A 56,736-nucleotide genomic window follows, 5' to 3' on the forward strand; every position below is an offset into this window, starting at 1 on the left:
ATCGACCACTCCTGGTTCAGCTGCGTCTTGGTCATGCCATGGGCGAAGGTTGGGCCGGAAACGATGCGCGCGGCCATGTCGAGCGCGTCGGCCTCGAGCGTTGCGGCATCGACCAGCCGATTGTAGAAGCCCCAGCGCTCGCCTTCCTCGGCGCTCATCGTGCGGCCGGTATAGAGCAGTTCGGCGGCGCGACCCTGGCCAATGATGCGCGGCAGGATCGCGCAGGCGCCCATGTCGCAGCCGGCAAGGCCGACGCGGCTGAACAGGAAAGCCGTTTTTGCCTGTGGCGTGGCGATGCGGATGTCGGAGGCCATGGCGATAATCGCGCCGGCGCCGACCGCCACGCCGTCGACCGCCGCAATAATCGGCTTGCCGCAATTCAGCATCGCCTTGACGAAATCGCCGGTCATGCGAGTGAAGGCGAGCAGCGCCTTCATGTCCAACTTGACCAGTGGGCCGATGATTTCGTGGACATCGCCGCCCGAGCAGAAATTGCCGCCATTGGGAAGGAACACCACCGCATCGACGTCGTCGGCGTAGACAAGGTCGCGAAAAGTGTCGCGCAATTCGGCATAGCTGTCGAAGGTCAGCGGGTTCTTTCGCTCCGGCCGGTCAAGCCGGATCTTTGCGATTTTGCCTTCGACCTGCCAGAGGAAATGCTTCGGCTTGCGGCCGGCTATCTTTGCCATTCCCGTCCCTCCCAATTGCTGCGGAAGGAGGTCAGCATGCCGGTCAGCCGGCGCGCCTCGTCCTCGCTCACATTGCCCAGCAATTCGCCGACCCATTTTTCATGCGCGGCGGCGATCACGCCGAAAGTCTTCGATCCCTCTTCCGTCAGCCGTACCATCGAGGTGCGGCGGTCGCCATTGCGTCGGGCTCGCATCACCAGCCCTTCCGAGACCAGCCGGTCGATGATGCCCGTGACATTGCCGTTGGACACTAGCAGGAAGCGCGACAGGTCGCTCATCAGCATGCCCTCGGGCGCCCTGTAGAGCGCGGCCATCACGTCGAAGCGTGGCAGCGTTGTGTTGAATTCTTGCCGCAAGCGTTCGCGCAGCTCGGCCTCGATGGTGCGCGAGGCGCGCAGCAAGCGTATCCACAGCCGCAGGCGGTCCTTGCCGGGTCCGGACGGGGCGGGCAGGGGACCGGCTACCATGTCTCACCTCCGGAGATCGAAATCGTTTGTCCGGTGATCGACCCGGCGGCGTCGCTACACAGATAGAGCACGGCGGCTGCAATTTCCTCTGGCTGGATGAAGCGGCCTTGCGGGTTGGTCTCGGCAAGGCTTGTCCGCGCCTGCTCGGCCGAGCGGCCGGTCGTTTCGACGATGCGCCGAACGGCGCCTTCCAGCATTTCGGTTTCGACGAAACCCGGGCACACCGCATTTACGGTCACGCCGGACTTCGCGGTCTCGACGGCGAGTGCCCGCATCAGACCGACGACGCCATGCTTGGCTGCGACATAAGCTGCAACATAGGGATAGCCTTTCAGTCCGGCGGTGGAAGCGATGAAGATGATACGGCCCGTCTTGCGCGCGGCCATGCCGGCCAGCGCCGGCTTCACCGTCAGGAACACACCGGTCAAGTTGACGTCGAGCGTGCGCTGCCAGTCTGCCAGCGAGGTCCGCTGCGCCGAGGCGCTGCCGGACATGCCGGCATTGGCAACGACGACGTCTAACGGTCCGCGTGCCGCTTCCGCGTCCTCGTAGAGCGACGCCATCGATGCCTCGTCGGTGACGTCGGCGGCAATGGCGAAGATGCGCTTGTTCTGAGCGGCGACCTCGGCAAGCGGCTCCACGCGCCGGCCACAGATGGTCACATCGATGCCTGCGCCGGCCAGCGCCAGCGCGATCGCCCGGCCGACGCCGGAGCCGCCGCCGGTGACCAGCGCATGTCGCCCTGAAATCGCTGCGGCGGAACTCATACTTTCAACCCCGCCGCCGCTTCGCGCTCGGCCAGCCGGTAGAGTTGGTCGCGGCCGGGCAGATAGGGATCCGGCCATTTGACGCCGCGATCGCCAAGCGTGACCGCCGCATGCAGCGTCCAATAGGGATCGGCAAGATGCGGCCTTGCCAGTGCGACGAGGTCGGCGCGGCCGGCCATCAGGATCGAGTTGACATGGTCCGGCTCGTAGATATTGCCGACCGCCATGGTCGCCATGCCGACTTCGTTGCGGATGCGGTCGGAAAATGGCGTCTGGAACATGCGGCCATAGACCGGTCTTGCCACGGCCGAAGTCTGGCCGGCCGACACGTCGCAGATGTCGACTCCGGCTTCATGCAGCTGCCGCGCGATCTCGACCGCATCGGCCGGCGTCACGCCCTCGATGCCGAGCCAGTCATTGGCGGAGATGCGCATCGAGATCGGCTTTTCAGCCGGCCATACGGCGCGCACCGCATGAAAGATTTCCAAGGGATAGCGCATGCGGTTTTCCAACGAGCCGCCATAGGAGTCGGTGCGCCGGTTGGTCAAGGGTGTGATGAAGGAGGACAGGAGATAACCGTGCGCGGCGTGGATTTCGAGCATGTCGAAGCCGCAGCGCGCCGCCATCTCGGCCGAAGCGACGAACTGCTCGCGCACCGTATCCATGTCGGCGCGGTTCATCGCCCTCGGCACCTGGTTCTGCGGCGACCACGGCACGGAAGATGCCGCCATGACGGGCCAATTGCCCGAGGTCAGCGGCACGTCGGTTCCCTGCCAGCCGAGCCGGGTCGATCCCTTGGCGCCGGAATGGCCGATCTGCGCACAGATTTTGGCTTCGGTTTCGGCATGAACGAACTCGACCAGCCGCTTCCAGGCGACCTCATGCTCGGGCGCATAGAAACCGGGGCAGCCTGGCGTGATGCGGCCTTCCGGGCTGACACAGGTCATCTCGATGTAGAGGAGAGCGGCGCCGCCCTTGGCCCGTTCGGCATAGTGGGCGAAATGCCAGTCGGTCGGACAGCCGTCGACCGCCTTGTACTGCGCCATCGGCGAGACGACGATACGGTTCTGCAGCGCCATGTCGCGCAGCCGGAACGGCGCAAACATCGGCGCGCGACGCAGACTGTTGCCGCCAGCACCGGCCTGACGTTGGAACCATTCCTCGGCGCCGGCCAGCCATTCGGCATCGCGCAGCCGCAAATTCTCGTGACTGATGCGCTGCGAACGCGTCAGCAGCGAATAATTGAACTGCACCGGATCGAGGCCGAGATAGCGCTCGACCTCCTCGAACCATTCGAGCGAATTGCGTGCCGCCGACTGCAGCTTCAGCACTTCGGTGCGGCGGGCGTCCTCATATTTGCTAAAGGCGGCCTCGAGGTCCGGCTCGGACTCGACATAGTCGGCCAGCGCCACCGCGCTTTCCAGCGCCAGCTTGGTGCCGGAACCGATCGAGAAATGCGCGCTCGCCGCCGCGTCGCCCATCAGCGCCAGGTTTTTGTAGGACCAGCGTTCGCACAAGACGCGCGGGAAATTGATCCAGGCCGAGCCGCGGATATGATTGGCGTTGGTCATCAGCGCGTGGCCGCCGAGATGGCGGGCAAAGATGCGCTCGCAGACGGCAATCGATTCCTGCTGAGACATCGCGCCGAAGCCGAAGCGTTGCCAGGTCTGCTCGCTGCATTCGACGATGAAGGTCGCGGTATCGCTGTCGAACTGGTAGCCATGCGCCCAGACCCAGCCATGTTCGGTTTTCTCGAAGATGAAGGTGAAGGCGTCGTCGAATTTCTGACGGGTGCCGAGCCAGACGAACTTGCATTTGCGGACATCGATATCAGGCTTGAACACGTCGACGAAGGCGCCCCGCGCTTTCGAGTTCAGCCCATCGGCGGCGACGACCAGATCGTGCGTCTCCATATATGGCTTGGGATCGGCGATGTCGGTCTCGAAGACCAGCTTGACGCCGAGTTCGCGCGCCCGCCGCTGCAGCAGCGTGAGCAGCCGCTTGCGGCCGATGCCGCAAAAGCCGTGACCGGTCGAGACCGTGCGCACGCCGTCATGGATAACGGCGATATCGTCCCAATAGGCAAAATGCTTGCGGATCCAGACGGCGCTGACCGGGTCGTTCCTGGTCAGGTTCTCCAGCGTTTCGGCCGACAGCACGACGCCCCAGCCGAACGTATCGTCGGCACGGTTGCGCTCGAACACCGTCACCTCATGCGCCGCATCCCGGAGCTTCATCGAGATGGCAAAGTAGAGGCCGGCTGGTCCGCCGCCGAGAACCGCAACTTTCATCGTGCGATCTCCTCTTCGCTTCTGTTTGTCGAGTTTACGCCTGAGGAAAATTAATTCAAGCTTGAAGTTTCAAGATTGAAACAATCCGCCCGGATAACTCGCCTTGCCGGCAGTCGGCTCCGCAGGCCAGGGACTCCCGGGCTATTTTTCCGGGTTCTTCGGACTCCACAGCACCGTTTCTGCATCCTTTTCATAGGCCATGCCATTGGGATAGCTGATCGCTTCCAACTGCAAGCCCCAAGGGGCCTGGAAGTAAAGGATGGCCTGGCCGGCGGCGGGGCCTTCGGTAACCGGCAGCGGTCCCATTCGCGTCTTGACGCCCTTGCCGTCAAGATAGGCTTTTGCGGCGGCGATGTCGTCGACATAGAAGGCGATATGGAAGCCGCCTATGTCGCTGTTGCGAGGCGTCAGGTCCTTCTGGTCCGGCGCGGTGTATTTGAACAGCTCGATGTTCGACCCGTGTCCGCAGCGGACCAGGGTGATCTCCTCGATCACCGCCTTGGGATCGACGCCCAGCAGATCCTGCATGAATGTGCCCTTGTCGTCGGCGAACGGGCCGAACGACATCGCCTTCTTGCAGCCAACCACTTCGGTGAAGAAATCGACCGCCTGCTGCATGTCGGGGACGGTGACGCCGGTGTGGTCGTGGCCACGCATGCCGGGTATGGAACTGGCGCAAGCGGTGCCGATGCTTCCCAGCACGGTGGCTGCAAGCGTCGCATATCGGATCGCATTCTTCATATCAGTCATCCTCCATAGCGGGACATTTTGCCGGGCGCACGCCCGAGGCCCGCTCTTCGGCGTGCGAATAGGATTGTGCTTCATGCCGGCGCCTTTGGGGCGGGAAGCAGCCAGGCGTCATCGATCTCGGGCAGCGGAATGGCGGCGAGGAGGTCGCGCGTGTAGGCCTGCCGCGGGTGCTCGAACAAAGTATCCGTCGCGCTGGCTTCGACGATCGCGCCTTCGCGCATGACGATCACTTGTCGGCAGAGCCTCCGGATCACCGACAGATCGTGGCTGATAAAGGCAACGGTCAGGCCCATTTCGGCGGCGAGTTTTTCCAGCAACGTCAGGATCTGCGCCTGGGTCGACACGTCGAGGCCGGAGACGATTTCGTCGGCCAGCACGAATTTCGGCGACAGCGCCAGTGCGCGGGCAATGCCGACGCGCTGGCGCTGGCCGCCCGACACTTCGTGGCGGTAGCGGCCGGCAAAGCTCTGCGGCAGGCCGACGCGCTGCAGCGCCTCCGCGACGCGTGCCTTGAGATTGTCGCCAAGCCCGTTCTGCTTGAGGGGTGCTGCAATGATGCTGAAGATGGTGCGGCGCGGGTTGAGCGACGACATCGGATCCTGGAAGATCATCTGCAGATTGCGGCGCAGCGGCCGGAGCTCGGCCTCAGGCAGATGTGTGATGTCGCGGCCGTCGAACATGACGTTGCCGGCACTGGGCTCCAGCAGGCGCACCAAGGCACGGCCGAGCGTCGATTTGCCGGAGCCGGATTCGCCGACGATGCCGGTCACCGATCCCCTTGGCAGGTCGAAATCCAGGCCTTTCAGGATCTCGGCCAGCGGCGCCCGGCCGATCAGCGGTTTGCGCGTCATGTCGGGCAACGCAACCTTCAACCCGCGCACGGAAAACAGCGGCTCAACCATGCGGTCGCCTCCATGCCTGGTCGGCGGCGGCGATCTCCGCGGCCAGCCCGGCCAGCACCTTGTCGTCGACCGGCTTCAGCGAGGCGAACGGATCGGTGTAGCGCGGCGTCGCCGCCATCAGCGCCAGCGTATAAGGGTGCTGGGGTGCGGCGAACAGCGCTGCGGTATCGGCCTCTTCCACCACCTTGCCAGCATAGAGCACCGAAACTTTCTGGCTGATCTTGGCAACCACACCGAGATCGTGAGTAACGAACAGGATCGCCGTGCCGTGCTCGCGCTGTAATTGCGCGATCAGCCGCAAGATCTGTTTCTGCACGGTCACGTCGAGCGCGGTCGTCGGCTCGTCGGCGACGATCAGCCTTGGTTCGGCTGCAAACGCCGCGGCGATTAGCACGCGCTGCCGCATGCCGCCGGACAGCTCGTGCGGATAGCATTTGAGCACGCGCTCGGGGTCGCGGATCTGCACCTCGTCCAGCAATTGGCGGATGCGTGCATCGGCCTTCTCACCGCTCCAGCCGAGGATGCGCACCAGCCGGTCGGTCATTTGCGGGCCGATGCGCCGTGACGGATTGAGCGCCGTCAGCGGGTCTTGCGGGATCAGCGCCGTGCGCGCGCCGATCAGGGTGCGCCTTGCCTTGGGTGCCAGCCGGCCCAGATCCTCGCCTTCGAGCAGCATATCGCCTTCGACGATGCGCACGCTCGGTGGCAGCACGCCGAGCACGGCCTTGCCGATCATTGTCTTGCCGGCGCCGCTCTCGCCGACCAGCGCGCGGACTTCTCCGGGCTCGACGGCGAGCGACACCGAGCGCAGCACGCGCAAGCCATTAGGCAGCACCGCGCTAAGGTTGCGTATGTCCAGGCAGGGTTTCGCAGGCGCGTTCATCGCAGCACCGGATCGAAACGCGCCCTGAGGCCCTCGCCGAACTGGCTGAACGACAGCACCGTCAGGATCAGCGTGACCAGCGGGAACACCAGCACCCACCAGGCCTGATGGATCGACAGGCGGCCCTCGGCGATGATGCCGCCCCAGGTCGGGTCGTCTGTCGAGATCGACAGATTGACGAAGGACAGGATCGCCTCGACGATGACGGCAATGCCCATCTCCAGCGACAGCAGCGCCACGATCGACGGCACCACATTGGGCAGCACCTCGCGCAGCATGATGCCGATGCGGCCATAGCCGGCGATGCGGGCGTTCTCGACATAGTCCATGCGCGACTGACCCATGGTCTCGGCGCGGATCACCCGGCAGAAGCGCGTCCAGTCGATGACGGCGATGGCGATGATGACCGAGCTCAAGCCGGTGCCGAGCACGGCGACCAAAAGGATGGCAAACAGCACCGGCGGAAACGCCATCCAGACATCGACGATACGCGAGATGATGCGGTCGGCCCAGCCGCCGAAATAGCCGGCGATCAGGCCGAGCGTCGAGCCGACCAGGCAGGCGGCAAAGGCCGCCGCGAAGGCGACGATGAAGGCGATGCGCGCACCGAAGATCAGCCGTGACAACAGATCGCGACCGAGGCTGTCGGTGCCGAGCCAGTAGCCGGGCTCGGCACCGCCCTGCCAGAACGGCGGCAGGCGCTCCAGCATCAAATCCTGCGCCAGTGGGTCCTGCGGTGCGACCAGCGGCGCAAAAATTGCGGCCAACAGCGCAATCAGCAGCCAGCCGCCGGCCAGCCACAGGCGGGCGCGCGAGCCATGTCTTGAAATGCGGGCCTCATCCATGGCGCAGCCTCGGATTGAGCAACGCGTACATCATGTCGACGGCAAGGTTGATCAGCACGAACAACAGCGCGAAGACCAGCACGATGCCCTGGATCAGCGGCAGGTCGCGATTGATGACGGCATCGATCGCCATATTGCCGAGACCTTCATAGGAAAACAGCCGTTCGACGATGACCGTGCCGCCGATCAGGAAGGTAAACTGCACGCCGACCAGAGTGAGCGTCGGCAGCGCCGCGTTCTTCAACGCCTCGCGCAGGATGACCTGCGTTTCCGAAAAGCCCTTTACCCGCGCCAGCACGACATAGTCGAGGTCGAGCACTTCCTTCAGCGACTGTTTCAGCAGCTGCGAGATGATCGCGGCCAGCGGCAGCGCCAGCGCGATCGCCGGCATCAGCATGTGTGCCAGCAGGTCCCTGGTCAGGTCGAAGCGCAGTCGCACGATGCTTTCGAACAGATAGAATTGCGTGGCGAAGGGCAGGTCGAGTTGCGGCGACACTCGGCCGGAAATGTCGAACACCGGCACCAGCACGCCGAACAACAAGATCAGCACCAGACCCCACAGGAAATCGGGAATCGAGAGCGCCGCACCACTGGCAATGTCGATGCCGGCCTCGACCGCGGTGCCGTGCTCGCGCGCGCCGAGGATCGCCGTCGTGCCGCCGATCGCCACCGCCATCACAAGCGCGACGATGGCGAGTTCCAGCGTCGCCGGGAGGCGATTGAAGACCAGCCCAAGCACGTCCTGCCGCAGTGAGATCGACGTGCCGAAATCGCCTCTGACCACGCCGGCCAGCCAGATGAAGAACTGCTGGACGATCGTCTTGTCCAGCCCGTACAGCGCGCGCAGCCGCGCGATGTCGGCATCGGTGGCGCCGGGCGGCAGCATCATCGCGATCGGGTCGCCGGGGGCGACACGGATGACGATAAAGACGACGACGGCCACACCGAACAGCGTGATCGCCATCGTCAGAAGACGGATCAGGAATCTTTGCAGCAGCATGGTCGCCTGTATGCTGGCGGAAAAGGCGCGCCGTCGTTGCAGACGGCGCGCGTTAGTCCCGGGCCGATCTCAGGCCGGGCTCATCAGCGCCGGCAACAGCGCGCCCGACACATGCTGCACGACATTGACGCCCTTGGCATGCACGATCGGCTGCGCATACTGGATCAGCGGCAGCACATAGGCCTGCTCGGCGATGTATTTGTCGACGGCCTTCCAGCCGGCGATGCGCTTGGCCTCGTCCTTCTCGCCCCATAGCGGGTTGATCATGTCGATCAAGTCCTGGCTGTCCCACACCGAATGCGGGCTCGGGCCATACATGGCAAAGCCGGTCGAAGTGGTGGGGTCGCCGATGGCGTTGCCCCAATTGTAGAAGGCTGCCGGCGCCAGCTTGTCGGCGGCGCGCAGCTCGTAGTGCTTGGCGATTTCGTAGACCTCGATCGTCGCCTCGATGCCGACCTTGCGCCACATGCCGACGATCGCCTGGATCATCTCGTAATCCTTGGGCTTGAAGCCCTTGGTCGTCTGGATCGTGAACTTGACCGGCTTTTCCGGCGAATAGCCGGATGCGGCCAGCAACTCCTTGGCCTTTTCCGGATTGTGCTCGACCTTGATCGACGGATCGTAGGCGGCGTATTCCGGGGTCTCCAGCGTATCGATGGGCTGTCCGTAGCCGCGCAGCAGCCGGTCGACCAGCAGCTTCTTGTCGACCGCCATCACCGCCGCCTGGCGGATATTCTTGTCCAGCATCACGTCGATGTCGTTGAAAAAGATCATGCCGATGTCGGAAACGTTCTTGCACGAGCCGGCAAGCCCGTCCTTGGCGATCAGGCGGTCATATTCCTCATAGGGGATTTCGAGCGTAACCTGCGAGGAACCGGACTCGATCTCGGCGACGCGGCTCGCCGCATCGGTGACGAACTTGATGGTCACGTTTTCGAAGGCCGGCTTGCCACCCCAATAGTTAGGGTTGGCCTTGAGCCGCAGGAAGGCGTTGCGCTCGAATTTGTCGACCATATAGGGCCCGGTGCCGATCGGAGCTTTCTCGAAGCCTTCGGCGCCGACCTTTTCGTAATAGGCCTTCGGCATGATGTAGCCGGTCAGGAACGACATCCATTTGAAATACACTGGGTCGAATTGCACGACATCGCCGGTGATCTTGTTGCCGTCGATCTTGAAATTGTTGACGTTCTTCCAGACGAACTGGATCGGGTTGCCGGTCTTCTCGTCGCCCGCCCGCTGCAGCGACCAGACCACGTCTTCGGCCGTAAATGGCGAGCCGTCATGCCAGGTGACGCCCTCGCGCACCGTCATCGTGATCTTGCTGCGATCTTCGTTCCAGCCCCATTCGGTGAGCAGGCCGGGCGCGAAGGAAAGGTCCGGCTTCTGCGGGATGAACTGGTCGAACACCGATTGGTAAAGGCCCTGGATGGTCGGGTTGACTGCCGAAGGCCCGGTGGTCGGGTCCCAGGACGGCAGGTTGACATTGTAGGCGATGGTCAGTTCGCCGGCAGCCTTGGCGATTTGCGGCAGGCCGAGCGCCGTAGCGCCAAGCGCGGCCGCGCCATATCCGAGCAATTCTCGTCTGTTGATTGTCATGGTCGTTCCCCTGTTGCTTTTATGCGCGGTGTCGTTGTCAATCGGTGGGTTCAGGCTCCTTGGGCAACCGCGCCTTGTCCTCCTTCACCCTAGTTGAAAATTACGGCTTTACCTCCCGCCAAGTTGTTGTGCGAGCATGAAGCCCGAGCCCGCACCAGTGCCGGCGCCCGGCCATGTTGCCGCCCCGGTCAGATGCAGATTGCCGACCGGCGTGTTCCAGCCGGCGTAGCCGCGCGCCGGCCGGAACAGGAAATTCTGCGCCAGATGATGGCTGCCGCAGATCTGGTCGCCGCCGACAAGGTTGGGGTTCTCGCGTTCGAGGTCGATGGGCGAGAACACGGCGCGGCCGAGGATCTTCCGGCGAAGGCCGGGCGCATAGCGCTCGATAATGTCGAGGACGCGCTCGGCGTAGTGCTCCCTAGCCTCGTCCCAGTGAGCCGCCGCGATCGTGCCCGCCGCATCGCTCACAATCTCGGCCGGCAGCATGCGCACCTGCACCCACAGCACATGCTTGCCGTCCGGCGCACGCGAGGGATCGACCGCGGTCGGCTGACCGACGACCAGCACCGGTTCATCCGGCAGCATGCCGGACATCGCCTGCTGATAGGTTCGCGACATGGCATCGAGCGACGGCGACAGATGCACATAGGCGAACTGCCGAAGCTCGGCGCCGGCGCGCCAGTCCGGCAGATCGTCGAGCGCCAGATGGATCATCATCGTCCCCGGCGCATGGCGAAAGTTTTTCATGGCCGTGTCGAAAACGGCGTCGCGCGAACCGTCAGGCAACAGCTTCCCAGTCAGCGCCTTGGGCGCGACACTGGCGATGACGGCCCTGGTGGCGGTGTGGATCTCGCCGGAAGCGAGCCGCACGCCGGTCGCCTTGCCGGCGGACACCGTGATTTCGGCGACGTCAGCCCCAGTGACGATCTTGCCGCCGGCCGCCGTGAGCATGCCCGACAAAGCGCGGATGATGGTGTCGGCGCCGCCCTTGCCGAGCACCATGCCGAAGCACTGGTTGGCCATGGATTCGAGGTAAGGAAACACCGCGCCGCCGGCGATGTCGGGGGCGAAGTCGAGATGCATGCCCCAGGTGGCGAGCGTCGCCCTGACATGCGGCGACTGGAAAGTCTCCTCGAGCCACGCGCGGGGTGAGGAAAGCAGCAGCCGCCCGGTATCGAGCGCGCCGGCAAAACCCTTCTTGCGCCACAGGTTCCAGGCAGTGCCGGCGAGCGCTCGAGCGCTCATCGGCGAGCCCAGCAGCCGGAACAGATGCTCGGCCTCGGCCGGGAATGCCGCAACCAAGCGGCGCCATGTGGCGACGTCGATTGCGGAGAAGGCGGCCATTCGTGCAGCGGTCGTTTCCAGATCGCTGCTGACACCGAACCAGCGGCCGTCGGGGAACGCACTGGCAAAACAGTCGGCCACCGGCACGAATTCCAACCCGTGGGTTTTCAATTCATTTGCATATTTCTTGTGAAAGGCCGAGCCGGCAAAAAGGCTCAGATTCATCGCGCCGAAATCGTGCCGGAAACCCGGCAGCGTGAATTCGCGCGTCTGGACGGCGCCGCCGATCGTTGCGTTGCGTTCGAAAACCGCTGTTTTCCAGCCTTTGAGCGCCAGATGCGCGGCGCATGCCAGACTGTTGTGGCCTGCCCCGACAAATATGGCGTCGAACTCGCTCACATCCCACCCAACCCATTTCCTTTATGCTTAAAGATAATTGCAGATGCATATGTTTTCGTCTAGTAGGATATTAAGGGCCGCAACGAGCCTTCAGAGCCATCCAAGAAGAGGGAACAGAGACCATGGACACGCAACAACTCCTCGGCGAAGTCGCCGGCCAGCTTCTTTCAGGCGCCATCCAGGTGGTCGACCTGACGGCGCCGCTCGGGCCGAACACGCCGCTGATCAAGCTGCCGCCGGAACTGGCGGTCGACACGCCGAAGATCGAGATCCATGCCATCTCCGCCTATGACAAGAACGGACCTTGGTGGGCGTGGAACTGGCTGAAGCTCGGCGAGCATTCGGGCACGCATTTCGACGCGCCCAATCACTGGATCACCGGCAAGGATTATCCGGACGGCGCCACCGACACCATTCCGGCGCAGAATTTTGTCGGACCCGTCAATGTCATCGACTGTTCGAAGCAAGCGGCCGCCGATCACGATTTCCTGCTCACCGTCGACCATATCAAGGCGTGGGAAGCCGAGCACGGGGCTATCAACCCCGGCGAATGGGTGGTGATGCGCACCGACTGGTACAAGCGCAACGGCTCGGAAGCCGAATTCCTCAACGCCAATGAGACCGGACCGCACACGCCAGGCCCGACCGCGGAAGCCATCCAGTATCTGATCGGCAAGGACATCAAGGGCTGGGGCAGCGAGACGATTGGCACCGATGCCGGCAAAGCAGGGGGAATGGAGCCGCCATTCCCGGCGCACAGCCTGATGCACAAGGCCAACCGCTACGGCCTCGCCAGCCTTTGCAACCTCGACCGGCTGCCGCCGAAGGGCGCGATCCTGATCGCGGCGCCGCTCAAGATCGAGCACGGTACCGGCAGCCCGATCCGCGCCCTGGCGCTGGTGCCGAGACAATAGGGCAACTGGCGGTCTTCGGGAGAAGATCATGTGCGCAGGCAATGCTGTGGTGACGGGTTGGGAGCGGCAGCGTTGCAAAGCTGCCGCTCTACGGCGCCCCCCTCTGTCCTGCCGGACATCTCCCCCTCTAAGGGGGAGATTGGCAGTTTCGGCGCCCCGTTCATTCCTGCGACGTTGGAGAGTGGCGAAGGCCGCGGTGACAGCCGATCTCCCCCCAAGTGGGGGAGATGTCCGGCAGGACAGAGGGGGGCGCGAAGGGAATTCCACCTTCCGCTCACCGGGAGCACGCATCGATGAGCGCTCCTGATCACATCATCGTCGGCAGCGGCATCAACGCGCTGGTCTGCGCCGCGATGCTTGGCGGCAAGGGGGCGAAGGTGCTGGTGCTCGAGCGCAACGACCGCATCGGCGGCTGCATGCGCACAGAAGAAATCACCGCGCCCGGCTTCATCCACGACGTGATGGCGACGACCTTCGTTCTGTTCATCACCTCGCCGGCCTATGCGGCGCTGGGCAAGGATCTGGCGCGGCACGGGCTGGAGTTCTGCAACACCTCCACGCCGACCGGCGTGCTGCGTCCGGATGGCAGCCATGCCATCCTGCGCACCGATCGCGCCGCCAATGTCGCGGCGGCCAATGCGCTTGCCGCGGGCGACGGCGACCGGCACGGCAGCGATGTCGGCGAGATCGAGCGCAATGCCGGCCTCCTGTTCGGGCTGCTCGGCGGCAGCCTGTGGTCTTACCCGACGGCAAAGCTGCTGGCGGGCGAGGCATGGCGGCGCGGCCCGCGTGGCCTTGCCGCCTTTGTCGGCGACGCGCTGGTGCCGGCGCGCGGCTGGCTGGAAAGCGCCTACCAGTCGGAAACCATGCGCGCGCTGTGGGCGCCCTGGGTGCTGCATGCCGGCCTCGGGCCCGAAGATGCGTTTTCGGGACAGATCGCCAAGGTCATCGCCTTCGCGCTTGAGGCGGCCGGCGCGCCGATCGTCAAGGGCGGTGCCAGGAACCTGCTGTCCGCCTTCGAAGCCCTGATCAGGGAACGTGGCGGCGAAATCCGCACCGGCGCCGACGTCGCGGCCATCGTCCAGAGCGGAGGCCGTGCAACCGGCGTGCGGCTGGCTTCCGGCGAGATCGTGACCGCCAAGAAGAGCGTGATCTGCTCGGTCACGCCGACCCAGCTTTACGACCGGCTGCTCGGCAGGGATGCTGCAAAGGACGACGCCGAAGCAGCGCAAAAATACCGCTACGGCAAGGGCAATTTCCAGATCCACTATGCCTTGGACAGACCGCCGGCATGGCGCGGCGAGGGCCTGGACAAGGTCGCGCTGCTGCATCTGACACCCGGGCTCGACGGCGTGTCGAAGGCCTGCAACGAGGCGGTGCGCGGCATGCTACCGGAGGTGCCGACCATCTGCGTCGGCCAGCCGCATGCGCTCGATCCTTCGCGCTGTCCGGATGGCAAGGCGATCCTGTGGTTGCAACTGCCCGAGGCGCCACGGCATATCAAGGGCGATGCCGCCGGCAAACTGCAGACACCTGCGGACGGCCGCTGGACCGAGGCGCTGCGCGAAACCTATGCCGACCGCGCCGAAGCCATCCTTGCCAGTCATATCGAAGGATTCAAGGAGAGCGTCATCGCACGCCGCGCCTATTCGCCCGCCGATCTGGAAGCGATGAACATCAACTTGGTCGGCGGCGATCCCTATGGCGGCTCCTCGGCTATCGACCAGTCGTTTCTGTGGCGGCCGTTCAAGACGAGCCGCAATCACGATACCGGCGTCAAGGGCCTCTATCATATCGGCGCCTCGACCCATCCGGGGGCTGGCTTGGGTGGCGGCTCCGGCTTCCTCCTGGCGGGGAGGCTGTGATGGAACAGAAGGTTGTGCGCCAGCGCATCTCGACACTGGGCCAAATCGGCCTGCAGCAATTCGCGCCCTATCTGATGAACCGCATCATGGGCCGCTACAATGCCACCTTGCGAGATAATTTCCGCAAGCAGGGCCTGACCATTCCGCAGGTGAGGACGCTGGCCGTGTTGTCGGTCACCGAGGGCGTCACCGTCAACGATCTGTCGGTCTATACTGTCATCGAGCAGTCGACCTTGAGCCGGACGCTCGACACGCTGGAGGGGCAAGGGTTTGTCCGGCGCGAGCAGGGGGTCACCGACAGCCGTATCCGCCACGTGTTCCTGACCGACGATGGCCGCGCCGAATTCGCGCGCGCCTGGCCGGCCATGCATGACGCGTTCGAGGTCATGTTCGACGACATCGACGATGCCGAATACGCGGCGCTGATCGCGACACTGCAGAAGATGCTGAAGAACATTCGCAAGCACGACATCTGATCTTACGCGCCGCCAGATTCCTGGCGGCAACGGAAGGAGCTCAAAATGGCCGAACGATCTTTTGCCAAGGAAGTCGAAAAGCTCAGGCTCGGTGCCGGCGAGGAGTTTTCCGGCGAGGGCATCCTCGCCATCACCAAGGCGCTGCTGCAATGCGGCGTCGGTTATGTCGGCGGCTATCAGGGCGCGCCGATCAGCCATTTGATGGACGTGCTGGCCGACGCGCAGGATATCCTGGGCGAGCTTGGCGTGCATTTCGAGGCAAGCGCCTCGGAAGCCACCGCCACCGCCATGCTGGCGGCATCGGTGCACTATCCGATCCGCGGCGCGGCGACCTTCAAGTCGACGGTCGGCACCAATGTCGCGTCTGACGCGCTGGCCAACCTGGCGTCCGGCGGCGTCACCGGCGGCGCACTGATCATCGTCGGCGAGGATTACGGCGAAGGCTCCTCGATCATGCAGGAACGCAGCCACGCCTTTGCCATGAAAAGCCAGGTCTGGTTGCTCGACCCGCGGCCGAACCTGCCGTCGATCGTCAAGGCGGTAGAGGACGGCTTCGAGCTGTCGGAAATATCCAACACGCCGGTCATGCTGCAGGTCCGTATCCGCTGCTGCCATGTGCACGGCCATTTCATCGCCAAGGACAACAAGCGCCCGGCGATGACGGTGGCCGATGCGCTCGACGCGCCGCGCCGCGACACCGGCCGCATCGTGCTACCGCCCGCGTCCTTCCTGCATGAGAAGGAGAAGGTGCAGAAGCGCTGGCCGGCAGCGGTGGATTTCATCCGCACCAACAAGATCAACGAGTTCTTCGGCCCGGAGCACGGCGCGGTCGGCATCGTCATGCAGGGCGGCATGTACAATTCCGTCATCCGGGCGCTGCAGCGGCTCGGCCTCGCCGACACCTATGGCGACACCGACGTGCCGCTCTATGTGCTGAACGCCGTCTACCCGCTGGTCGATGACGAGTTCCTGTCCTTCTGCGAAGGCAAGGACGCCGTCCTCGTCGTCGAGGAAGGCCAGCCCAATTACATCGAGCAAGCCTTTGCCGCGATGCTGCACAAGGCCGGGCGCGGCACCAAGCTCGTCGGCAAGGAACATCTGCCGATGGCCGGCGAATACACCGGCCAGGTGATGCTCGACGGCATCGGATCATTCCTGCGCGCCACCATCCCGCATCTGCTGCCAAGCGAGGTCCGCGCGCCGAACAAGATCGGCGACGGGCTCGATACGGCCGACCTGATCAATGTCGTCCCGGGCCGTCCGCCCGGCTTCTGCGTCGGCTGCCCGGAACGGCCGATCTTCGCCGCCACCAAGCTGGTCGAGCAGGAACTGGGCAAGCACCACATCGCCTCCGACATAGGCTGCCACCTGTTCTCGATCATGCCGCCTTTCGAGCTGGGCGCCACCACCATGGGCTACGGATTGGGGCCGGCTTCCGCCTCGGCGTTCAATGCGCCCGATGCCAGGCGCCGCTCGATCTCCTTCGTCGGCGATGGCGGCTTCTGGCACAACGGCCTGACCTCATCGATCGGCAATGCGGTGTTCAACAAGAATGACGGCGTCATCGTCATCGTCGACAATTTCTATTCGGCCGCGACCGGAGGGCAGGACATCCTGTCGTCCCGCGCCGGCAACAAGACGAAGTCGACCAAGCATCCGATTACCGAGGCGGTGAAGGGGATGGGCGTCAAATGGCTGCGCCACATCGACCGCACCTACGACGTAACCAAGATGCAAGACGCGCTGCGCGAAGCGCTGACGACGGACGAAAAGGGCCCAAAAGTCATCGTCGCCTCGTCCGAATGCATGCTCAACCGGCAGCGCCGCGAAAAGCCTCTGGTCGACAAGGCGATCAAGGGCGGTAAGCGGACGGTCAAGCCGAAATTCGGCGTCGACGAGGATATCTGCACTGGCGATCACGCCTGTATGCGGCTTTCCGGCTGCCCGTCGCTATCGGTGAAGTCGCTGGACGACCCGCTGCGCGACGATCCGGTGGCGCATATCGACGAGAGCTGCGTCGGCTGTGGCAATTGCGGCGAGGTTGCCGACGCGGCGGTGCTCTGCCCGTCCTTTTACCGCGCCGACGTGGTGCACAATCCGAGCCGCCGGGACCGTTTCCTGCAAGCGGCGCGCCGCGCCATGATCGGCCTCTTGCAGCGGCGCCGTGAAAGCCGGCGCCTGACATTCGCCGATGCTTGACGCTGTCCCATCAGCCCGTTCCAAGGCCGGCGCGCCGGACGACGAGCGCGTCATCAAGCTTGCCGTGCTGGCGGTCGGCGGCCAGGGCGGCGGCGTGCTGGCCGACTGGATCACCGACGTCGCCGAGCGCAACGGCTATGTCGCGCAGTCAACCTCGGTTGCCGGTGTCGCCCAGCGCACCGGCGCCACCATCTACTATGTCGAAATGTGCCGCGACACCGGCCGCCTGCCGGTCTTCGCGCTGTCGCCGTCGCAGGGCGACGTCGATATATTGATCGCCGCCGAACTGATGGAGGCCGGCCGCGCCATCATCCGCGGCTTCGTCACGCCGGAGCGCACAACGCTGATCGCCTCGTCGCACCGCATCGCCGCGGTCTCGGAGAAGATCGAGCCTGGCGACGGCCGCGCCTCGTCCTCCAAGGTGCATGCCACGGCGGAAGCCGCGGCCAAGCGCTTCATCGCCTTCGACATGGAGAAGATCGCCGCCGACAACGGCTCGATGATCTCGGCCAGCCTGCTCGGCGCGCTGGCCGGCTCCGATGCCTTGCCGTTCACACGCGAGAGCTATGAGCAGGCGGTCAGTGCCGGCGGCCGCGGTGTGAAGGCCAGCCTCGCCGCCTTCGGCGCCGCCTACGATCGGGCGCGCGGCATCGCGAGTGCGCCTTCGGGCGACAAGACTGAACAGCCGGCGGCCGCTGAAACCGGCTCGGGCGCGGCGACAGAAGTCAGCGGCCCGGAAAGGCTGTTGAAGGGCTGGCAACAATTGGCGGCGCGCGTCGCTGCGCTGCCTGTGCCACTGCACGACATGGCGCTTCGCGGTCTGAAAAAGGTTGTCGACTATCAGGACATCGCCTATGGCGGCGAGTATCTCGACCGGCTAGACCGGGCCGTCGTCCTGGACAATGCCGAACATGACTACGCGCTGTCGATCGCCGCGGCAAAGCATTTGGCCAATGCGATGTGCTACGACGACATGATCCGCGTCGCCGACCTGAAGACGCGCTCGAGCCGCGACCGACGCGTACGCCGCGAGGTCGGCGTCAAGGACGGCTCGGTCCTGCAGGTGACCGAATATTTCCATCCGCGCATTGAGGAATTCTGCGGCACGCTGCCGGCCGGGCTCGGCAGCTATATCGAAAGCCGGCCGAAGCTCGCCGCATTCCTCGACCGCCGCATCAACCGCGGCCGCCACATCCGCACCGACAGTTTTGCCGGCTTTGCCGCATTGTGGTTCATCGGCGGCCTGCGCCGCTGGCGCCGCCGCCTGCTGCGCCACAAGGTCGAGACCGCCCATCTCGAGCGCTGGTATGCGCTGGCGCTCGGCCAAGTCGGCCAGGACTACGCGCTTGGCACGGAGATCCTCAACTGCCGCCGGCTGATCAAAGGCTACAGCGATACCCATGCCCGCGCGCAGTCGAAGTTCGACCGCGTGCTGTCGGCGCTCGACGTGGTCAAGGGCCGCCCGGACGCCGCCGACTGGATCAGGCGCCTGCGCGAAGCCGCGCTGAAGGACGAGAAGGGCGACATGCTTGACGGCGCGCTGAAAACCGTGGCGTCGCTGGGTGACACCTCGCCGAGCTGAGGCGCTCGTTCAACCCCGGCTGCAACTCAGTCTGTTGCCCATGTCGCCTTCGACGCGGCAGTCTGCAGGGCAATTCTGAGGCCAATGATCTCGGCGATCGCAGCCTCCAGCACCAGGACGATCGTTTCCTTTGCCACATCATCGAAATTTTCGGCGACATAGCTCAGGTCGCTTAGGACATCGTCTTCCTCTTCCATGATTTTCATCCCCTGTTGAACGTCAGGCCGGAACGGCCGACGATGAGATAGGCTTTGGGCTGGATCGATGGAACGCGTTTCTTTCACGCTATCATCACGGACGTGAGGCTATCCAGCCCGCTTCGCTAGGTCTTGTCGCCGCCTTGGTTGTCTGCCTGTTTTGTAGTCTTCATGCCTATGGCAGCAGCAAACATATCGGCTCCGGGACAAAATAACGCCCGCTTCCCAGGGGTGATTTGCCAAATCGCCGCGGTCATGTGAGGTCATGTGAAATGAGCGTGTTGCACTCATTGCCTACTGTTGTACCTTCAATATTCTGGAGGCGCGGGTTTGATGCTGCTTGAGCGAGAGGACCCACTTGGAGCTTTGTTGGCCGCGGCCGAGAGAGCTGCTGCCGGACATGGTGGGACCGTGCTGGTGCATGGCGAGGCGGGCCTAGGCAAGACCTCTCTGCTGCGCGAATTCGCGGAAAACGCCGACCGGGACTGCCGGGTGCTGTGGGGCTGGTGCGAGGCGCTCTTCACGCCGCGTCCATTGGGCCCTCTCCAGGACATGGCGCACTTGCTCGACCCGCGCGTGGCAGCGCTGCTTGAGGAGACCGCAGCCCCGGAGCGGCTTTTCCCGGCATTGCTGAACGCGCTGCAGCGCGCCAAGGGCACGACCGTGCTCATCTTCGAGGACATGCATTGGGCGGATAATGCGACGCTCGACCTCGTAAGATATCTCGGTCGCCGCGTCTCCCTGCTCCGCACCATGCTGGTGCTCAGCATGCGCAGAGAGGACTTGAACGCCGATCACCCGCTGACCCACGTGCTCGGCGATCTTCCCGCCGCCTCCGTACGCCGCGTGACGCTTAAACCGCTGTCTCCCCAGGCGGTTACGATGCTGGCCGAACAGGCCGGCCGTTCCGCCGACGGGCTTTACCGCATTACTGAGGGCAATCCCTTCTTCGTTACCGAGCTCCTGTCCAGCAGCGAGACCGAATCGGCGCGCGTGCCCGATTCCATACGCGACGCGGTGTGGTCCCGCCTGTCGCGCCTGACGCCTGGAGAGCGCGACGTGCTGGAGGTCATGAGCATCATGCCGGGCAGCGTTGAGCCGTGGCTGATCCGGGCCCTTCTCGGGGACGAGACCGAAGCGCTCGTGGATCGATGCGTCGACCGTGGATTGCTGCGGCGGGACGATCAGGGCGCGCTGACATTTCGCCACGAGCTTGCCAGGGAAGCGACGCTCGACCGGCTCTCCCCCTCTCTGCAACGTTTGCTTCATTCCAAGGTCGAAGCGGCACTCTCTGAAGTTCCGGCGTCGCAGGCAAGCGCTCTGCTTTCGCGCCGCGTCCATCACGCCGGCGGCGCCGACAATGGCGAACGCGTGCTCGAACTCGCGCCACTTGCCGCCAGGCAGGCCGCCCGCCTGGGCGCGCACCGGGAGGCGGCCTCGCATCTGGCGACCGCACTCAGATATGTCGACCAAGCCCCGCCGGAACTGGCCGCGCAGTTGCACGAGGACTGGGCCTACGAGGCCGGCCTGGCGCTGCTTGTCTATGACGCCATCATCGAGGCCCGGCATCGCGCCATCGCCATCTGGCGGCAGCTGGACCGGGTCGACAAGATAGGGCTCAATTTGCGCTGGCTGTCGCGGCTGCACTGGCGGCGCGGCGAAGGTCCGCAGGCGGAAGAGTATGCGGACCAGGCCGTGCATGAAGTGGAAAGGCTGCCGCCGGGTCCCGAAGTGGCAATGGCCTACAGCACACGCTCGCAGCTCCACATGCTGCACTATCGTTTCGACGAGGCGATCGAATGGGGCGAGCGCGCGATCAGCCTGGCCGATCGGCTGGGTGAGGTCGAGACGCGCGTTCACGCCCTCAACAATGTCGGCACCGCGCTCATGTTCGCCGACCGTCCCGGCGGCCGTGAGCGGCTGGAGGAAAGCCTTGCCCTGGCGCTCGAGCACGGGCTCCACGACCATGCGGCGCGGGCCTATACGAACTTTGCGGAATGCGCGGTGGTGGCCAAGGACTTCGAGCTGGCGGAGCGGCTGCTGGCCGAAGGCATCGCATTCTGCACCAGGCACGACCTCGATTCGGCGGCGCAATACCTGCTCGGCCGGCAGGCGCAGCTTTGCATGGAACAGGGCCGGTTTCGCGAGGCCGCAACCATCGCTCAGGGCGTCATGAATGTGGAGCGCCTGCCGATGGTGATGCACTTGCCGGCGCTCACCGTGCTTGGCACGGTCCGCGTAAGGCTGGGCGAGACCGACGGCGTCGACCTTTTGCAGCGGGCCCTTGCGGAGGGGCAGACGACCGGCGAGCCGCAGCGTATCGTCCCGGTTCGCCTGGCGCTGACGGAGGCGGCCTGGCTTGCCGAGGATATCGGCGCCGGCCACGCGCAGCTTACCGAGCTGGCGGCCATGAACCTCGACAATTTCCGCCCCAGGGACCTTGGCGAATTGTCGGTCTGGTGGCGTCGATGCGGAATGCCCGGATCGCTGCCGGCGCTATCGGCGCCCATACCGTCGCCCTGGTCCGCCGAGCTTGTCGGCGACCCGCAGGCCGCCGCGGCGGAGTGGACGCGTTTCTCGCTGCCCTACGAGGCAGCACTTGCCCTCATGCAGGTTCGTGGGGCGGATGCCGGAACGGCGCTCGCTCGCGCCGTGGCGATGCTGGACGAGATCGACGCGCCCGCGGCCGCAGCGCTGGCGCGCAAGCTCGCGCAGCGTCAGGGCCTGTCAGGCCTGCTGCCGAAGGTGCAGCGCGGACCCTATGCGGCGGCCCGTCGCCATCCACTCGGCCTGACACAGCACGAGCAGAAGGTGCTCGCCCTGATCGCCCAGGGCATCAGCAACAAGGAAGTCGCGCGACATTTGTCGCGCTCGCCCCGCACGATCGAGCATCACGTCTCCTCGCTGCTCGGCAAGCTCAACGCCGCAAACCGCATGGAAATCCTCCTGCGGCTGCGCGGCGAGCCGTGGCTCCTGACCGGCACCCATCCGTTGGAACCGCACCAGACGGGACCATGATTCCAGCCGATTCTGTCGGGATGGAACAGGCTCTGGGTAGTTCCCGCCGCGAAATTTCCGCGAAAACTGGGAAATCGACCGCCTAAAAATGGGTGGCGGTACCGATTTGCATGCCCGCCGCTCCGCGTAGGCTTCTGCTCGCAGCGTGGATGGACCTCCCAACACCACGACGCCTTCACGATCCGGGGGCGAAGGCGGGCAACGGCGGCGGTGCGGGGAACCGCCGCCGGCGTCCGGCGGCTGGGGCGCGACGGGAATTCCTCGCCGCTCTGTGATCGACGCAACGAACGGGAGGCTGCAATGTCAAATTCGCTTCTGCCGTCGACGGCCATGCTGCAATTCCTGGCGGCATATACGGTGATCATGATCACACCAGGCCCGATCGGGCTCGCGACCGGCAGCCTTGCCTCCCTGCACGGCTTTGGCAGGACGATTCCGCTCGTGGCCGGGATCGGCGCCGGAACCGCCGTGCTGGCGGTCCTGGTGGCGTTTGGCGCCGTTCATCTTTCCGGGTCGCTGTCGGTGCCGGCGGTCAAGATCGCCGGTGCGGCGGTCCTTGGCTGGATGGCCCTGCGCATCGCCAGAACGGCGCCGCCGGCCGTCGGCGACGAGCCTCAGAGACGACAGGCCGGATTGTTTGCCGGCGGGTTTCTCATCAGCATTCTCTCGCCTGAAACCGCCACTTTCTTTGCCGTCGCCTTCATGGGGCTGATGCTGCCGATCCGGAATTCGAACGAGATGCTGATGGTCGCGGCCATCGTCGCCATCATCGACATTGGCTGGTACGGATTTCTGGCCGTCGCCCTTTCGCGTCCGGTCGTGCGCGCTGCCGCGATGCGGCATCATCGGGTCATCTGCCGGGCGGCGGGGGTCGTGCTGGCAATGCTCGCCCTCGTCTCGGCGGCGTCGGCCTTTCCACTCGGCTGAGCGCTGGTTGAAGGAGGCGCGCGGGTAAATCGTTTGGTGCCGCTTAGGTGACTCGAACACCTGACCCCATCATTACGAATGATGTGCTCTACCAACTGAGCTAAAGCGGCCCGGGAAGCCGAGCTTCCAGGATGGGCTGGGTGATAGACGCAACCAGCGTTTAATTCAAGATGGTAGCGTTGAATTCAAGATGGCAGCCGCGAATTCAAGGACGAGGCTTGGCAAATCGTATCGGTCCCGGGCCGGGCGCAAGGGCAGCAGCCGCGCCGATCCGCCATAGGCCGTGCGACGCCGTTTCGCACGGCCGCCCCGACCGCCACGTTGCCGCCGTGACCGGAAAAGCAGCGAAAAATGTTGATTCCTTTACCGAAAACCGCCGAAATGAGCTTTGCACCCCTCGGCAAGGCAGAATGCGGCCGCTCGCTTGTTGATTGATTGGTCGCCTGCGGCTAACGATCATGACAATGTGAGTGAAATTGCAGAGGGAATTTGCTTGGACGCGATCGAAAAAGCGATCCGCAATGCCTTCGAGAAAGGCAATGCCGACGACCGGGCGTTTCGCGAGCGGGTCTATCGATCGGCTTTCGCGGCACTCGACCGTGCCCTGCAGGCCAATCCAAACGTCACCGTGGAGGTCGCCATCAAGCGCCGCAAGGCGGTCCAGGCCAAGATCACCGAAATCGAATCGGAATTCCTGCCGGCGGTTCCCGACGTCGCCGCGCCGACCGACAGTTTGGAGACAGCACCGGCGGTGGAGCCTCCAGCTGAAACCGAAACCGAAGCCGAGCCCGTGCCGTCGCCCGATGTCGTCGTTGACGGTCCGGCGCAGCCGCCCGAATCCGATGCGCCTCGGTCGCGCGTCCTGCCGGTCGTCCCCGACATCATGCCCGATGCACCTGTTGCCGAAGTGCCGGTGATCGACATGGGGGCCTCGGCTCCGACCGAAGCCGACGTCGAAACCGACGATGCGGAAGTGACGCCCGACCGCGACGACCGGCGGGCGAGGCGGCGGCGCCTGCCTTTGACCGCGATCTTCCTCGGTGTGACGCTGCTCGCAGCCGCCGGCATCGGCCTTTATTTCGCCAACCAGACCGGCGTCTTCAAATCGGCAACCGAACTCGACACGGCGCCGCCGGAAGTGCCGCCAACGGTCGACGGCGACGATTTCACGCCGGATGACACCGCTTCGCCGCCAAAGCAGGGCGAGGAGGACCAGGCGCGCGACTGGATCAACGTGTTTTCGCCGGGCGACCCGACGCAGGTCAATGCGCCGTCGGACGCCAAGGCCGACGTTGTCCAGGACGAAAGCGGTTCCTTCCTGCGCATCCGCTCGGGCGCATCCGGCTCGGCCATCAGCTTCGACGTCGGGCAAGGCGTGCTGGAGAGGATCGCCGGCAAGCATGCCACATTCGACATCATCGCACGCTCCGAGGAGGGGCAGGAGACGCAGATTTCCGTCGACTGCAATTTCGGCGAACTCGGCGACTGTGGCCGCAAGCGCTATGCGGTCGGTCGCGAGCGCAATGAATATCTGTTCGACGTGCGCCTTCCCGACAAGCGTCCGGGCGCTGCCGGCACCATCGCCATCAATTCCGACTTCGACAAGCAGGGCAAGTCGGTCGACATCTACGAGATCCGCGTTTCAGTCCTTCCTTAAGTTAACTGTCGAGCAGCGCCTGCAGCGTCTCGATGCGGTCGGCTTCGGCCGCCGGCTTGTCCCAGCGCAATCGTGAAATGCGGGGGAAGCGCATGGCGACGCCCGATTTGTGCCGCGTCGAGCGGTTGAGCCCTTCGAATGCCACCTCCAGTACGAGGCCTTGTCTGCGGTCGGCACGCACTGAGCGCACCGGGCCAAAGCGCTCGATCGTGTTGTCGCGGACATATTTGTCGATCTGCCTCAGCTCTTCGTCGGTGAAGCCGAAATAGGCTTTTCCCACCGGCACCAGCTCTTCCGATCCTTCCGGCCCGGACCAGACGCCGAATGTATAATCGGAATAGAAGCTCGAGCGCTTGCCGTGGCCGCGCTGGGCATACATCAGTACGGCGTCGACCGTGTGCGGATCGCGCTTCCATTTGAACCAGGGGCCCTTCGGCCGCCCGGCCACATAAGGCGAATCCCAGCGCTTCAGCATGACGCCTTCGATGACCGGATGCAGCGGCTTGCGGCGCAATTCCTCCAGCGCCTGCCAGTTGGTGAATTCGACCAGCGGCGACAGATCGAAGCGGCTCGGATCGAGTGTCCTCACAAAGGCCTCGAGCCGGCCGCGCCGTTCGCGGAAGGGAAGTCCGCACACATCCTCGTCGCCGATCTGCAGCGCATCGTAGCAGCGCATGAAGGCCGGGTATTGCTGCTGGATCTTGGGTGACACGCTCTTGCGGTTCAGCCGCTGCTGCAGGTCCGAGAACGTGCCCGTCGCCTGCCTGGGGTCTCCGACCAAAAGCTCGCCGTCGAGGGCGCCGGAAAAATCCATCGCCTCAGCAAGATCGGGAAAGGCGCCGGAGACATCGTCACCGGTGCGCGAATAGAGCCGGCGAATGCCGCCTTCGCAAACCGCCTGGACGCGGATGCCGTCCCATTTCCATTCGGCCGCGTAGTCGGCCGGGTCGAGCTTTTCGAGGTCGCCGTCACCGACGGCATTCGACAGCATCACCGGCCTGAACAGCGCCAGCGCCGCCTTCCTGGGTTTTTCCGCTTTACCCTCCAGCCAGGCGAACAGCGCGATATAGGGCGGCGTCAGGCCGTGCCAGAGTTCCTCGATTTCGGCGATTTCGACCCTGCCGAAATCAGCGAGCGCCTGCTTGGCCAGCCGCGCCGAGACGCCGATGCGCAGGCCGCCGGTGACCAGCTTTATGATGGCAAAGCGCGCCGAAGTGCTGGCGCTGTCGAGCAGCCGGGCCAGCACCTGAGGCCCGTCCGAACGGCTCGCCGCCTGCAGCTTCGCCACCACTTCGGCCAGCGTCGGCTGGTGGTTCGCAATGTCGACCGGCGCTTGCGGCCAGACCAGCGACACGGTCTCGGCCAGGTCGCCGACATAGTCGTAGGAATAGCCGAACAGCACCGGATCCATGCGCTCGACGACCAGCGTGCGCAGCATCGCCGGCTTGACCGCGGCGATGGACAGATCGCCGGTGATGGCCGCCAGCGCCAGCCCGCGGTCAGGATCCTCGACGCTGCGGAAATAATCGGTCAAAAGCGTCAGCTTGCCGTTGCGCGACGGCGTCAGCACCAGCCGGTCGAGAAGCTCGGCGAAGCGGTTCATGGGAGGAGCGCCAAGGGGGGAAGCTTGCGATCCTTCGCGCCCCCCTCTGTCCTGCCGGACATCTCCCCCACGAGGGGGGAGATTGGATGTCGCCACTGGTTTCGCCAATCTCCAGCGTTGAGGGAACGAGCGCGGCGCCAAAGCTGCCGATCTCCCCCCTCGTGGGGGAGATGGCCGGCAGGCCAGAGGGGGGCGCGACAGAACGCCATACCGGCGATTTCCACCATCAATCGCCCTCGTCCTCATAGCCAACCAGATGCAGCGGCCTGGCGGCGATGCCTTCGAGTTCGCACCAGCGCACCAGCGCCTCCTCGCGGCCATGCGTCACCCAGATTTCCTCGGCGCCGGTCTCCTTGATCGTCGCTGTCAGCTCGTCCCAGTCGGAGTGATCGGAGATGATCAGCGGCAGCTCGACGCCGCCCTGTTTGGCGCGCTGGCGGATGCGCATCCAGCCTGAGGCGAAGCACGACATCGGATCGGGAAAACGCCGCGCCCAGCGATCGGCGAACGCGGATGGCGGGCCGACGACGATGGCGCCGGCAAAGTCGCTTTTCGCGCCGCTCTCGACGGTCGCCGGTTCCAGTGTGCCGAGATCGATGTCCTGGCTCTGGAAATACTCGCTGAGCTTGGCCAGCGCGCCATGGATGTAGATCGGCTTTTCGTAGCCGGCATCGCGCAGCAGGCGCATGACGCGCTGCGCCTTGCCAAGCGCATAGGCGCCGACCAGATGCGTGCGTTCGGGAAACTGCTCGGTCGATTTCAGCAACCGGGCGATCTCTTCGCTATCGGGCGGATGGCGGAACACCGGCAGGCCGAACGTCGCCTCGGTGATGAAGACGTCGCATTTGAGTGGCTCGAACGGCTCGCAGGTCGCGTCCTTCTGGCGCTTATAGTCGCCGGACGCGACGATGCATGTGCCCTGATGCGCGACCTTGATCTGCGCCGAGCCCAGCACATGGCCAGCCGGGTGAAAGCTGACGGTGACGCCGTCGAGCGTGATCGTCTCGCCGAGCACGGCGGCTTGCGTCGTTCCGGCAAAATCTTCGCCGTAGCGCAGCCCCATGATGTCGAGCGTCTGCTGCGTCGCCATCACCGAGCGGTGGCCGGGGCGGGCATGGTCGGAATGGCCATGTGTGATCAGCGCCCGGTTGACCGGCCGCACCGGGTCGATGAAGAAATCGCCGGGCGGGCAATACAGCCCTTCCGGCCGGGGATGAAGCAGGTCGCTGGCGCGCATGGCCCCAAGATAGGCGCTAATTCCGGCGCGGGAAGCCTGTTGTAAGTCACTGCTGACTCCAGCATAGAGCGCAGGCCGGCCGCAAAACACCGGCGGAACCTGATCGCCATGAAACCGCTCCAGACTTCGTCCGGCGATCCGACCGCCGACCGCCGCGCCGACTATGCCGAAATGCTCCATGCGTCCGGCGATCATGCGGCAGCGTCGGAATTGCTGCTCGGCGCGCTCGAACTGGCGCCGCAATGGCCGGCCGGCTGGTTCCGCCTCGGTGAGATGCAGGAGGCGGCGGGCGCGCCCGATCTCGCCGCGCAGGCCTGGACGACGGCACTGCGGCTGGACCCGGCGGACAGGCTCGGCGCGGTGCTCAAGCTGCAATTGATCGGCAAGGCAGCGGCCGCCCAGGCGCCGCCCAGCGCCTTTGTCGAGACGCTGTACGACCACTATGCCGGAAGCTTCGAGGGTGAGCTGGTCGACAGGCTAGGCTATCGTCTGCCCGAATGTCTCGACCGAGCCATCCGGGCAGCACGGCCGGGCCGGTTTTCGCTGGTGCTCGATCTCGGCTGCGGCACCGGCCTCATGGGCCAGAGACTGCGGCCGATCGCCGATCGGCTGGAGGGTTACGACATCTCGGCCGGCATGCTGAGGCAGGCGCGCGCCAAAGGCGTCTACGATCTGCTCGTCAAGACGGACCTGCAGGATTTTTGCTATTCAGGCCCGAAAGCCGATCTGGTGACGGCGGCAGATGTGTTCATCTATCTCGGCGCACTCGACAAGGTGGTGACCAAGATTGCCGGAATGCTTGCCGGCGGCGGTCTGTTTGCGTTCTCCGTCGAGACGCTCTCCGGCGGCGACCTATCTGGCAGCGGCGATTTCGCCTTGCAGCCGTCGCGCCGCTATGCGCATTCGCAAAGCTATGTAGAGCGGGTTCTGGACGCCAACGGCTTTTCGGTCCTGTCGCTGCAGGCAACGATTATCCGGCAGGATCGCCGCGAACCGGTCGAAGGGCTTGCCGTACTGGCAAGCTTGCTTTCCGGCAGCGTAAAATCTGGCTAAGACTCCTGCCGCTGCACAGGAGAGTGGCAGCTGCGAAAGACAAGGAGCACGTTCATGCGCTGGAACATGATGGTCTTGGCATCTTGCCTGGCGATGGCCGGCTGCGTCGGCAATTCGATGTCCGAACGGCAGGACGAAAACGTCCAGTCCTCGCTGCTATATGACAAGGTGCCTTGCGACCAATTGCTGGCGCAACGAAACGGCCTGGCGCAGCAATATCATTTGCCGGTGGACGCCAAGCCGTCCTTCTCCAACCCGGCGACGGGCTTCGGCCCGTTCACGCCGGACATGCGCTCAAAAGCCAAACGTGACGCCGACCAGGCAAGCGGCAAGATCGACGCCATGAACCGGTCGATCAGCCGCCGCGAATGCGGCAAGCCGGCCAGGCAGAACAAGCTCAGCCTGACCTGACCGGACCCTAATCCGCCACCTTCCATTGCTCGCGCGAGGCACTGGCGGGGTAGACGCCGAGAATGCGCATTTCGCGCGAGAAGAAGGCGAGCTCGTCGAGCGCCAGCTTCACCAGCGGGTCGTCGGGATGGCCCTCTATGTCGGCGTAGAACAGCGTCGCCGTAAACGCGCCGAGCTGGTAGCTTTCCAGCTTGGTCATGTTGATGCCGTTGGTGGCGAAGCCGCCCATCGCCTTGTAGAGCGCGGCAGGCACGTTGCGGACGCGGAAGATGAAGGTCGTCATCATCTTGGCGTCGGCCGAGGGGCGTTCGGCCCATTGCTTGTTCTTGGTCAGCACGACGAAACGGGTGACGTTGCTGTCGGTGTCCTCGACATTCTCCTCGATGATGTCGAGCCCGTAGAGCGTCGAGGCCAGCGCCGGCGCCAGCGCGGCCATGGTGCGGTCCTTCATCGCGGCGACCATCTTGGCGGCGCCCGCCGTGTCGCCGGCAACCGTCGCCTTCCAGCCGTTCTTGCGGATGTATTTGCGGCATTGGCCGAGCGCGTGGATGTGGCTGTGCACGGTCCGGATCTCGTCGCGCCTGACGCCGGGCAGCACCATCAGCTGGAAGTGGATCGGCAGGAAATATTCGCCGATGATGTGCAGCTTCGATTCCGGCAAGAGGTGATGGATGTCGGCGACGCGGCCGGCAATGGTGTTCTCGATCGGGATCATCGCCAGATCGGCCTTGCCGGTCTCGACGGCGTTGAAGGCGTCCTCAAAGGTCGGGCACGGCAACGGCTCCATCGACGGGAACATGTTGCGGCAGGCGGTGTCGGAATTGGCGCCCGGCTCGCCCTGGAAGGATATTTTGTTGGTCTTTTCAGGCATGCGCAGAGTCTCGGGAATTGGGGGAAGAATTTCTTAGTTGGAAAGGAGCGCCCTGGCGCGTTCGAGATCGTCCGGCGTATCGACGCCAAGCGGCACCGACTGCACGATCTCCGCATCAATGCGCATGCCGGCCTCGAGCGCCCGCAACTGCTCCAGCCGCTCGCGGCGCTCCAGCGGCGACGGCCTCAGCGCAACGAAGCGTTCGAGTGCGGCGCGGCGATAGGCATAGAGGCCGATATGATGGTAGAGCGGGCCTTCGCCCCAGGGGGCGGTGGCGCGGGTGAAATAGAGCGCCCTGAGCCGCGTCGCCGAGAGTGGCGAGCCGACCAGCTTGACGACGTTCGGATTGGTCTTTTCCTCGTCGCGGACGATCTCGACGCAGAGCGTGGCGATGTCGACCGCTGCGTTCTCGAAAGGCTTAAGCGCGGCGCCGATAACAAGGGGCTCGATGGTCGGCAGATCGCCCTGCACATTGACGATGGTCTCGACGCTGTTGCCAGGGTCGAGAATGGTCAGCGCTTCGAAGATGCGGTCGGAGCCGGTTTCGTGGTCCGCCCGCGTCATCACCGCCTCGAAATCATGCGCGCGCACCGCCTCCGCAACGCTTTGCGTATCGGTGGCGACGACGACCCGGCCGAGGCCGGCCTCGGCAGCACGGCGGGCGACGTGGACGATCATCGGAGTGCCGGCGATGTTGGCCAGCGGCTTGCCCGGCAGGCGGGTCGAGGCCATGCGGGCCGGGATCAGGATGAGGGTGGACATGAGGCGGGCAGGGGCTCGAAAAAGAGGAGGACAAAAGTGGCAAAAGGTCTCACTGGCAGCGCCCTTATAGGTGTTGCAACGCCGGAGCAAAAGACCTAGTTTCCGCGCGATTTGACCGCCTCGCAGGGTGGTTCACGATACCGACGGACGGAGTGGACGGATCGGTCCGCCGGAAAAGGGAGCCTGGGGCGTATGGATTCCAACGAAGTCAACAAGCTGCTCGCCGCTTTCCTCGGCACGGTGTTCATTGTCTTTTCCGTTGGCATCGTGTCCGACGCGCTGTTTGCCTCGCCGGCGCCGGAAAAGCCCGGCTTTGCCATCGAGGCGACCGAGCCTGCCGAAGGCGGCCCGGCCGCTCCCGCCGCGGAGGCCAAGCCGATCGCCGAGCTGCTGACCACCGCCAACGCCGAAGCGGGCGCCGCCGTCTTCAAGAAATGCCAGGCCTGTCATTCCGGCGAAAAGGGCGGCCCCAACAAGGTGGGCCCCGATCTGTGGGACATCATCGACCGTCCGGTCGCCGAGCATGAGGGCTTTGCCTATTCTGCCGGCATGAAGGAGTTCTCTAAGGGCGGCAGCGAGAAGTGGACCTACGACAACCTCAACCACTTCATCACCTCGCCGAAGAAGTTCGTGAAGGGCACGGCGATGGGTTTCGCCGGCCTGCCGAAGGATGAGGACCGCGCCAACGTCATCGCCTATCTGCGCACGCTGTCGGACAATCCGAAGCCGCTGCCGGCGCCCGGCGCCTCGGCCGAGAACGCGCCCGCCAAGCCGGCCGAAGGTGCAGCCCCTGCCAAGCCGGCAGAAGGCGCGGCGCCAGCCGCTCCGGCTGCACCCGCAAAATAACAAAACTGTAATGACATAATCCTTGAAAAAGCCGGGTTCAGCCCGGCTTTTTCGTTAGGAAAAATGCATATGCGACGACAAAGCCGCTCCGTTGCGGTTTTCAGCGCCGCCAAATGATCTAGATTGGGCCCAGACGCTATGGTGACGGCGCTATATCGCGAAGAGGAGAACGCATGACGGTTGGCCGAGCGCGGACGCTTCTGAAATTGGTGCTTATGCTGGCTGCTTTTGCCGGCGGCCTGCAGGCGGCCCTCGCGGACGAATGGCGCACGACCTCGTCGCTGATCGGCGAATCCAAATATGGCGACAACTTCCAGCACTACGATTACATCAATCCGGATGCACCCAAGGGCGGCACGCTGAATTCCGTGGTGCTTGGTACGTTCGACAGCTTCAATCCCTACATCGTGCAGGGGTCGCCGGCTGCCGGCTTCGCGCAGTTCGGCGGCGGCCTGCTCTACGACACGCTGATGGAGCAGGCGACCGACGAGGGCAGCACCAGCCATCCGCTGATCGCCGACGCCTACAAATATCCGGCCGACTATTCCTCAGCGACCTACCGGCTCGACCCGCGGGCGAAATGGCATGACGGCCAGCCGATCACCACCGACGACGTGATCTGGTCGTTCCAGGTGCTGAAGGCCAACAGCCCGCAATATAGCCGCTATTTCGAAAACGTCACCGACGCGGTCGCCATCTCCGACCGCGAGGTCGAGTTCCATTTCAACCAGAAGGGCAACCGCGAACTGCCCAAGATTCTCGGCGATCTCGTCGTATTGCCCAAGCACTGGTGGGAAGGTACCGACGCCAATGGCAAGAAGCGCGACGTCACCAAATCGACGTTGGAGCCGCCACTCGGCTCGGCCGCCTACAAGATCGCCAGCTTCAAGCCGGGCTCGGAAATCGTCTGGCAGCGCGTGCCCGACTACTGGGCGGCCAAGCTGCCGGTGAAGATCGGCCGCGAGAATTCCGACAGCCAGCGTTTCACCTATTTTCTCGACGACAATGCCGCCTGGCAGGCCTTCACCAAGGGCGGCTTGGACGACATCAAGCCGGAGAACAGTTCGAGGCGCTGGAACACGGCCTATAATTTCCCGGCAGTCCAGGCCGGCGACGTCATCAAGAAGGAATTCAAGACCGCGTCGCCCGAACCGATGCAGGCCTTCATGCTCAACACCAGGCGCCCGCTGTTCCAAGATCGCCTGGTGCGCGCCGCCTTGATGTACCCGTTCGACTTCGAGACGATGAACCGGACCCTGTTCTTCGGTTCCAATACCCGCACCAGCAGCTATTTCCAGGGCACGGAACTGGCGTCGAGCGGCCTGCCGCAAGGCAAGGAACTCGAAATCCTGGAGCAGTACCGTGACAAGCTGCCGCCCGAGGTCTTCACCCAGGAATTCAAGCTGCCGGTCTACGACAGCCCGCAGGCGGAGCGCAAATACCTGAAGACCGCGGTCGATCTGTTCGCCAAGGCAGGCTGGGTGATCAAGGGCGGCAAGATGGTCAACGCCAAGACCGGCGAACCGTTCAAATTCGAAATCCTCGGCTGGAACGACACCGACCAGGTCATCGCCAGCCCGTACATCGCCAATCTGCGCAAAATCGGCGTCGACGCGACGCTGCGCCTGATCGATCAGACCCAGTATATCAACCGCGTCACCCATTTCGACTTTGACGTGGTCACTTCGATACTCGGCCAGTCGGACTCTCCCGGTAATGAACAGCGCGATTTCTGGAGCTCCAAGGCCGCCGATTCGCCGGGATCGCGCAATTACGCCGGCATCAAGAATCCGGTCGTCGATGCGCTGGTCGACCGGATCATCTATGCCACCGACCGCGACGATCTCGTTGCCGCCACCCATGCGCTCGACCGGGTGCTGTTGTGGAACTTCTACGTCGTGCCGCAATATTACCGCGCCGTGGTCTGGCTCGCCTATTGGAACAAGTTCGGTATGCCGGAAAAGCAGCCCGCCTATAGCGGCGTCGACCAGAATTCCTGGTGGATCGATCCGGTCAAGGAAAAGGCGCTGGCGGCCAAATACAAGAGTGGCAATTGATGACGGTGCTGCCCCGTCGCGACTTCCTCGCCCTGGGCGGTGCCGCCGCGGCAGCTGCATGGCTGCCCGGCCGGGCTTTCGCCACGACCCCGACCGGCGTGAAACTGCACGGCCTGTCGGCCTTCGGCGATCTCAAATACGCGCCGGATTTCAAGCATTTCGACTATGTGAATGTCGACGCGCCCAAGGGCGGCACCTTTAATTTCGGCCCCTCGCAATGGGTGTTCAACCAGAATCCCTACACCTTCAACACGCTGAACAGCTTCGTGCCCAAGGGTGACGCCCCGCCGCGCATGGAAATGTGTTTCGATTCGCTCATGACCGGCGCACAGGACGAGCCGGATTCCATCTATGGACTGCTGGCTGAAAGCGTGACGATCTCGGCGGACCGCAACATGTTCGAGTTCGCCCTGCGCCCGCAGGCGCGCTGGCATGACGGCTCGCCGCTGACCGCAGAGGATGCCGCATATACGTTCACCCTTTTCAAGAATCAGGGCCATCCCGATCTCTCGCTGCCGCTCCGTGAGATGACCCAAGCCGTCGCCGCCGATACTGGAACGCTGAGATTGACCTTTTCGGGCAAGCAATCGGAACGTACCATCCTGGATGTCGCAACGTTCCCGATCCTCTCCAAGGCATATTTCGCGATCGCCCCGTTTGACAGCTCCCGCATGAAGGCGCCGCTCGGATCCGGCCCTTACAAGGTCGGGTTGGTGCGTCCGGGACAGACAATCGAGTTCGAGCGCGTCGTGGACTATTGGGGCCGCGGCCTGCCGGTCAATAAAGGACAGTTCCATTTCGACAAGCTGCGCATAGAGTTCTATGGCGACCGTCAGGCGGCTTTCGAGGCTTTCAAGAAGGGCGAAGTCCATTTCCGCGAAGAGGCAACGTCGCGCGTATGGGCTACCGGCTACGATTTTCCGGCGCTCACCGCAGGCAAGGTGGTTAAACGCGAGTTTCCTTCCGAAAAGCGCCCGTTAATGTACGCGACAGCCATGAACCAACGGCGCGAACGGTTTCGGGATATGCGCGTGCGCCGCGCAATTGCGTTGTGCTTCGATTTCGAATGGACCAACAAATCGCTGTTCTACGGCCTCTATGATCGTTCGCAATCCAATTTCGAACGATCGGAATTCAAAGCCACCGGCGTACCGTCTCCTGACGAACTGACGCTGCTGGAGCCGCTTCGCGACAAGCTTGCGCCTGAAGTCTTCGGCGAAGTCTATGCTCTGCCCCCATCCGACGGCAGCGGCCGTGACCGGAAATTGCTGCGCGCATCGCAAAAGCTGATGGCTGACGCGGGATGGAAACGGTCCGGTCAATTTTTCCAGAATGCCGCCGGCGAAACTTTCAGGTTAGAAATCCTTGCTGACGACGAAGGTTTGGTGCGCATCTATGGGCCGTGGGCGGAGAATTTGAAGGCCATCGGCTTCGACGCCTCAATCCGCCTGGTCGAGTCGGCACAGCACCAAGCCAGGCAGGCGAGCTTCGATTTCGACATGATAGCGATGGCGGTGCTGTTCTCGCCGACGCCAACACGGGAGGGAATGGACGGCATCTTCCATTCACGCTCGGCCAACCTGCAGGGATCGCGCAATCTGTCCGGCACGGCAGACCCGGCGATCGACATGCTTGTCGAGGCGATAGACCGCGTCAAAAACCGTCAGGAACTGACGACAGTGCTGCGTTCGCTGGATCGGGTCTTGCGCGCGCGCATGGACTGGATTCCTAGTTGGTATTCGGCGAATCACCGCGTGGCCTTCTGGGACATGTTCGGTTTCGACGAAACGAAACCCGACTACGGCTTCGCGATGGAAGCGCTGTGGTGGTTTGACAGGGACAAGGCGGCAAAGATTGGCAAAGGCTGAATTTCTTGCGGGCGTTGGCGCCGCCCCTCACCTGCCTGCCGGCATCCTCTCCCCGTATAGCGACGGGGAGAGGGGGGCTTTCATCGAGGATTTCGCCAACCACAAACATGGCAACAAAAGCGCCGAGACTACGGCCAGCCCCTTTCTCCCCGTCACTATACGGGGAGAAATGTCCGGCAGGACAATGAGAGGCGGCGCCGGCGTCGACAATTGGCCTGAAGCGATTGCCTCGGGGGCACCCCCAGCCACAGTGGTCCTCCCTAAGGAGGGTAAAAACTGATGGGCGCCTATATACTGCGCCGCATGCTGCTGATGATCCCGACCTTGTTCGGCATCATGGCGGTGTCCTTCGCCGTCATCCAGTTCGCGCCTGGCGGGCCGGTCGAGCAGGTCATTGCCAGGCTGACCAACCAGGGCGGCAGCGATCGCCTCGGTGGCGGCGGCGGTGATGCCGGCGGCGCCAATTTCGATGTGGCCGGCGACGTCGGCTCGAAATACCGCGGCGCGCAAGGGCTCGATCCGGAATTCATCAAGAAGCTGGAGAAGCAGTTCGGCTTCGACAAGCCGCCGCTCGAGCGCTTTGGCATGATGCTGTGGAACTATCTCCGCTTCGATTTCGGCGACAGCTACTTCCGCGACATTTCGGTGCTCGACTTGATCCTGGAAAAGATGCCGGTGTCGATCTCGATCGGGCTGTGGATCACGCTTTTGTCCTATCTGATTTCGATCCCGCTCGGCATCCGCAAGGCGGTCAAGGACGGCTCCACCTTCGACGTCTGGACCAGCGGCGTCGTCATCGTCGGTTACGCCATTCCAGGCTTCCTGTTCGGCATCTTGCTGATGGTGCTGTTTGCCGGCGGCTCGTTCTGGGACTGGTTTCCGCTGCGCGGCATCACCTCCGACAATTGGGACCAGCTGTCGTGGCCGGCGCGGATCGTCGACTATTTCTGGCATATGACCTTGCCGCTGACCGCGCTGGTATTGTCGGCCTTCGCCACGACGACGCTTTTGACCAAGAATTCCTTCCTCGAGGAAATCCGCAAGCAATATGTCGTCACCGCCCGCGCCAAGGGCCTGTCGGAGCGGCAGGTGCTCTACGGCCACGTCTTCCGCAACGCCATGCTGATCGTCATCGCCGGTTTTCCCGGCGCCTTCATCTCGGCCTTCTTCACCGGCTCGCTGCTGATCGAGAACATCTTTTCGCTCGACGGCCTCGGTCTGCTCGGCTTCAACTCGGTGGTGCAGCGCGATTATCCGGTGGTCTTCGCCAATCTCTACATCTTCTCGCTGCTTGGCCTGTTCGTCGGGCTGCTGTCCGATCTGATCTATACCTGGGTCGATCCGCGCATCGACTTCGAGCGGAGAGACGTCTGATGGCGCAGGCCACAGCCGAAACGGCGCCGCCTCGGATCGCGCGGCCCTTTCTGTCGCCGCTCAACCAGCGGCGCCTGCAGAACTTCAAGTCCAACCGGCGCGGCTACTGGTCGTTGTGGATATTCCTGTTCCTGTTCGTGCTGTCGCTGGTTTCCGAACTGATCGCCAACGACAGGCCAATCATCGCCTCCTACAAGGGCGAGATCCTGTTTCCGGTCCTGGTCGCCTATCCCGAGGAGAAATTCGGCGGCTTCTATGCGGTCACCGACTACCGCGACCCGGTCATCCAGGACGAGATCGACGCCAATGGCTGGATGATCTGGCCACCGGTGCGCTACTCCTACCAGACCGTCAACAATGCCATTCCCGAAGCAGCACCGACCAAGCCATCCTGGCTCTACGACAAGAAGACGCGCTGCAACCAGTATCCGAAAGGCGAAGCGGACCCCAACTGCAACGTCGGCAACTGGAACTGGCTGGGCACCGATGACCAGGCCCGCGACGTGCTGGCGCGCGTCATCTACGGATTCAGGGTCTCGGTGCTGTTTGGCCTGGTCCTGACTGCCGGCTCGGCGCTGATCGGCGTGGCGGCCGGCGCCTTGCAGGGCTATTTCGGCGGCTGGACCGACCTTCTGTTCCAGCGCTTCATCGAGATCTGGTCGGCCATCCCGGTGCTGTATCTGCTCTTGATCGTCGCCGCCATCCTGCCGCCCGGCTTCTTCATCCTGCTCGGATTGATGCTGCTGTTTTCCTGGGTGGCACTGGTCGGCGTAGTAAGGGCCGAGTTCCTGCGCGCCCGCAATTTCGAATATGTCAATGCGGCGCGCGCGCTCGGCGTGTCCAACATCACCATCATGTTCCGGCATCTGCTGCCCAACGCCATGGTGGCGACGCTGACCTTCCTGCCCTTCCTGCTCAGCGGCTCGATTTCGACGCTGACTTCGCTCGACTATCTCGGGTTCGGCCTGCCGCCCGGCTCCGCCTCGCTCGGCGAGTTGTTGAAGCAGGCACAGCGCAATCTCAACGCGCCATGGCTCGGCATTTCCGGCTTCGTCGTCATCTCGCTGATGCTGTCGCTGCTGGTCTTCGTTGGCGAGGCCACCCGCGACGCTTTCGATCCGCGCAAGACGTTCAGATGAGCGATACCCCACTGCTCTCGGTCCAGGATCTCAGCGTCGCCTTCACGCAAGGCGGCAACCAGTCGATCGCCGTCGACCATATTTCCTTCGACCTCGCCAAGGGCGAGACGGTGGCGCTGGTCGGCGAATCCGGCTCCGGCAAGTCGGTCACCGCGCTGTCGGTGCTGAAGCTGCTGCCCTATCCGACCGCCAGCCACCCCTCGGGAAAGATCCTGTTCCTCGGCGCCGACCTGCTGGCCACGGACGAGAGAGACTTGCGCCGCGTGCGCGGCAACAAGATCACCATGATCTTCCAGGAGCCGATGACCTCGCTCAACCCGCTGCACACGATCGAGCAGCAGATCGTCGAGGTGCTGAAATTGCACCAGGGCCTGGGCGATCGCACCGCCAAGGCGCGCACGCTGGAACTTCTGCATGAGGTCGGCATCCGCGAACCGGAGAAACGGCTCGACGCCTATCCGCACCAGCTTTCCGGCGGCCAGCGCCAGCGCGTCATGATCGCCATGGCGCTGGCCAACGAGCCTGAACTTTTGATCGCCGACGAGCCGACGACGGCGCTCGACGTCACCGTCCAGGCGCAGATCCTCGAACTGCTCGCCGGCCTGAAAAGCCGCAAGAACATGTCGATGCTGTTCATCACCCACGATCTCGGCATCGTCAGGAAGATCGCCGACCGGGTCTGCGTGATGACCAAAGGCAAGATCGTCGAGACCGGCCCGACCAAGGAGATATTCGCCAATCCGCAGCACGCCTACACCCGGCATCTGCTTGCCGCCGAGCCGAAGGGCAAGCCGCCGGCGGCCAACCAGGCCGCCAAGCCAGTGATGGTCGGCAACGACGTCAAGGTCTGGTTTCCGATCAAGAAGGGCTTCTTCCGGCGCACCGTCGACAATGTGAAGGCGGTCGACGGCATCGACGTCACCGTGCGGGCCGGCCAGACGCTTGGCGTCGTCGGCGAATCCGGCTCAGGCAAGACGACGCTCGGCCTGGCGCTGGCCAGGATGATCTCGTCGACCGGGAATATCCAGTTCAACGGACGCGGCATCGATCAGCTGTCCTTCAATGAAATGCGGCCGCTGCGGCGCGAGTTGCAGATCGTCTTCCAGGATCCGTTCGGCTCGCTCAGCCCGCGCATGTCGGTCGCCGAGATCATCGAGGAAGGGTTGAAGATCCACGAGCCGAAGCTGTCGCTGGATGAACGCGACGAGCGCGTCGTCGACGTGCTGCGGGAAGTCGGCCTCGATCCGGCGACGCGCAACCGCTATCCGCACGAATTCTCCGGCGGCCAGCGCCAGCGCGTCGCCATCGCGCGCGCCATGGTGCTCAACCCGCGCTTCGTCATGCTGGACGAGCCGACCTCGGCGCTCGACATGAGCGTGCAGGCGCAGGTCGTCGACCTCTTGCGCAGCCTGCAGGCCAAGCACGACCTCGCCTATCTCTTCATCAGCCACGATCTGAGGGTCATCCGCGCGCTCGCCAATGAAGTCATCGTCATGCGCAATGGCAGGATCGTCGAAGCCGGACCTTCCGAACAGATTTTTGGCAACCCGCGGACCGACTATACAAAGGCGTTGATCTCGGCCGCCTTCAAGATCGAAACGGCGCCGGTCGGCATCGTTAGCGAGTAGATTTTCGCCAGAGATCATGCACAAAATCAAAACGCTGCCGCGCCCTTGCACGTCGGGACGCGAACGCTGTTGGTAAAAAGGAAAAACAATCCGCAATGGAAAAAGGCCGCATCCTGCTTGCCCTCACCGGTATTCATCCGCTGCGCTGGCGCGAACTGCTGTCGGCGGAGCGCGAAGTGGTGCTCGAGCCGAATGGCGCCGCCGATCCGTCGATCACCTATGCGGTGGTGTGGAAACAGCGGCCGAACCTGTTGTCGTCGCTGCCCAATCTGCGCGCCATCTTCTCGATCGGCGCCGGCGTCGACCACATCTTCGCCGATCCCACCTTGCCCGACGTTCCGGTCGTCAAGGTGGTGGCCGACAACCTGACCCAGTACATGACCGAATACGTCGTCTGGCGGGTGCTCGACCACCATCGCCAGGGCATGCTCTACCGCGCCCAGCAGCAGAAGAAGATCTGGCACGAACCGCAGCAGCGGCCGGCCAGCGACATCTCGGTCGGCATTATGGGGCTCGGCACGCTCGGCCGCGCGGCGGCGTCGGTGCTGTTGTCGCTCGGCTTTCCGGTCAATGGCTGGTCGCGCAGCGATCGGCCGATGCAAGGTGTCTCGACTTATGCGGGCGAGGCCGGCCTGATCCCGTTCCTCAACGCTACCGACATCCTGGTGGTGCTTCTGCCGCTGACGCCGCAGACGCACGGCATCATCAACCACGGCGTGCTGAAGGAGCTGCGCAAGCGCAACGGCCTCGGCGGCTCGGTGCTGATCAATGCCGGGCGCGGCAGGCTGCAGAAGGACGCCGACATTCTGCGCGCACTGGACGACGGCACGCTGAAGGAAGCCAGCCTCGACGTGTTCGAGGTCGAGCCGCTGCCGAAGACCAGCCCACTATGGAACCATCCTAAAGTGTTCGTGACGCCGCATGCGGCGGCAACTTCCGATCCGGTCCACCTGGCGCCGATCATGCTGCGCCAGATGGACGCCTTCGAGCGCGGCGAAGCGCTGGAAAATGTGGTGGACCGCGACGCGGGGTATTGATTTTTTGGAGCGCCGCTTCCCCGTCTCAGCCCCAGCCGAGCGGCACGTAGTCGATCTCCATAAACGCCTCGACCTCGGGGATCCAGCGGTCGCGGACGAAGGCGACGTGGTCGGGATGATCGTTGTAGCCGGAGTAAGCCCGCTGATCGGCGAACTCCATCGAGAAGCCGAAGCGGTACTCGTTCTTGGGGCTGACCTGCCGCAACTGCTCGAAATGCGTGACGCCCTTTATCGCCGTGAGGATCCTCTTGGCATCGGCGAGGAACCTTTTTTCCTCAAGCGAGTGCGGCGGGTGTTTTAGCGTGAACACGACGGTGTGACGGATCATTTTTTGCTCCTGCGATGTCTTCGTGTCACGCGCTGTCGGCCCAGGCGCGGATCAGGTTATAGGCGATCGCCCCTTTCGGCGGCGTCACCAGGCCGCCCGGATGTTCCCTGGCCAGCATCGACAGCACCTCGTCGCGAAAGAACCAGCGGCAGTCTTCCAGCTCGTTGAGGTCGGGGTGGATGTCGTCGTTGAGCGGTTCGCCGAAGCAGCCGATCATCAGCGAATAGGGAAACGGCCAGGGCTGGCTGGCGTGGTAGACGACGCGGCCGAGCCGGATGCCGGCTTCCTCCAGCGTTTCGCGGCGCACCGCCGCCTCGATCGTCTCGCCCGGCTCGATGAAACCGGCGAGCGCCGAATACATGCCGGGCCCGAAATGCCGGCCGCGGCCGAGCAGGCATTTTTCGCGCGTCGCCGTCAGCATGATCGCCACCGGGTCGGTGCGCGGAAAGTGCTCCGTACCGCAGGCCGGGCAATGCCGCTTGTAGCCGCCGGCCCGCATCTCGGCTTCGGTGCCGCATTTGCTGCAGAAGCGATGGCTGGCATGCCAGGCGAGCAGCGCCGCCCCTTGCGCCAGCGCGCCGGCCGCCGCTTCGTCGATCAGCCCCTGCATATAGACCGAGCGATAGTCGATCGCCTTGATCGTCTCGGGAAGCTGCTCGGGCTCGACCGCGGCCGGCACCGCCAGCACCGGGCCACTTTCGGAAAAACCGAGCAGGACGCCGTTTTCGAGCGATGCCTCGAGCGGCCGGCTTTCGGCCACGCCGAACCAGGGATCGAATGCGTCTTGCGCAAGCTTCAGATAGAGCCGGCCGCCATGCATCAGCAAAAGCCGAGTCGTCGGATCGGCGAGCGCCTTTTCGACGGAATCGTCGGCGCGGTTTTCGGATTGCCGGTCGATGATGTTGCCGGCGAAGCCGACGAACTGGCTCGGCTCGCGCAAGGGCGCGTCAAACAGGCTAAAGCTCATGCGGACTCGGGAAGGTTCAAGATGGACACGGGAGAGGCTTATAGCGCTGCCTTGATCTTTTCCGCAAACTTGCGAATGTCGGAGCGCTGGTAGGGCTCGCGCAGGCCGTGCCCCCACACCGGGCCGGGCCAGCCGGGATCGCCTTCCGAGCGCGCGATAACATGCACGTGCAACTGCCGCACGATGTTGCCGAGCGCGCCGGTGTTGATCTTGGTGCAGCCGGTCACCCGCTTCAGCGCCAGCGCCACCATGTTGGTCTCGAAGGTCAGCATCGCCTGGTCGAGCGGCGTCATGTCGTGGATTTCCTCGATGCCCGGCCGCTGCGGCACCAGCAGCAGCCACGGCCAGCGGCGGTCGTTCATGACGCGCAATTCGCACAGGCCGAGCCACATCAGCTGTTCGCTGTCGGCTTCCAGCTGAGCGTCAAGCGTGAATCCTGCCTTGAGGCCCGGCAGCATCGGCGTTTCCCTCGCATTTTGACGTTTTTTGAACTTTATCGACGCTAGAGCGGCTACCGGGGGGCCGCAAGGGGCAGCAAGCAACATTGGCCGTCGTGGCGCTGATTGTGCGCGAAGAACCGAGGACCAGGGCATTGCATACGGTTGGCGCTGCCCCGCCGAGGTCGACAATTTTGACCGCAGCCACATTTTGTTCTTGCTTTGTGCCGGCAGCTATGCTACTAATGTCGCTATGGTGATTATTCGCACCAACGACCCGCCCGCCGAGGCGGGTTTTTGGTTTCAGCTTTCGCCGTCGCGCACGACTCCTATCATCCGCACTTGCATTTCATCGCCGGATTGCCGATATGGAGGCCGGGAGGTTGGTGGTGGACGGTCCACTCGCCAACCGGGTCAGGTCCGGAAGGAAGCAGCCCTAACGAGCCCGGAACGGGTCATTGTTCCAGCCTCCCGCCTCTTCGCCTTTTGCCCCGACATTGACGGCGCCAAGCCGTGCGGGCGAAACTATGCGCAGGAATCGGCCGCCTCCAGTGGCAGCCCTTGGAGCTTAACGGGCGAATGAGCGAAGCCGGAAACGACGCCGGGAAATCGGACAAGCCTGCCGCCTATCGCGTGCTGGCGCGCAAATACCGACCGTCGAATTTCTCCGAACTGATCGGCCAGGAGCCGATGGTCCGCACCTTGACCAATGCCTTTGCCACCGGCCGCATCGCCCAGGCCTGGATGCTGACCGGCGTGCGCGGCGTCGGCAAGACGACGACCGCGCGCATACTGGCGCGGGCCCTGAACTATAAAACATCGACCGTCGACCAGCCTTCAGTCGACCTTGCCGTGCTCGGCGAGCATTGCCAAGCGATCATGGAAGGCCGCCATGTCGACGTCATCGAGATGGACGCCGCCTCGCATACCGGCATCGACGACATCAGGGACATCATCGAACGCGTGCGCTACGCCCCGGTATCGGCGCGCTACAAGGTCTACATCATCGACGAAGTGCACATGCTTTCCAACCAGGCCTTCAACGGCCTGCTGAAGACGCTGGAAGAGCCGCCGCCGCACGTCAAGTTCATCTTCGCCACCACCGAAATCCGCAAGGTGCCGATCACCGTCCTGTCGCGCTGCCAGCGTTTCGACCTCAGGCGCATCGATGCGGCAATGATCAAGGCCGACCTTGCCAGGATAGCGGGTCTGGAGGGCATCGAAGTCGAAGACGATGCGCTGGCGATGATCGCGCGCGCGGCCGAAGGCTCGATGCGTGACGCGCAGTCCATCCTCGACCAGGCGATCGCCCATGGCGGCGGCGCGGTCAGCGCCGAAGCGGTCCGCGCCATGCTGGGCCTGGCCGACCGTGCCCGCATCGTCGACCTGTTCGAACATGTCATGAAAGGCGACGTCGCCGCCGCGCTTGCCGAATTCCGTGCCCAGTACGATACCGGCGCCGATCCTGCCGCGGTGCTGACCGACCTTGCCGAGTTCAACCATCTGGTCACCCGTCTGCGCTTCGTGCCGGCTGCTGTCGACGACGCCTCGCTGTCCGAGGACGAGCGCCGGCGCGGCGCCGATTTCGCCAGGACGCTGTCGGTCAAGGTGCTGTCGCGGACATGGCAGATGCTTTTGAAAGGCATTCCCGAGGTGCAGACTTCCAACCGTCCAGTCAGCGCCGCCGAGATGGTGCTGATCCGGTTGGCGCATGCCGCCGACCTGCCGACGCTGGATGAGGCGCTGAAATCGCTGGAGAACGGCGTCTCCCTGCCGGGTGCCGCGCCGCGCGCGAATGGCGCGCCGGCAAGCCCTGGCCCCACAAATCATGGGCCTGCAAGCGGTAGTGCCGGTGCCGTGGCGCAGGCGCGGATGCCGACGGCCAATGGCGGCGCGCAGTCGATGCGCCTGGTCGAGTCCGAGCCGGTGCCGACCAATTTCGTTGCTCCGCCGGAGCCGGTGGTCGAGGCGCCGCCGGTGCCGGTGAAGTCGCTGGCCGACATTGTCGCCCTTGCCGACGCCCAGCGCGACATGGCCTTCAAGGTGCTGGTCAAGCGTTGCGTGCGCCTGGTGCGCATCGAGCCCGGCCGTATCGACGTCAGCCTGACCGACGATGCGCCGAAGATGCTGCTCAACGATTTGACCGCCAAATTGCGCGCCTGGACCGGCCGCAACTGGCTGGTGTCGCTGTCGAAGGAGGAGGGCGGCCAGACCTTGGCCGAGATGGAATCGACAAAGCGCGCAAACGCCTTCCTCGATGCCAAGAGCGATCCGACGGTCGCCGCCATCCTGGCGCGCTTTCCCGGCGCCAAGATCATCGACGTGCGCATTCCCGACGCGCCGGAAGCCGATGCGGCCGAGGGCGAAGTGCCGGTCGAGCCGCCGGCAGACGACGACGAAACCTGAAACAACCGGCACCAACTGCAAAGGACCGTGCGATGAAAGATCTTCTCGGCCTGATGGGCAAGGCAAAGGAAATGCAGGCCAAGTTCCAGGCCATGCAGGATGAGATCGCCACGCTGGAAGCCACCGGACAGGCCGGCGGCGGCCTGATTAGCGTGACGCTGACCGGCAAATTCGAGATGAAGTCGCTGAAGATCGACCCGTCGCTGTTCAAGGAGGACGAGGTCGAGATTCTCGAGGATCTGCTTCTCGCTGCCCACAACGACGCCAGGACCAAGGTCGAGCAAACCATGCAGGAAAAGACCAAGGCGCTGACCGCGGGACTGCCGATCCCGCCGGGAATGAAACTGCCCTTCTAAGGCTAGTCAATCGGTATGCCGTTACAGTGGCCGAAGAGTGCAGCAGCCAGTGCTTGCTCTTCCGCCAGCTGTGTCTATTAGGCAACTCCCCACACTTAATAACGCTTTAGCCATCTTTTTGCCTGAAAGTGTCTCATTCTTGCCGCAACCAGGGGCGGGCTGGCAGCAGAATGAGGGGACGCCTGTTGATCTCTACCCGATGGAAGACGCCGTTGCGGCTCGGCGTCGTTATCTCGCCGCTGTTTTTGGCCGCTTGCAGTCAGACCGCCTCGCACGGCATGTCCAGCCTGACCGATGCCATTACGCCGGGTTTCCTGAGCTCGCGCTCCTACAATTCCACGCCGAAGGAAAAGGAGTGCCTGGAGCGGGCAATGTTCTTCGAGTCCAACCGGTCGAGCCGTGACGGCATGATTGCGGTCGGCACGGTGGTGATGAACCGGCTGCGGTCCGGCAAGCATGGCAACACCATCTGCCAGGTCGTTGGCGAGCGCGGCCAATTCGCGCCGGGCGTCATGACGCGGCCGATGAATTCGAAGGCGATGCCCGATGTCGAGGAAGCTGCCGCGGCCGTGCTCAAGGGCGAGCGCAAAGCCAAGCTGAAGAACACGATGTACTTCCACACCGCCGGCCTGCGCTTCCCCTACAAGAACATGCACTACACCATGGTCGCCGGCGGCAATGCCTTCTATGAAAAGCGCGGCCGCAACTGGCAGCCGCTGCCGGACGAACCGGTGGTCGCCGTGGCCCAGGCCAAGCCGCAAGCGCCTGCCGCTCAGGCCATACTTGTCGCCTCGGCCGAGCCGGCGCGCGACGCCAAGCCGACATTCGCCAAGGCGACCTATGTGACCGCCGCCGCATCGCAGCCGGCAAAGCAGACAAGGGTGACTGCCGGGATGGCGACCCCGGAGAGGGCGGCCCCAGAGAAGCCCACCCAGGAGAAGCCGGTGCTGGTGGCGCTGCAAGAACCAATGCAGGAGCCCGATGCGGCCCGTTTCGGTGGGACCGCGAGCGCACGGCCTGTCACCTCCTTCGAGGCAGCGCCGGCAGAGCCGACAATGTCGTTCGAGGCGACGCCCGAGAACACCGACGCCATCGGCGCGATGATCGCCGGCCAGACCCGGCCGCTGGAAGAAAACTGAGACGGTCAACGTCGGCGCCGCCGCTCATCTGGCTGCCGCCATCTTCTCCCCGTATAGTGACGGAAGAAGGACGCTGTGGCCAAGGATTTCGCCAATTTCCGGCGTCGCAAAAAAAGGGACCGAGGTTGCGGTCAGCCCTTTCTCCCCGCCGCTATACGGGGAGAAATGCCCGGCAGGGCAATGAGGGGCGGCGCAAACCTGGGCGATTGCCTCTCTGCCCGCTGGACAGCACGCGCCTCAGTGGTGTTCCAAAACCCGTTGAAAAATCCTGGAGCCTGATCCATTCCGATAGATCGGAATGGGGCTCTATCGTCTTGTTTGACCATGATCTTTTCCGAAAACCGGTTTCCACTTTTCGGGATCATGGTCTAAACCGGTGCGATGTCGAAGCGAATCGCCGGTCCCGAGATCGAACGCCTGATCCAGCTGCTGGCCAAGGTGCCGGGGCTCGGCCCGCGTTCGGCACGGCGCGCCGCGCTCCACCTCATCAAGAAGAAGGAGCAGCTGCTGGCGCCGCTCGCCGCCGCCATGGGCGAGGCGGTCGACAAGGTGCGCATCTGCTCGACCTGCGGCAATGTCGACACCTCCGATCCCTGCATGATCTGCACCGACCCGCGCCGCGACCCCACCACGCTCATCGTCGTCGAGGACGTGGCCGACCTTTGGGCGCTGGAGCGGGCGACCGCCATGAACGTGCGCTACCATGTGCTCGGCGGTACGCTGTCGCCGCTCGACGGCATTGGTCCTGATGAGCTCAACATCCGTTCGCTGGTCGATCGCGTCGCCGGCGGCGAAGTCAAGGAAGTGATCCTCGCCGTCAACGCCACGGTCGAGGGCCAAACCACCGCGCACTACCTCACCGACCAGCTTTCCGGCTTCGACATCAAGGTGACGCGGCTGGCGCATGGCGTTCCGGTCGGCGGCGAGCTCGATTATCTCGACGAAGGCACGCTGGCCGCCGCACTGCGCTCGCGGACGGCGTTTTGAGGCGAGTGGCGGGGAGAGTGCGGATGATGGCTGCTGCGCATTTTTTAAGGCGGGCACTCTGTCACACCCCCCTCTGTCCTGCCGGACATCTCCCCCGCAAGGGGGGAGATCGGCAGCGTCAATCTCGCCGCCAATCTTTCAACGTCGAAAATTGGCGGAAGCAGAGGCGACAGCCAATCTCCCCCCTTGCGGGGGAGATGTCCGGCAGGACAGAGGGGGGTGGGACGGATCGCTGCTTTCACAAAATAGCCGTCGCGTTTCTTCTCGCCGCACTTGCCGCCTTCCTCCTCGCCACCCCCGTCTCCGCGGCAAAAATCGACGATCAGTTCCGCGCCTGGCTTGGCAACGACCTCTGGCCCGAAGCCAAGGCCAAAGGCATCTCCAGGAAAACCTTCGATGCCGCCTTCGACGGCGTCAAGCCGAACCTCAAGCTGCCCGACCTGGTGCTGCCGGGCGAGAAGGCGACGACGCCGCGGAAGCAGCATCAGGCCGAGTTCGGTTCGCCGGGCGCCTATTTCGCCGAAAAGATAGTTCGCGCGGTCACCGCCGGCGGCCGCACCCGCGAGGCGGCCAACGCTAGGACCCTTGCCGCTATCGAGAAGCGCTATGGCGTGCCCGGCGAAGTGCTGCTGGCGATCTGGGGCCGCGAGAGCGGCTTCGGTGCGGCAAAGCTGCCCTACGACGCCTTCGAGGTGCTGGGCACCAAGGCGTTCATGTCGACGAAGAAAGAATTCTTCCGCACCGAGCTGCTGGCGGCGCTCGAGATCGTCGAGCGCGGGCTTGCCCCGGTCGGCGCGATAAAATCGTCCTGGGCCGGTGCGCTCGGTCAGCCGCAGTTCATGCCGACGTCGTTTCTGAAGCATGCCGTCGATTTCGATGGCGACGGCCGCACCGACATCTGGAATTCGAGGCCCGACATACTGGCGTCGATCGCCAATTATCTCGTGCATTATGGCTGGGTCAGGGGCCGCGGCTGGGGCTTCGAGGTGACGATACCGGACAGCGTCTCGTGCTCGCTCGAAGGTCCCGACCAGGGCAAGAAGATTTCGCAATGGGCTGATATGGGTATCAGGCGTGTGTCGGGTAAACCGTTCCCGGCGAGCGAACTGAAAGCCGAGGGCTTTCTTTTGATGCCGGCCGGCCGCAGCGGCCCGGCCTTCATAGTTACGCCCAATTTCTACGTGCTGAAGCAGTATAACACCAGCGATCTCTATGCCTTGTTTATCGGCCATGGCGCCGATCGCATCGCCCATGGCGACAGTAATTTCTCGGGCAATTGGGGCGCGGTCGGCGGGCTCTACCGCTCCGACATCGCCGCCCTGCAGCGGGCGCTGGAAGCCAAGGGCTATGATGTCGGCAGCGCCGACGGCCTGCCCGGCTTCAAGACGCGCCGCTCGATCGGCAAATGGCAGGCCAGCAACGGCCGTTCCGCTACCTGCTTTCCCGACGCCGACCTGGTTACCGCGCTGAAATAGCCGGGTTTTCGCACCGCCGGTCTGGCCCAATCGACCGTTCTGCAAATGCTCGTTGCCGCGCTCGAAACCGCCGGATATGGTGAGCCGGAACTGCACAAAATTGCCAAGACAATGGTCCGGGAATCACCGTTCGACGCGGCAAGAAAATGCCACAACCCTGAGCCGGGAACTCAGGTCAACAAAAACAGGGAACAGTTAAAATGATGATGGAAAAGTTTGCTCTACGCTCCCGCTTCTTGCTCGCGGGCGCGGCCATGTCCGCGCTGCTTCTGGCCGCTGCGCCTGCCTTCGCGGTCACGCCCGCCGACACGCTGGTCGAGGGTTTCGCCATCGACGACATCATCTCCATGGATCCGGGCGAGGCATTCGAATTGTCGACCGCCGAAATCACCGGCAACACCTATGATCTCCTGGTACGCCTCGACCTCAGCGACACCTCCAAGGTCAAAGGCGATCTCGCGGAAAGCTGGAGCGTCTCCGACGACGGCCTGACCTACACGTTCAAGCTCAAGCCCGGCCTCAAATTCGCCTCCGGCAATCCGATCACGGCGGCGGACGTCGCCTATTCGTTCGAGCGCGCCATCAAGCTCGACAAGAGCCCGGCCTTCATCATCGGCCAGTTCGGCATCGATGGCGGCAATGTCACCGAGAAGGCGAAGGCCGTTGATGATACGACGTTCCAGTTCACCGTCGACAAGGCCTATGCGCCGAGCTTCGTGCTGAACTGCCTGTCGGCGACGGTCGCCTCGGTGGTCGACGCCAAGCTGGTCAAGGAGCATGTCGCCGCGGTCACGCCGAGCGCCGACTACAAATGGGACAATGATTTCGGCAATGCCTGGCTGAAGACCGGCTATGCCGGCTCCGGCGCCTTCAAGCTGCGCGAATGGCGCGCCAACGAGGCCGTCGTGCTGGAACGCAACGACAATTACAACGGCGAGAAGGCCAAGCTTGCCCGTGTCATCTATCGCAACATGAAGGAAAGCTCGGGCCAGCGCCTGGCGCTGGAAGCCGGCGACATCGACGTCGCCCGCAATCTCGAGCCGAACGATCTCGACGCCATCGCCAAGAATGCCGACCTCACCACCACCAGCGCGCCGAAGGGCACGGTCTATTACATCAGCCTCAACCAGAAGAACGCGAACCTCGCCAAGCCCGAGGTTCGCCAGGCGTTCAAATATCTGGTCGACTACGATGCCTTGAGCACGACCATCCTCAAGGGCATCGGCGAGATCCATCAGACCTTCCTGCCCAAGGGCGTACTCGGCGAGCTGGACGAAAATCCGTTCAAGTTCGACGTCGCCAAGGCCAAGGAACTGCTCGCCAAGGCGGGTCTCGCCGACGGCTTCAGCGTCACCATGGACGTGCGCACCGGCCAGCCGACGACGGGCATGGCGGAATCGATCCAGCAGACGTTGGGACAGGCCGGCATCAAGCTGGAGATCATCCCCGGCGACGGCAAGCAGACGCTGACCAAATACCGCGCCCGCAACCACGACATCTATATCGGCCAGTGGGGCCAGGACTATTTCGACCCGAATTCCAATGCGCAGACCTTTGCCAGCAACCCGGACAATTCGGATGAAGGCAAGACCAAGACGCTGGCCTGGCGCAACGCCTGGGACATTCCGGACCTGACCAAGCAAACGGAGGCCGCCCTGCTCGAGAAGGACGCGGCCAAGCGCGCCACAATGTACCAGGATCTCGAGAAGAAGATCCTCGACACCAGTCCTTTCGTCATCATCCACCAGCAGCTGGAAGTGGCCGGCCTGCGCAAGAACCTCAAGGGCTTTGCGCTCGGCCCGAGCTTCGACACCAACTTCGTCGGCCCCGTCTCGAAGGAGTGACGCCGGCGGACGCGCCGTATGAGTGTGGCTGAAAGCGAAGTGACGGCAGGGCGCGGCGGCGCCCGCGCCGTTGCCGTGGCCTCATCGATCGCCCGGTTCCTGGTCATCGCGATAACGACCTATCTCGGTCTGCTCGCGGTGACCTTCTTCATCGGCCGTGTCATCCCGATCGACCCGGTGCTGGCGGTGCTCGGCGACCGGGCGCCGGCCAATGTCGTCGAACGAACGCGCCGCGAGATGGGCCTCGACCTGCCGCTGGTCGAGCAGTTCTACATCTATGTCAAACATGCCCTGAACGGTGATTTCGGCACCTCGGTGCTGACCACCAATCCGGTGATGACCGATATCCGCCGCGCCTTTCCCGCGACGCTCGAACTGGCGACGCTGGGAACATTGATCGGTTCGGTGATCGGCGTGCCGCTTGGCGTGCTGGCCGCGGTGCGGCGCGGCAGCGTCATCGACCAGGTCGTGCGGATCATCGGCCTTGTCGGCTATTCCGTGCCGATCTTCTGGCTGGGGCTGCTGGCGCTGGTTCTGTTCTACGCCAAGCTGCAATGGGTCGCCTTTCCCGGCCGCCTCGATGTCGTCTACGAATACACCTTCACGCCGATTACCGGCTTTTACCTGCTGGATGCACTCTGGCAGCGGCAGTGGGACGTATTTGCCGATGCCTTCCGCCACATCATCCTGCCGGCCTCGCTGCTCGGTTATTTCTCGCTCGCCTATATCAGCCGCATGACGCGCTCCTTCATGCTGAACGAACTCACCCAGGAATACATCGTCGCGGCACGAGCCAAGGGCCTGTCGGAAACGCGCATCATCTGGGGTCACGCGCTGCGCAACGCCGCTGTACCGATGGTTACGGTGATCGCTCTGTCGTATGCCGGGCTGCTCGAAGGCTCGGTGCTGACCGAGACGGTGTTTTCGTGGCCGGGCATCGGCCTCTACATCACCAACTCGCTGCAGAACGCCGACATGAATGCCGTGCTCGGCGGCACCATCATCATCGGCTCGGTCTTCATCGCCATCAATCTATTCTCCGACCTGCTCTACCGGGTGCTCGATCCCAGGACCAAGGCAGGATGAGGACGAAGGCAGGATGAGCACGGAAGCGATTCAAACCCGCCGCGACTGGCTGCTCAGCGAGCGGCCGGCGTCGCGCGTGCAGGCAAGGCTCGGCCGCGCCTATGTGGCCTGGCGACGCTTCTCGGCCAACCGGCTGGCATTTCTCGGCCTGCTCATCATCATCGCCTTGCTGTTGGTCGCAGCCTTCGCCGATGTGCTGGCGCCCTATTCGCCGACATTCGGCGACCTCAAGGGCTCGCGGCTGCTGGCGCCGAGTGCGTCGCACTGGTTCGGTACCGACGATCTCGGCCGCGATATCTATTCGCGCATCATCTTCGGCTCGCGCTGGACACTCTACGTCGTCATTCTGGTTGCCATCATCGCCGCGCCCATCGGCTTGCTGGTCGGCACCGTCGCCGGCTATGCCGGCGGCTGGACCGATGCGATCCTGATGCGCATCACCGACATCTTTCTCGCCTTTCCGAAGCTGATCCTGGCGCTGGCCTTCGTCGCCGCGCTCGGCCCCGGCATCGAAAACGCCGTGCTCGCCATCGCCATCACCTCGTGGCCGCCCTATGCCCGCATCGCGCGCGCCGAAACGCTCACGGTGCGCAATTCGGACTACATCAAGGCCGTGCAACTGATGGGCGCCTCGCCGTTCCGCATCGTGCTCCGCCACATAATGCCGCTCTGCATCTCCTCGCTGATCATCAGGGTGACGCTCGACATGGCCGGCATCATCCTGACCGCCGCCGGTCTCGGCTTCCTCGGTCTCGGCGCGCAGCCGCCGCTGCCGGAATGGGGCGCGATGATCGCGTCCGGCCGCCGCTTCGTGCTCGACCAGTGGTGGGTTGCGGGCGCGCCGGGCTTTGCCATTCTCATCGTCAGCCTCGGCTTCAACCTGCTCGGCGACGGCTTGCGCGACGCGCTCGATCCCCGAAGCGGTGACCAATGAGCACGCTTCTCGAAGTCGACGACCTGCGCGTTACCTTTCCGACGCGCACCGGCCTGATCGAGGCGGTGCGCGGCGTTTCGTTCTCGCTCGGCCGCGAGCGGCTCGGCATCGTCGGCGAGAGCGGATCGGGCAAATCGCAGACCGGCCGCGCCATCATGGGCGTCACCCCGCCGCAGGCCGATGTGACCGCGAAGACGCTCGCTTTCGACGGCATCGACCTGCTGGCCGCCTCGCCGCGCGAGCGCCGCGCGCTGCGCGGCAAGCGTATCGCCATGATCCTGCAGGATCCGAAATATTCGCTGGACCCGGTGATGAGCATCGGCCGCCAGATCGTCGAGACGCTGCGCACGCATGAGAAGGTCTCCAAGGCCGAAGCCCGCGAGCGCGCGCTTGCCATGCTGGAGGCTGTGCAGATCCGCGATCCGGCCCGTGTCTTCGACCTGCATCCGCATGAGGTTTCCGGCGGCATGGGCCAGCGCGCCATGATCGCCATGATGCTGATCGCCGGGCCGGAGATGATGATCGCCGACGAGCCGACCTCGGCACTCGACGTCACCGTGCAGCTCGACGTGCTCGGCATCCTCGACAGGCTGGTCAGCGAGCGCGGCATGGGGCTGATCTTCATCTCGCACGATCTGCGCCTGGTCTCGTCCTTCTGCGATCGTGTCATCGTCATGTATGCCGGCAAGGTCGTCGAACAGCTCAAGGCCTCGGAGCTCGGCCGCGCCCAGCATCCCTATACGCGCGGCCTGCTCAACTGCATGCCCAAGATCGGCGCCGACCGCCACCCGTTGCCGGTGCTCGACCGCAAGCCGGAGTGGGCGGCATGACGGCAGCCCTTTCCGTCGACAGGCTGGAGGTGATGTTCGACCGCTTCCGCGCGCTGAAAGGCGTCAGCCTCGAGGTGCAATCCGGTGAATCGTTCGGCCTCGTCGGCGAATCCGGCTCCGGCAAGTCGACCCTTCTCAGGGCAATCGCCGGCCTGGCGCCGGCCGCATCAGGCACCATTACCGTCAACGGCAAAACGCTCGGCGCGCGCCGCGACAAGGCGTTTTATCGCGAGGTGCAGATGGTCTTCCAGGACCCGTACGGCTCGCTGCACCCACGCCAGACCGTCGACCGCCTGCTGCAGGAGCCACTCGCCATTCACGGCTTCGCTGACGGTGAAAAGCGCATCCAGCGGGCGCTGGACGAGGTCGGCCTGGGAACCGGATTCCGCTTCCGCTATTCGCATCAACTGTCGGGCGGCCAGCGCCAGCGCGTCGCGATCGCCCGCGCCCTGATCCTCGAACCCTCGATCCTGCTGCTCGACGAACCCACGTCGGCGCTCGACGCTTCCGTACAGGCCGAAGTGCTCAACCTGTTGGAGGAGATCCGGCGGCGCCGCAAGCTGACCTTCCTGATGGTCAGCCACGACCTCGCCATCATCACCCATATGTGCGAGCGGCTGATGGTGATGCAGAACGGCGAGGCGGTCGAGCACCTCGCCGCCGGCGACCTTGTCGAGCGCCGCGTCACCAAGGACTACACGCGCAATCTGCTGAGGGCCAGCGAGGGGTTTGTCAGGACGGCATGAGCGACGGGCGTTCGGTTGCTGACGCCGACCGGCAGGCCCAATCGCCCGGCGGCGGTGCCAACTTGAGGAAAAACTGAAATAAGCCCAGAAGAGTCTCAACAGCCATCAAACGAGAGCGGGCGCCGGCCCGGCGAGGGGTACGATGACAAATTCAGCCATTTCCGAACGCAAGAACCAGTCGATTTCCCGCGGCGTCGGCATGACCACTCAGATCTATGCCGATCGCGCCGAAAATTCGGAGATCTGGGACGTCGAAGGCCGCCGCTATATCGATTTCTCGTCCGGCATCGCTGTCGTCAACACCGGCCACCGTCACCCTAGGGTGATCGAAGCGGTCAAGGCGCAGCTCGACCGTTTCACCCACACCTGCTACCAGGTCGTGCCTTATGAGAGCTATATCAGGCTGGCAGAACGGCTGAACGGCATGCTCCCCGGCAAGTTCGACAAGAAGACGATTTTCCTCACCACCGGCGCCGAGGCGGTCGAGAACGCGATCAAGATCGCCCGCAATGCCACCGGCCGGCCGGCGGTCATCGCCTTTTCCGGCGGCTTTCACGGCCGCACCTTCATGGGCATGGCGCTGACCGGCAAGGTCGTGCCTTACAAGGTCGGCTTCGGCGCCATGCCGGCGGATGTCTTCCATGCGCCGTTCCCGGTGGCGCTGCACGGCGTCTCGGTCGCCGATTCGCTGGCCGCGCTCGACCGGCTGTTCAAGGCCGATGTCGACCCGGCCCGCGTCGCCGCGATCATCGTCGAGCCGGTGCAGGGCGAGGGTGGCTTCTACGAGGCGCCGCGCGACTTCATGACCGCATTGCGCAAGATCTGCGACCAGCACGGCATGCTGCTGATCGCCGACGAAGTGCAGACCGGCTTTGCCCGCACCGGCAAGATGTTTGCCATGGACCACCACGAGGTGGCGGCCGACATCACCACCATGGCCAAGAGCCTGGCCGGCGGCTTCCCGCTGGCGGCCGTCACCGGGCGTGCCGAGATCATGGATGCGCCGAGCCCCGGCGGGCTCGGCGGCACCTATGGCGGCAGCCCGATCGGCGTCGCCGCGGCGCATGCCGTGCTCGACGTCATCGATGAGGAGAAGCTCTGCGACCGCGCCAACACGCTAGGCAACCGTCTGAAGCAGCGCCTGCAATCGATCCGCGACGAAGCGCCTGAGATTGTCGATATCCGAGGACCTGGCTTCATGAACGCGGTCGAGTTCAACGATGTGACGAAGGGGCTGCCGTCGTCGGAACTCGCCAATGCGGTGCGGCTGAAGGCGCTCGACAAGGGCCTGATCCTGCTGACCTGCGGCGTCTACGGCAACGTCATCCGCTTCCTCGCGCCGATCACCATCCAGGACGCCGTCATGAACGAAGCGCTCGACATCCTCGAAAGCTCGATCCGCGAAGTTCGCGCCGCCTGAGCTATCCGGCCGCTCTTGCAGGCTCTGCCTGCTGGAAGGCGGCGAGCGCCGCCTTCAGCCCGTCGGGCCCGGTCGCGACAATCTGCGGCGACGGCGAAAAGCCGGCGCCGAGCATCTTGCGGCCAAGCATATGGTCGCCGGGCCGGTTGACCGATTCGATGCCGAGCAGCCGGCTTGCGGCGTAGTGGTAGATCGAGAATTTGTTTTCGGCCACGTCGCCCAGCACGACATGGCTGTCGCCGCCCGCAATCAGGCCGACCATCTGCAGCTTCATGTCGCCGATATCGGACCAGAACCACGGCACCGCCGAGTAATTGTCGGCATGGCCGATGATGGTGCGCGCGGCGAGCCGCGCCTGGTCTGTGGCGTTCTGCACCGATTCCAGCCGCACATCGCCGCCGGTGAACCAGTGCCGGTAGGAGGCGGCGTCGCCGATGGCGAGGATTTCCGGCACCGACGTGCGCATCTGCTGGTCGACGCGGATGCCGTTGGCGATGGCAATACCGGCGGCTTCGGCCAATTCGACATTCGGCACGACGCCAATGCCGATGACGACCATCTGTGCCGGCAATCTCTCGCCGGACGAGGTGATTGCAGCCGAAACACGGCCGTTCTCGCCCTCCAGCCGTTCGATGGTGGTGCCGGTGAGGACGCGCACACCGGTGGCTTCCAGCCGCTTGCGCACATGGCCGGCGATGACCGGCGCCACGGCGCGGCCGAGCAGTCGGTCGACCGCCTCGACCACCGTGACCTTGCGGCCGGCGGCGGTGAGCGTCGCGGCAATCTCCAGGCCGATGAAGCCGCCGCCGAGGATGACGGCCTCCTCGCTTTGCGCGCTCAATTCGCGGATCAGGCGGGCATCGCCGAGCGAGCGCAGCGACACAACGCCGGAAAGCTCCGAACCCGGCAGCGGCAGCAGGCGCGGCCGCGCGCCGGTGGCGAGGACCAGCCGCTCGAACGGCAGCACGCCGCCGCCCGATATCTCCAGCCGGCGGCCGCCTACATCGATGCGCTCGACCCGGAGGCCTGGCCGATAGTCTATGGCGCTGCCGGTATAAAAAGCCTCGCCGCGCAACGGCTGCGGCTTTGCTTGCTGATCCTTGATGAAGGTCTTCGACAGCGGCGGCTTGTGGTAGGGCAACTCGTTTTCGTCGCCGATCAGGATCACCGGCCCGTCATAGCCCTCT

At 64.1% G+C, this 56,736-nt stretch carries 49 protein-coding genes, 1 tRNA gene and 1 other RNA gene (2 of these 51 running past the window's edge); 30 read left to right on the forward strand and 21 right to left on the reverse strand.

The annotated features are described in order from the left end of the window. The 11 genes from NKJ93_RS20435 to NKJ93_RS20485 form a co-directional block, all read right to left on the reverse strand. On the reverse strand, positions 1–689 hold the 5' portion of the coding sequence (locus NKJ93_RS20435) for an enoyl-CoA hydratase family protein (RefSeq protein WP_352483284.1). Its footprint begins 124 nt before the window's first position; only the first 689 of its 813 coding nucleotides appear in the window; it begins with the start codon at positions 687–689; its stop codon lies beyond the left edge, outside the window. Continuing rightward, positions 677–1,156, reverse strand: coding sequence for a MarR family winged helix-turn-helix transcriptional regulator (locus tag NKJ93_RS20440; protein ID WP_023717870.1), 480 nt, complete (start codon positions 1,154–1,156; stop codon positions 677–679). The genes NKJ93_RS20435 and NKJ93_RS20440 overlap by 13 nt, the downstream gene beginning before the upstream one ends. Next, the gene (locus NKJ93_RS20445; RefSeq protein ID WP_023717869.1) at positions 1,150–1,923 is read right to left on the reverse strand and encodes an SDR family NAD(P)-dependent oxidoreductase; all 774 of its coding nucleotides are present in this window, start codon (positions 1,921–1,923) and stop codon (positions 1,150–1,152) included. Before NKJ93_RS20445 ends, NKJ93_RS20440 begins: the two co-directional genes overlap by 7 nt. Beyond that, positions 1,920–4,214 (reverse strand): bifunctional salicylyl-CoA 5-hydroxylase/oxidoreductase, encoded by a 2,295-nt coding sequence (locus NKJ93_RS20450; protein ID WP_352590789.1) that lies wholly within the window; start codon positions 4,212–4,214, stop codon positions 1,920–1,922. Before NKJ93_RS20450 ends, NKJ93_RS20445 begins: the two co-directional genes overlap by 4 nt. Positions 4,215–4,355: 141 nt before the next feature. Then, a complete protein-coding gene (locus NKJ93_RS20455; RefSeq protein WP_352483281.1) occupies positions 4,356–4,955 on the reverse strand; it encodes a VOC family protein in 600 nt (199 codons plus the stop codon). Positions 4,956–5,035: 80 nt separating this feature from the next. Then, positions 5,036–5,866, reverse strand: coding sequence for an ATP-binding cassette domain-containing protein (locus NKJ93_RS20460; RefSeq protein WP_023717868.1), 831 nt, complete (start codon positions 5,864–5,866; stop codon positions 5,036–5,038). Next, positions 5,859–6,749, reverse strand: coding sequence for an ABC transporter ATP-binding protein (locus NKJ93_RS20465; protein ID WP_352590791.1), 891 nt, complete (start codon positions 6,747–6,749; stop codon positions 5,859–5,861). Before NKJ93_RS20465 ends, NKJ93_RS20460 begins: the two co-directional genes overlap by 8 nt. Then, positions 6,746–7,594, reverse strand: a complete 849-nt coding sequence (locus tag NKJ93_RS20470) for an ABC transporter permease (protein ID WP_352590794.1) — start codon at positions 7,592–7,594, stop codon at positions 6,746–6,748. The genes NKJ93_RS20465 and NKJ93_RS20470 overlap by 4 nt, the downstream gene beginning before the upstream one ends. Next, positions 7,587–8,594 (reverse strand): ABC transporter permease, encoded by a 1,008-nt coding sequence (locus NKJ93_RS20475; protein ID WP_352548805.1) that lies wholly within the window; start codon positions 8,592–8,594, stop codon positions 7,587–7,589. The genes NKJ93_RS20470 and NKJ93_RS20475 overlap by 8 nt, the downstream gene beginning before the upstream one ends. 69 nt (positions 8,595–8,663) lie before the next feature. Then, entirely contained in the window at positions 8,664–10,190 is a 1,527-nt protein-coding gene (locus NKJ93_RS20480; protein ID WP_352590795.1) for an ABC transporter substrate-binding protein, read from the reverse strand. Between the two features lie 108 nt (positions 10,191–10,298). Further along, positions 10,299–11,873 (reverse strand): phytoene desaturase family protein, encoded by a 1,575-nt coding sequence (locus NKJ93_RS20485; RefSeq protein WP_352590798.1) that lies wholly within the window; start codon positions 11,871–11,873, stop codon positions 10,299–10,301. A 122-nt stretch (positions 11,874–11,995) separates the two neighbouring features. Here NKJ93_RS20485 and NKJ93_RS20490 point away from each other — a divergent pair, with 122 nt between their 5' ends. The 5 genes from NKJ93_RS20490 (at position 11,996) to NKJ93_RS20510 (ending at position 18,909) form a co-directional block, all read left to right on the forward strand. Beyond that, on the forward strand, positions 11,996–12,787 hold the full coding sequence (locus tag NKJ93_RS20490) for a cyclase family protein (protein ID WP_023717862.1): 792 nt from the start codon (positions 11,996–11,998) through the stop codon (positions 12,785–12,787). Between the two features lie 293 nt (positions 12,788–13,080). Then, positions 13,081–14,652 carry a phytoene desaturase family protein gene (locus NKJ93_RS20495; protein WP_352483277.1) on the forward strand — a complete coding sequence of 524 codons (1,572 nt, stop codon included), beginning with the start codon at positions 13,081–13,083 and terminating at the stop codon, positions 14,650–14,652. Further along, positions 14,652–15,128, forward strand: a complete 477-nt coding sequence (locus tag NKJ93_RS20500) for a MarR family winged helix-turn-helix transcriptional regulator (RefSeq protein ID WP_352483276.1) — start codon at positions 14,652–14,654, stop codon at positions 15,126–15,128. Before NKJ93_RS20495 ends, NKJ93_RS20500 begins: the two co-directional genes overlap by 1 nt. Before the next feature lie 45 nt (positions 15,129–15,173). Further along, positions 15,174–17,327, forward strand: coding sequence for a thiamine pyrophosphate-dependent enzyme (locus NKJ93_RS20505; RefSeq protein ID WP_352590801.1), 2,154 nt, complete (start codon positions 15,174–15,176; stop codon positions 17,325–17,327). Continuing rightward, positions 17,320–18,909 carry an indolepyruvate oxidoreductase subunit beta family protein gene (locus NKJ93_RS20510; protein ID WP_352590803.1) on the forward strand — a complete coding sequence of 530 codons (1,590 nt, stop codon included), beginning with the start codon at positions 17,320–17,322 and terminating at the stop codon, positions 18,907–18,909. Before NKJ93_RS20505 ends, NKJ93_RS20510 begins: the two co-directional genes overlap by 8 nt. A 26-nt stretch (positions 18,910–18,935) precedes the next feature. On the opposite strand, the gene NKJ93_RS20515 is transcribed toward NKJ93_RS20510, so the two are convergent. After that, a complete protein-coding gene (locus NKJ93_RS20515; protein WP_352590805.1) occupies positions 18,936–19,193 on the reverse strand; it encodes a hypothetical protein in 258 nt (85 codons plus the stop codon). A 246-nt stretch (positions 19,194–19,439) separates the two neighbouring features. On the opposite strand from NKJ93_RS20515, the gene NKJ93_RS20520 reads away from it, so the two are divergent. Next, complete coding sequence (locus NKJ93_RS20520) at positions 19,440–22,124, forward strand: ATP-binding protein (RefSeq protein ID WP_352590806.1); 2,685 nt, start codon at positions 19,440–19,442, stop codon at positions 22,122–22,124. Between the two features lie 300 nt (positions 22,125–22,424). Continuing rightward, on the forward strand, positions 22,425–23,051 hold the full coding sequence (locus NKJ93_RS20525; RefSeq protein ID WP_352590809.1) for a LysE family translocator: 627 nt from the start codon (positions 22,425–22,427) through the stop codon (positions 23,049–23,051). Positions 23,052–23,085: 34 nt separating this feature from the next. On the opposite strand, the gene NKJ93_RS20530 is transcribed toward NKJ93_RS20525, so the two are convergent. Next, positions 23,086–23,161: transfer RNA gene (locus NKJ93_RS20530), tRNA-Thr, on the reverse strand. 383 nt (positions 23,162–23,544) lie between these two features. Between NKJ93_RS20530 and NKJ93_RS20535 the strand changes: the two genes are divergently transcribed. Beyond that, the gene (locus NKJ93_RS20535) at positions 23,545–24,708 is read left to right on the forward strand and encodes a hypothetical protein (RefSeq protein ID WP_023717852.1); all 1,164 of its coding nucleotides are present in this window, start codon (positions 23,545–23,547) and stop codon (positions 24,706–24,708) included. A 1-nt stretch (position 24,709) separates the two neighbouring features. Here the strand turns inward: NKJ93_RS20535 and NKJ93_RS20540 are convergent, their stop codons facing one another. Together NKJ93_RS20540 and NKJ93_RS20545 are read right to left on the reverse strand one after the other, a co-directional pair. Next, positions 24,710–26,311, reverse strand: coding sequence for a cisplatin damage response ATP-dependent DNA ligase (locus tag NKJ93_RS20540; RefSeq protein ID WP_352590811.1), 1,602 nt, complete (start codon positions 26,309–26,311; stop codon positions 24,710–24,712). Between the two features lie 226 nt (positions 26,312–26,537). Further along, positions 26,538–27,548, reverse strand: coding sequence for a ligase-associated DNA damage response exonuclease (locus NKJ93_RS20545; RefSeq protein ID WP_352483268.1), 1,011 nt, complete (start codon positions 27,546–27,548; stop codon positions 26,538–26,540). Between the two features lie 108 nt (positions 27,549–27,656). On the opposite strand from NKJ93_RS20545, the gene NKJ93_RS20550 reads away from it, so the two are divergent. Continuing rightward, positions 27,657–28,601, forward strand: coding sequence for a class I SAM-dependent methyltransferase (locus tag NKJ93_RS20550; RefSeq protein WP_352483267.1), 945 nt, complete (start codon positions 27,657–27,659; stop codon positions 28,599–28,601). A 54-nt stretch (positions 28,602–28,655) separates the two neighbouring features. Next, positions 28,656–29,012 (forward strand): hypothetical protein, encoded by a 357-nt coding sequence (locus NKJ93_RS20555; RefSeq protein ID WP_352590814.1) that lies wholly within the window; start codon positions 28,656–28,658, stop codon positions 29,010–29,012. Positions 29,013–29,019: 7 nt separating this feature from the next. Here the strand turns inward: NKJ93_RS20555 and NKJ93_RS20560 are convergent, their stop codons facing one another. Both NKJ93_RS20560 and NKJ93_RS20565 read right to left on the reverse strand, forming a co-directional pair. Beyond that, positions 29,020–29,883, reverse strand: a complete 864-nt coding sequence (locus NKJ93_RS20560) for a prephenate dehydratase (protein WP_352483265.1) — start codon at positions 29,881–29,883, stop codon at positions 29,020–29,022. 33 nt (positions 29,884–29,916) lie between these two features. Beyond that, positions 29,917–30,645, reverse strand: coding sequence for a 3-deoxy-manno-octulosonate cytidylyltransferase (locus NKJ93_RS20565; RefSeq protein WP_023717846.1), 729 nt, complete (start codon positions 30,643–30,645; stop codon positions 29,917–29,919). Between the two features lie 192 nt (positions 30,646–30,837). Between NKJ93_RS20565 and NKJ93_RS20570 the strand changes: the two genes are divergently transcribed. The 7 genes from NKJ93_RS20570 to NKJ93_RS20600 all read left to right on the forward strand — a co-directional run bounded on the left by NKJ93_RS20570 (position 30,838) and on the right by NKJ93_RS20600 (position 40,594). Beyond that, a complete protein-coding gene (locus NKJ93_RS20570; protein WP_352483264.1) occupies positions 30,838–31,491 on the forward strand; it encodes a c-type cytochrome in 654 nt (217 codons plus the stop codon). A 173-nt stretch (positions 31,492–31,664) separates the two neighbouring features. Next, positions 31,665–33,548 carry an extracellular solute-binding protein gene (locus tag NKJ93_RS20575; RefSeq protein ID WP_352590816.1) on the forward strand — a complete coding sequence of 628 codons (1,884 nt, stop codon included), beginning with the start codon at positions 31,665–31,667 and terminating at the stop codon, positions 33,546–33,548. Further along, positions 33,548–35,416 carry an extracellular solute-binding protein gene (locus NKJ93_RS20580; RefSeq protein ID WP_352590819.1) on the forward strand — a complete coding sequence of 623 codons (1,869 nt, stop codon included), beginning with the start codon at positions 33,548–33,550 and terminating at the stop codon, positions 35,414–35,416. The genes NKJ93_RS20575 and NKJ93_RS20580 overlap by 1 nt, the downstream gene beginning before the upstream one ends. Before the next feature lie 279 nt (positions 35,417–35,695). Then, positions 35,696–36,790, forward strand: coding sequence for a microcin C ABC transporter permease YejB (locus NKJ93_RS20585; protein ID WP_352590822.1), 1,095 nt, complete (start codon positions 35,696–35,698; stop codon positions 36,788–36,790). Continuing rightward, on the forward strand, positions 36,790–37,929 hold the full coding sequence (locus NKJ93_RS20590; protein WP_352590825.1) for an ABC transporter permease: 1,140 nt from the start codon (positions 36,790–36,792) through the stop codon (positions 37,927–37,929). Before NKJ93_RS20585 ends, NKJ93_RS20590 begins: the two co-directional genes overlap by 1 nt. Further along, positions 37,926–39,557 carry an ABC transporter ATP-binding protein gene (locus NKJ93_RS20595; protein ID WP_352590828.1) on the forward strand — a complete coding sequence of 544 codons (1,632 nt, stop codon included), beginning with the start codon at positions 37,926–37,928 and terminating at the stop codon, positions 39,555–39,557. Before NKJ93_RS20590 ends, NKJ93_RS20595 begins: the two co-directional genes overlap by 4 nt. A 95-nt stretch (positions 39,558–39,652) precedes the next feature. Next, positions 39,653–40,594 (forward strand): 2-hydroxyacid dehydrogenase, encoded by a 942-nt coding sequence (locus NKJ93_RS20600; RefSeq protein WP_023717837.1) that lies wholly within the window; start codon positions 39,653–39,655, stop codon positions 40,592–40,594. A 25-nt stretch (positions 40,595–40,619) separates the two neighbouring features. On the opposite strand, the gene NKJ93_RS20605 is transcribed toward NKJ93_RS20600, so the two are convergent. The 3 genes from NKJ93_RS20605 to NKJ93_RS20615 are packed head-to-tail and all read right to left on the reverse strand — an operon-like array spanning position 40,620 to position 42,347. Next, complete coding sequence (locus tag NKJ93_RS20605) at positions 40,620–40,922, reverse strand: Dabb family protein (RefSeq protein ID WP_352483257.1); 303 nt, start codon at positions 40,920–40,922, stop codon at positions 40,620–40,622. 25 nt (positions 40,923–40,947) lie between these two features. Beyond that, positions 40,948–41,889: an NAD(+) diphosphatase gene (gene nudC, locus NKJ93_RS20610; protein WP_023717835.1), complete on the reverse strand. Its 942-nt coding sequence runs from the start codon at positions 41,887–41,889 to the stop codon at positions 40,948–40,950. 38 nt (positions 41,890–41,927) lie between these two features. Continuing rightward, positions 41,928–42,347, reverse strand: a complete 420-nt coding sequence (locus NKJ93_RS20615; RefSeq protein WP_023717834.1) for an HIT family protein — start codon at positions 42,345–42,347, stop codon at positions 41,928–41,930. Between the two features lie 357 nt (positions 42,348–42,704). On the opposite strand from NKJ93_RS20615, the gene ffs reads away from it, so the two are divergent. The 13 genes from ffs to NKJ93_RS20680 all read left to right on the forward strand — a co-directional run bounded on the left by ffs (position 42,705) and on the right by NKJ93_RS20680 (position 55,549). Further along, positions 42,705–42,801, forward strand: an RNA gene (gene ffs / locus NKJ93_RS20620) — signal recognition particle sRNA small type. A gap of 104 nt (positions 42,802–42,905) precedes the next feature. Then, positions 42,906–44,732: a DNA polymerase III subunit gamma/tau gene (locus NKJ93_RS20625; protein ID WP_352590831.1), complete on the forward strand. Its 1,827-nt coding sequence runs from the start codon at positions 42,906–42,908 to the stop codon at positions 44,730–44,732. 32 nt (positions 44,733–44,764) lie between these two features. Further along, positions 44,765–45,088 (forward strand): YbaB/EbfC family nucleoid-associated protein, encoded by a 324-nt coding sequence (locus NKJ93_RS20630; protein ID WP_352548781.1) that lies wholly within the window; start codon positions 44,765–44,767, stop codon positions 45,086–45,088. 185 nt (positions 45,089–45,273) lie between these two features. After that, positions 45,274–46,227 (forward strand): cell wall hydrolase, encoded by a 954-nt coding sequence (locus NKJ93_RS20635; protein ID WP_023719592.1) that lies wholly within the window; start codon positions 45,274–45,276, stop codon positions 46,225–46,227. Positions 46,228–46,608: 381 nt separating this feature from the next. Then, positions 46,609–47,214 (forward strand): recombination mediator RecR, encoded by a 606-nt coding sequence (gene recR / locus NKJ93_RS20640; protein ID WP_352493754.1) that lies wholly within the window; start codon positions 46,609–46,611, stop codon positions 47,212–47,214. A gap of 197 nt (positions 47,215–47,411) precedes the next feature. Beyond that, positions 47,412–48,689, forward strand: coding sequence for a lytic murein transglycosylase (locus NKJ93_RS20645; protein WP_352493755.1), 1,278 nt, complete (start codon positions 47,412–47,414; stop codon positions 48,687–48,689). A gap of 45 nt (positions 48,690–48,734) precedes the next feature. Beyond that, positions 48,735–48,893 carry a hypothetical protein gene (locus NKJ93_RS20650; protein ID WP_352590834.1) on the forward strand — a complete coding sequence of 53 codons (159 nt, stop codon included), beginning with the start codon at positions 48,735–48,737 and terminating at the stop codon, positions 48,891–48,893. Then, positions 48,890–50,533 (forward strand): ABC transporter substrate-binding protein, encoded by a 1,644-nt coding sequence (locus tag NKJ93_RS20655; protein ID WP_352549165.1) that lies wholly within the window; start codon positions 48,890–48,892, stop codon positions 50,531–50,533. The genes NKJ93_RS20650 and NKJ93_RS20655 overlap by 4 nt, the downstream gene beginning before the upstream one ends. Before the next feature lie 18 nt (positions 50,534–50,551). Next, positions 50,552–51,619: an ABC transporter permease gene (locus NKJ93_RS20660; protein ID WP_023719588.1), complete on the forward strand. Its 1,068-nt coding sequence runs from the start codon at positions 50,552–50,554 to the stop codon at positions 51,617–51,619. A gap of 13 nt (positions 51,620–51,632) precedes the next feature. After that, positions 51,633–52,553: a nickel transporter permease gene (gene nikC, locus NKJ93_RS20665; RefSeq protein WP_352493757.1), complete on the forward strand. Its 921-nt coding sequence runs from the start codon at positions 51,633–51,635 to the stop codon at positions 52,551–52,553. Then, a complete protein-coding gene (locus NKJ93_RS20670) occupies positions 52,550–53,383 on the forward strand; it encodes an ABC transporter ATP-binding protein (protein WP_352493758.1) in 834 nt (277 codons plus the stop codon). Before nikC ends, NKJ93_RS20670 begins: the two co-directional genes overlap by 4 nt. After that, positions 53,380–54,129 carry an ABC transporter ATP-binding protein gene (locus tag NKJ93_RS20675; RefSeq protein ID WP_352493759.1) on the forward strand — a complete coding sequence of 250 codons (750 nt, stop codon included), beginning with the start codon at positions 53,380–53,382 and terminating at the stop codon, positions 54,127–54,129. Before NKJ93_RS20670 ends, NKJ93_RS20675 begins: the two co-directional genes overlap by 4 nt. Positions 54,130–54,271: 142 nt before the next feature. After that, entirely contained in the window at positions 54,272–55,549 is a 1,278-nt protein-coding gene (locus NKJ93_RS20680; RefSeq protein ID WP_352515768.1) for a 4-aminobutyrate--2-oxoglutarate transaminase, read from the forward strand. A gap of 1 nt (position 55,550) precedes the next feature. On the opposite strand, the gene NKJ93_RS20685 is transcribed toward NKJ93_RS20680, so the two are convergent. Further along, on the reverse strand, positions 55,551–56,736 hold the 3' portion of the coding sequence (locus NKJ93_RS20685) for an NAD(P)/FAD-dependent oxidoreductase (protein WP_352590837.1). 68 nt of this gene lie beyond the right edge of the window; 1,186 of the gene's 1,254 nt are visible here — the last part of the coding sequence; its start codon lies off the right edge, out of view; its stop codon occupies positions 55,551–55,553.

The sequence above is a fragment of the Mesorhizobium sp. M0028 genome (genome assembly GCF_040323855.1).
In the GTDB taxonomy this organism is placed as follows: domain Bacteria; phylum Pseudomonadota; class Alphaproteobacteria; order Rhizobiales; family Rhizobiaceae; genus Mesorhizobium.

Bases quoted from the DNA above. Each gene is read 5' to 3' on its own strand.
- NKJ93_RS20595 (WP_352590828.1), top strand. From the start codon at position 37,926: ATGAGCGATACCCCACTGCTCTCGGTCCAGGATCTCAGCGTCGCCTTC.
- NKJ93_RS20590 (WP_352590825.1), top strand. From the start codon at position 36,790: ATGGCGCAGGCCACAGCCGAAACGGCGCCGCCTCGGATCGCGCGGCCC.
- NKJ93_RS20540 (WP_352590811.1), bottom strand. From the start codon at position 26,311: ATGAACCGCTTCGCCGAGCTTCTCGACCGGCTGGTGCTGACGCCGTCG.
- NKJ93_RS20455 (WP_352483281.1), bottom strand. From the start codon at position 4,955: ATGAAGAATGCGATCCGATATGCGACGCTTGCAGCCACCGTGCTGGGA.
- NKJ93_RS20445 (WP_023717869.1), bottom strand. From the start codon at position 1,923: ATGAGTTCCGCCGCAGCGATTTCAGGGCGACATGCGCTGGTCACCGGC.
- recR (WP_352493754.1), top strand. From the start codon at position 46,609: ATGTCGAAGCGAATCGCCGGTCCCGAGATCGAACGCCTGATCCAGCTG.
- NKJ93_RS20510 (WP_352590803.1), top strand. From the start codon at position 17,320: ATGCTTGACGCTGTCCCATCAGCCCGTTCCAAGGCCGGCGCGCCGGAC.
- NKJ93_RS20630 (WP_352548781.1), top strand. From the start codon at position 44,765: ATGAAAGATCTTCTCGGCCTGATGGGCAAGGCAAAGGAAATGCAGGCC.
- NKJ93_RS20470 (WP_352590794.1), bottom strand. From the start codon at position 7,594: ATGGATGAGGCCCGCATTTCAAGACATGGCTCGCGCGCCCGCCTGTGG.
- nudC (WP_023717835.1), bottom strand. From the start codon at position 41,889: ATGAGCTTTAGCCTGTTTGACGCGCCCTTGCGCGAGCCGAGCCAGTTC.
- NKJ93_RS20605 (WP_352483257.1), bottom strand. From the start codon at position 40,922: ATGATCCGTCACACCGTCGTGTTCACGCTAAAACACCCGCCGCACTCG.
- NKJ93_RS20525 (WP_352590809.1), top strand. From the start codon at position 22,425: ATGTCAAATTCGCTTCTGCCGTCGACGGCCATGCTGCAATTCCTGGCG.
- NKJ93_RS20625 (WP_352590831.1), top strand. From the start codon at position 42,906: ATGAGCGAAGCCGGAAACGACGCCGGGAAATCGGACAAGCCTGCCGCC.
- NKJ93_RS20585 (WP_352590822.1), top strand. From the start codon at position 35,696: ATGGGCGCCTATATACTGCGCCGCATGCTGCTGATGATCCCGACCTTG.
- NKJ93_RS20560 (WP_352483265.1), bottom strand. From the start codon at position 29,883: ATGCCTGAAAAGACCAACAAAATATCCTTCCAGGGCGAGCCGGGCGCC.
- NKJ93_RS20495 (WP_352483277.1), top strand. From the start codon at position 13,081: ATGAGCGCTCCTGATCACATCATCGTCGGCAGCGGCATCAACGCGCTG.
- NKJ93_RS20550 (WP_352483267.1), top strand. From the start codon at position 27,657: ATGAAACCGCTCCAGACTTCGTCCGGCGATCCGACCGCCGACCGCCGC.
- NKJ93_RS20490 (WP_023717862.1), top strand. From the start codon at position 11,996: ATGGACACGCAACAACTCCTCGGCGAAGTCGCCGGCCAGCTTCTTTCA.
- NKJ93_RS20600 (WP_023717837.1), top strand. From the start codon at position 39,653: ATGGAAAAAGGCCGCATCCTGCTTGCCCTCACCGGTATTCATCCGCTG.
- NKJ93_RS20450 (WP_352590789.1), bottom strand. From the start codon at position 4,214: ATGAAAGTTGCGGTTCTCGGCGGCGGACCAGCCGGCCTCTACTTTGCC.
- NKJ93_RS20660 (WP_023719588.1), top strand. From the start codon at position 50,552: ATGAGTGTGGCTGAAAGCGAAGTGACGGCAGGGCGCGGCGGCGCCCGC.
- NKJ93_RS20650 (WP_352590834.1), top strand. From the start codon at position 48,735: ATGCTCGTTGCCGCGCTCGAAACCGCCGGATATGGTGAGCCGGAACTG.
- NKJ93_RS20555 (WP_352590814.1), top strand. From the start codon at position 28,656: ATGCGCTGGAACATGATGGTCTTGGCATCTTGCCTGGCGATGGCCGGC.
- NKJ93_RS20505 (WP_352590801.1), top strand. From the start codon at position 15,174: ATGGCCGAACGATCTTTTGCCAAGGAAGTCGAAAAGCTCAGGCTCGGT.
- NKJ93_RS20500 (WP_352483276.1), top strand. From the start codon at position 14,652: ATGGAACAGAAGGTTGTGCGCCAGCGCATCTCGACACTGGGCCAAATC.
- NKJ93_RS20440 (WP_023717870.1), bottom strand. From the start codon at position 1,156: ATGGTAGCCGGTCCCCTGCCCGCCCCGTCCGGACCCGGCAAGGACCGC.
- NKJ93_RS20465 (WP_352590791.1), bottom strand. From the start codon at position 6,749: ATGAACGCGCCTGCGAAACCCTGCCTGGACATACGCAACCTTAGCGCG.
- NKJ93_RS20475 (WP_352548805.1), bottom strand. From the start codon at position 8,594: ATGCTGCTGCAAAGATTCCTGATCCGTCTTCTGACGATGGCGATCACG.
- NKJ93_RS20480 (WP_352590795.1), bottom strand. From the start codon at position 10,190: ATGACAATCAACAGACGAGAATTGCTCGGATATGGCGCGGCCGCGCTT.
- NKJ93_RS20580 (WP_352590819.1), top strand. From the start codon at position 33,548: ATGACGGTGCTGCCCCGTCGCGACTTCCTCGCCCTGGGCGGTGCCGCC.
- NKJ93_RS20575 (WP_352590816.1), top strand. From the start codon at position 31,665: ATGACGGTTGGCCGAGCGCGGACGCTTCTGAAATTGGTGCTTATGCTG.
- NKJ93_RS20675 (WP_352493759.1), top strand. From the start codon at position 53,380: ATGACGGCAGCCCTTTCCGTCGACAGGCTGGAGGTGATGTTCGACCGC.
- NKJ93_RS20680 (WP_352515768.1), top strand. From the start codon at position 54,272: ATGACAAATTCAGCCATTTCCGAACGCAAGAACCAGTCGATTTCCCGC.
- NKJ93_RS20460 (WP_023717868.1), bottom strand. From the start codon at position 5,866: ATGGTTGAGCCGCTGTTTTCCGTGCGCGGGTTGAAGGTTGCGTTGCCC.
- NKJ93_RS20645 (WP_352493755.1), top strand. From the start codon at position 47,412: ATGTCCGGCAGGACAGAGGGGGGTGGGACGGATCGCTGCTTTCACAAA.
- NKJ93_RS20670 (WP_352493758.1), top strand. From the start codon at position 52,550: ATGAGCACGCTTCTCGAAGTCGACGACCTGCGCGTTACCTTTCCGACG.
- NKJ93_RS20565 (WP_023717846.1), bottom strand. From the start codon at position 30,645: ATGTCCACCCTCATCCTGATCCCGGCCCGCATGGCCTCGACCCGCCTG.
- NKJ93_RS20545 (WP_352483268.1), bottom strand. From the start codon at position 27,548: ATGCGCGCCAGCGACCTGCTTCATCCCCGGCCGGAAGGGCTGTATTGC.
- NKJ93_RS20520 (WP_352590806.1), top strand. From the start codon at position 19,440: ATGCTGCTTGAGCGAGAGGACCCACTTGGAGCTTTGTTGGCCGCGGCC.
- NKJ93_RS20570 (WP_352483264.1), top strand. From the start codon at position 30,838: ATGGATTCCAACGAAGTCAACAAGCTGCTCGCCGCTTTCCTCGGCACG.
- nikC (WP_352493757.1), top strand. From the start codon at position 51,633: ATGAGCACGGAAGCGATTCAAACCCGCCGCGACTGGCTGCTCAGCGAG.
- NKJ93_RS20655 (WP_352549165.1), top strand. From the start codon at position 48,890: ATGATGATGGAAAAGTTTGCTCTACGCTCCCGCTTCTTGCTCGCGGGC.
- NKJ93_RS20615 (WP_023717834.1), bottom strand. From the start codon at position 42,347: ATGCTGCCGGGCCTCAAGGCAGGATTCACGCTTGACGCTCAGCTGGAA.